Source organism: Nocardia pseudobrasiliensis NBRC 108224, assembly GCF_001613105.1.
GTDB classification, from domain to species: Bacteria; Actinomycetota; Actinomycetes; order Mycobacteriales; family Mycobacteriaceae; genus Nocardia; species Nocardia pseudobrasiliensis.
The window spans coordinates 115,343-173,013 of record NZ_BDBS01000030.1; the positions used below are offsets into that span (position 1 = coordinate 115,343).

Here is a 57,671-nt window from a genome sequence, read left to right on the forward strand (position 1 = left end):
GGAGCTTTATCGTCTTCACAAACGAGCACTCCCTCACGCGCTGCTCGGTACGGCTGGCGGCCCTCGCAAGGCTTGTCGGTGTTCGCTGTCGGCCGTCGCATGCTCGGCGGTGAGGGATCCCGGGCCGGGTGCACCGTTATGCGAAGGGCCGCAATCTCGATCGAGATTGCGGCCCTTGCGGTTCCGGGCTTACAGGTACTGGCCCGTGTTGGACTCGGTGTCGATCGCTCGGCTGGCCGAGGCGTTCTTGCCGGTGACCAGGGTGCGGATGTAGACGATCCGCTCGCCCTTCTTGCCCGAGATGCGGGCCCAGTCATCGGGATTCGTGGTGTTGGGCAGGTCCTCGTTCTCGGAGAACTCGTCCACGATCGAATCGTAGAGATGCTGGATGCGCAGGCCGGGGTTGCCGGTTTCGAGCACGGACTTGATGGCGTACTTCTTGGCGCGGTCCACGATGTTCTGGATCATGGCGCCGGAGTTGAAGTCCTTGAAGTACAGGACCTCCTTGTCACCGTTGGCGTAGGTGACCTCCAGGAAGCGGTTGTCCTCGCTCTCGGCGTACATGCGCTCGACGACGCGTTCGATCATCGTCTTGACGCACTTGGGCCGATCGCCGCCGAATTCGGCGATATCGTCGGCGTGCAGCGGCAGGCCCTCGACCAGGTACTTCGAGAAGATGTCCTGCGCGGCTTCGGCATCCGGGCGTTCGATCTTGATCTTCACGTCCAGGCGGCCGGGCCGCAGGATGGCCGGGTCGATCATGTCCTCGCGGTTGGACGCGCCGATCACGATGACGTTCTCGAGGCCCTCCACGCCGTCGATCTCACTGAGCAACTGCGGCACGACCGTGGTCTCCACATCGGAGGACACACCCGAACCGCGGGTCCGGAAGATCGAGTCCATCTCGTCGAAGAACACGATCACCGGGGTGCCCTCGGAGGCCTTCTCCCGAGCGCGCTGGAAGATGATCCGAATATGCCGCTCGGTCTCGCCGACGAACTTGTTCAGCAGCTCGGGACCCTTGATGTTGAGGAAGAAGGACTTGGCCTCCTTGGCGTCCTCACCGCGCGCCTCGGCGATCTTCTTGGCCAGCGAGTTGGCCACGGCCTTGGCGATCAGGGTCTTACCGCAGCCGGGCGGGCCGTAGAGCAGGACGCCCTTGGGCGGACGCAACGCGTACTCGCGGAACAGATCCTTGTGCAGGAAGGGCAGTTCGACCGCGTCGCGGATCTGCTCGATCTGGCGCGTCAGGCCGCCGATGTCCTCGTAGTCGACATCGGGAACCTCTTCGAGCACGAGGTCCTCGACCTCGGCCTTGGGGATGCGCTCGAACGCGAAACCGGCCTTGGTGTCGACCAGCAGCGAATCGCCGGGGCGCAGCTTGCGGATCGGCTGGTCCGGATCGTCGACGTCGTCGGCGTCGACCAGCGAGCTCAGCGGGCCCGACAACCAGACCACGCGCTCCTCGTCGGCATGGCCGACCACCAGGGCGCGGCGGCCGTCGTCGAGGATCTCGCGCAGCGTTCCGATCTCACCGGTCTGGTCGAAGGTGCCCGCCTCGACCACCGTCAACGCCTCGTTGAGACGGACCGTCTGCCCGTAGTGCAGGGTCGCGGTGTCGATATTCGGCGAACAGGTCAACCGCATCTTGCGTCCGGAGGTGAACACATCGACCGTCTGATCGTCGTAGACCCCGATCAGGACGCCGTAGCCGCTCGGCGGCTGGCCCAGCCGATCGACCTCCTCGCGCAGCGCGACCAGTTGCTGGCGGGCTTCCTTCAGGGTGTCCATGAGTTTGGTGTTGCGAATCGTCAGCGAATCGATCCGCGCTTCCAATTCCCTTGTGCGATCCGGCGAGTCGGCGAGTTGCCTCCGGAGTGCAGCCGCCTCGGCGCGTACTGCCTCGAGTTCCCTCCAGGCCGCCGAATCCGAATTCTCGATGGGGCTCATGATGCTGCTCCTCCCAGTCCCGGTCTATCAACGCTACCGGGCGCGAACCGTTCTCGCTTTCCGACATGGTTTCGTCGTGATCACATCTCGGCTGCGGCCTGCGGCCGAGCAACCATGTTAGCCTGCCCTAACCTGTTTCCGGCGAGTTAATTTCGCCGGACCGAACGAAAGGTGTGTGTGTTCGATGCTCCTTCCCCTCGGTGATACCCGCTGTAGTGGCAACGTCGCACGGACTGTTCGTGTTTCCGTTGCTACCGCATTCGCGGCCCTTGCCGTTACGGGCATTGTGGCCTGCGGGTCCGACAAGTCCGATGAGGCGCCCGCGAGTAGCACCCCCAGCAAGGCTGTGACCAGCATCACCGCCTCCGCCGGAGCGAGCGCCCAGGCCGCGGCCGCGCCCACCCCGGATTCGCTGCAGGCCACCCTCGACGGCCTCGTCGATCCCGCCAAACCGACCGCGGACAAGGAGAAGCTGACCGTCGACGGCGCCAAGCGCGCGGCCAATATCGACACCATGACCAAGGGCCTGGCCAACTACGGCAAGATCCTGTTCACCGTGTCCGATGTGAAGGCCTCCGGTGACACCGCCACCGCACAGGTCGTCATCACCTCCCCGCACGGTCCCGCGCCGGCGATGCCGATGACCTGGCAGCACGGCGCCGAGGGCTGGCAGCTCTCCGATGCCAGCACCTGCCAGATCCTGGCCATGGGTATGGCCCCCTGCCAGGCGTAACCGCCTGTCCCCCAGCTTCTTCCAAGCCGCGGCCCGCCCTCAGCCCTTCGACGGGCGGCGCTGCGGCTTCGGCGGCGTCACACCGTCGGCCAACCGGCGCGCGCTGACCAGGAACGCCGTATGCCCCTGCATGCGGTGTTCCGGGCGCACGGCCAGGCCGACGACGTGCCACGGCCGGATCAGCGATTCCCACGCCCGCGGCTCGGTCCAGCACTGCTGCTGACGCAGCGCCTCCACGACCTCCGACAGCTGGGTCACCGTCGCGACATAGACGATCAGCACACCACCGGGGATAAGCGCCTTCGCCACCGACGGCAGCGCCTCCCAGGGCTTGAGCATGTCCAGCACCGCGCGATCCACGCCGTCGCCCTCGTAATCGGCGACATCGCCGACGGTCAGACTCCAATTGGCGGGTCGTTCGCCGAAGAATCGCTCGACATTGCGGACCGCGTGCTCGGCGTGATCGTCGCGGATCTCGTAGGAGACGACCTTGCCCTCGGGACCGACCGCGCGCAGCAGCGAGCAGGTCAGCGCGCCGGAGCCCGCCCCCGCCTCCAGCACCCGCGCACCGGGGAACACATCACCCTCGTGCACGATCTGCGCGGCGTCCTTGGGATAGATGACCGCGGCGCCGCGCGGCATGGACAGGACGTAGTCGACCAGGAGCGGACGCAGTGCGAGATACGGTGTGCCGTTGGCCGATTGGACCACACTGCCCTCGTCCGCGCCGATCAGGTCGTCGTGGCGGATCTGGCCCTTGTGGGTGTGGAACTCCTTGCCCGCCTCCAGCACAACCGTGTGCTGGCGGCCCTTGGCATCGGTCAGTTGCACCCGGTCACCGCTGGTGAATGGACCGGTCCGTCTGGCCGTCATGGATCTCCGTTCTGGTGGGTGATTGCGAGGTCGGTTCGGGCGTGCCGGAATTGTCGGTGCCCCCGGATAGCCTGCCAGGTATGACAGCGCCCTCGACGCCGACCCCGGGCTTCGGTGTGACCACCGACAAGCCCAGCGCACACGCCTTGGCCCTGTCGCCGTCGCGCGCAAACGATTTCAAACAATGTCCGTTGAAATACCGATTGCGGGCGATAGATCGGATTCCGGAGCGGCCCGCGCGCCATACCGTGCGGGGCACCGTCGTGCACTCGGTGCTGGAATCGCTGTACGGGTTACCCAGCAGTGAACGCGTTCCGGATCGGGCCGCGGCGCTGGTGGTCCCGGCGTGGGAGCGTTTGCTGGCCGAACACCCCGAGGTGGGTGAGCTGGTGCCCGATGGACCGGAGCAGTTCCTCGACGAGGTGCACGAGTTGGTGCGCGGCTATTACCGGCTGGAGGATCCGACCGCCTTCGATCCCGAATCGTGCGAATCGCTCATCGAGGTCGAACTGCCGGACGGGTCGCCGCTGCGCGGCTATGTCGATCGGATAGATATCGCCTCGACGGGTCAGCTGCGCGTGGTCGACTACAAGACCGGCCGTTCGCCCGTCGAGCGCGGTGAGGGGCGGGCGCTGTTCCAGCTGAAGTTCTACGCGCTGATCATGCTGCGTTCGCGCGGTGTGGTCCCCGCGCAGCTGCGGCTGATCTACCTGTCCGACGGCCAGATCCTCACCTACACCCCGGACGAGGAGGAACTGCTGCGCTTCGAGCGCATCCTGTCCGCGCTGTGGGAGGCGATCAGCATCGCCGGACGCACCGGCGACTTCCCGCCCAATCCGAGCTGGGTGTGCGAGTACTGCGACTACAAACCCCTGTGCCCGGCATACGGCGGCACGCCGCCGCCGTATCCGGGGTGGCCGGAAAAGGATTAGAACGCGCGGCAGGAGCGGATGTCGAAGGCCAGGATGGCCTTCGCGCCGAGTTCGGCGAGCTGATCCATCACGGCGTTGGCCTCCTTGCGCGGGACCATGGCGCGCACGGCGATCCAGCCGGGATCCGCGAGCGGGGAGACGGTCGGCGATTCCAGGCCGGGGGTGATCCGCACCGCGTCGTCGAGCAGTTCCTTCGGGCAGTCGTAATCGAGCATCAGGTACTGCTGCCCGAACACCACGCCCTGCACGCGGGCGACGAGCTGATTGCGGGCCCGGTCGCGGTGATCGGATCCGGCCGCCTCGATCAGCACCGCCTCCGAATCGCACAGCGATTCGCCGAACGCGATCAGATTGTGCTGCCGCAGGGTTCGGCCCGAGCCGACCACATCGGCGATGGCGTCGGCGACGCCGAGCTGGATCGAGATCTCCACCGCGCCGTCGAGCCGAATCACCTCGGCCTCGATGCCGCGCCGCTGCAGATCGCGCAGCACCAGATTGGGGTAGGAGGTGGCGATGCGCTTGTCGTAGAGATCCTCGACCTTCCATTCGCGCCCGGCGGGGGCGGCGTAGCGGAAGGTGGAGCGGCCGAACCCGAGGCTCAGCCGCTCCTGCACCGGCGCACCCGAATCCAGCGCCAGGTCTCGTCCGGTGATACCCAGATCGAGCTCGCCCGAACCTACGTAGATGGCAATGTCTTTCGGCCGCAGGAAGTAGAACTCGACCTGATTGGCATTGTCGAGGACCGACAGGTCGCGCGAATCGGTGCGCTTGCGGTAGCCGGCCTCGGACAGGATCTCGAGGGCCGATTCGGAGAGGGCGCCTTTATTGGGGATGGCGACGCGGAGCATGAGGGTGTCCTTTCGGGACGTGTGACGGAGTTCGGCGACGACGGTCCGTCACAGATGTCGATACACGTCCTCGAGCCGCAGTCCGCGGCCCACCATCAGCACCTGCACCCAGTAGAGCAGCTGCGAGATCTCCTCGGCGAGGTGCTCGTCGCTTTCGTGTTCGGCGGCCAGCCAGACCTCACCGGCCTCCTCGAGCACCTTCTTCCCCTGCGCATGGACGCCGGCATCCAATGCCGCCACGGTTCCGGACCCTTCCGGGCGGTTGACCGCACGATCCTGCAGCTCGGCGAACAGGGATTCGAAGTTCTTCACGGTGAGCCATTGTTTCAGACGCCCGCGTACCGCCCGCAATCGGTTATCCCACGGCCCGAGGCGACCCTTCCAGCAGGTCGGCCAGCTCCCGCACGGCGATGCGCAGCTGTGCCGCGAATTCGTGCATCTGCTCGGCCACCTCGGTCGGCGTGGCCAGATAGATGTTCCAGCGGTCCGGCAGCAGGACGTAGGCGACGCCAATGCATTTGCGACTGGTGCAGCCGAAGCCGAAGTACTGGATATTGGCCGAGGGGGCCGAGCTGGTGGACAGGTAGTCGTCGCGGGTGATGCGCCAGCCGGGGCTGTCGTAGAAAGGCATCGGCTCGGTCGCGCCGAGCTGTGCGCCGCGGCGGCGCTGGATGAGTTGCAACTCCCACAGGTGCTGTTCGGGCGCGTCGCCACGCTGACACTCCTTGGCGCGGGTCACATGCGCCTCGGCGGCGGCGCGGGCCTTCGCGAGCCTGGTGGCCGCATCGGCCGCCGGATCGTCCATGGCCGCAACGAATTCCAGGATCTGCGGGGTGACCACCCGCATGGCCTCGGTGCGGCCGTTGCGCAGCTGCCGGGTCGCGATGGATTCGTAGGTGGCGCCGGTCAGACCCTTGCTGCGGCGGTGGGCCAGCTGATAGGACAGCTGCGCGAACGCGTCGGGCGAGATGCCCAGCGCCTTGGCCCGCCGGGTGCCGAAATCCTCGAACGATACGGTCTCGGTGGCATTGTCGGCCGCGAACTGCGCGAATGCCGCGGCGGCCGAGGCGATCTCGGCGCGCTGCAGATCGGTCAGGGCGAATTCGATCGGTTCCACCGCGGGCAGACCCTGCGGCTGCGCCCCGGAGCGCTCGGCGTGCTCGGTCACCGGCCGGTCGAGCAGCGCGTCGACGAACGACAGGATGGTGGTGCCGTCCAGCCCGCAGTGCTCGACATTGATTCCGGCCTGTCCGTCGGCGAAGACGACGAACGAGACCGCCTTGTCGAACCAGCGATTGGCGCTGTCGCCGTGCAGCAGCTGATCACACGCCTGCAGCGTGTCGGCGGGGCTGAGATCCTCCAAACAGACACAGAACAGCGCGGTTTCGATGGTGTCGAGCGCCGCGACATTGGCCGGTGCGGCCCGCAGCGACGAGCGCACCTCGGCCCAGTGCGCGCGGGCCAGGGTGGTCAGATGACCCGCCGAGGTGTCGGTCGCGGCGCGCCGCGTGCCGCCCTTCAGAACCGCCCGCAATCCGTCGACCAGATCGCCGGGTGCGTACGGCACGCCGTTCGGGCCGATCACATCCATCCGGAACATATTGCCGCGGAAGAAGACAACGATATGCCGGGCCCGCGAGGGTCCGGGCCACTCATCGCTGTAGGGCACCCGCACGCTGTCCTGCGGATCGCCCGGAATGCGGGTCTCGGAGAACAGGAACTTGTTCTGCGCCATCGACAGATGCTGTCCGCGCTGGGTCACCGGCGGGACGGCCTCGTCGTCGAGGAGCAGTTTGTAGTTCACCGCGGCGGCGACGATGGCCGCCGCTCGCTCGGCCTGCTGCGCCGAGGTGGACCGGGCCAGCGGGGTGTCGTCACGGAACAGGAAGAAGAAGTTGGCGTTCAACGCGATCCGGTCGCGGCGGCCCAGATACCGCGATGGCCAGAATTCGTCGAGCCAACTGCCCACGCCCGGACTCGCGTCGAACCGCTCGAGATCGGCCTGCAGGATCGCGGCCGGTCCGTCGGGCCGCTGCAGATCCGCCAGCGCGGCCTCGGTTTCGGCGTACTCGTCCTCTGTCAGCAGCGGCGCGCACCATTGCAGGAAGCGGGCACAGCTGTCGGCCAGGCCGGGCAGCGGTACGCGAGGCAGCTGATCATCGAAGGCGAAGGTACGGTCGGTCACTGGCGGTCCTCGGGGTGGGTGTCGTCGGGGATACAGAGGTACAGCTGGGCGTGCAGCCATCCGTCGGCCTCGAGCCCGGTCGGGTCGATTCCCTTGGCGGACAGCGTATTCAGCAAACGCGCCTGTTCGGCCTCGGAGGCGAAGCGCCGCTGGCGGTAGGTGCCGGGACGGCGTTCGATGCGATAGCCCAGCGTCCGCAGCGGCCGCGCGATCACCTCGAAATCGAACATGCGCAGCACGAAGTGTGCCATCCACGGCAGCCGAGCGCCGTGCGCCCGGGCAACACGCGTCAGGGTGCGCTCGCCGATATAACCCACGCAGCCGGTGGAGATCACCAGATCCGCCGATCCGAGCACCTGCCGCTGCGCCTCGGTCGGATCCGCTTCCTCGAGGTCGGCGTGCACACCGTCGTCGAGCAGGCCGGAGGCCACCGCGTAGCCGAGAGCCGGTGCGGAGGCGTCCATTCCGACGAAACGGACCTCGGATTGATGGTCGGCGGCGGCCAGCCGCGCGCGGTCGCGGGCGATGCGGGCGGCGGTATCGCCGTCACGATAGTGTTCGGCGAGTTCGCCGACGGTGGTGTCGAAGCGCAGCAGGGCCGCGTTCACCCCGTAGGAGCAGCCGAGGTCGAGTACCGTGGCGGCGCCGCTGTCGGCGATGATCCGGCGGAAGTGCGGCTTCGCCAATTCCGGTATCACATAGTCCAATTCGGACATCCGCTGATAATAGGAGCTGGGGTCGGGACGGTCGTAGATGTCGTCGAACGAGGCTTTTCCGGTGCTGTGCAACGAAACCGGCACGGGCACTTCCTCTCAATCGAGTAGTCGATCGCCGCGGACGGCATTGTCGGCCGCGGCGAGGTGATCGGTGAGCACCCGGCCGAACAGCTGCCGAGTACGTTCGACGGTTCCGATGATCCCGGGCCGCTCGCTGTAGGCGAAGATGGCCGTATGACGCTGGGTGTCCCCGGTGACCGGCGAGACCCGATGCAGGGAGAACCGTCCCTGGAACAGCTGCAGATCACCCGGCCGCAGTCGCAGCCGCCGGACGAACCGTTCACCCGCATCGGTCAGCACCGCCCGCACATCGGCGAGATTCTCCGCCCGCGGCGTGCGGATGTTCGGGCAGTACTCGAACACTCCGCCGCCCTCGGGCTCCTGGGTCAGCATGGAGACGGTGAAGGCATTGGTATCGAAGTGCCACGGGTGAGAGTTCCCCGGCGCCACCACGTTCAAGCACAGACCCGCCAGCGGGTCGGAGAATTCGTGTAATTCGGCCAGTCCGAAGCAGTCCGCGACGAAACGCTGGAACAGCGGGCTGGTGTAGAGCACCTGGATCAACGCGTCGGAGGGGATGAGATCGCGCGCCACGAAGGCGTTTCCGCGTTCCAGCACGATGCGGGCGGGATGTTCGGGCGGCAGTTCGGTGTCGAGCGGAATGTTGTAGGCGTTGACTCGCTCCACGGTGTAGTACGCCCGCGGGGCCAGCGCGTCCCCCTCGGCCCGCAGCGTCTCGAGCAGCTCGGCCCGAATGAAACCCGGTAGGACCGTACAGCCTTCGGCCGCCAGCTCCGTCCGCGCCCGCGCGACCACCGCGGTGCGGCCCGGATCACCCGAATCGTGCAGCGGATACCGATCGGTATCGACCACCGCGGCCAGCGCCGCCGAGTTGTCTTCTCCCCCAGCCGCTTCCGAGGCACACGTGTCTCCCCTGCCCCCACTGCCCGCCACCATGTCGATCATTGTGGCCCGATCACATCCGGCGCAGCGGTCATTTGACAGGATCGTTGGGACAGTTCACAAACCGACGAGTAGCGAATCCGGCGGGATCTATTCGCGTCCACAAAGGGCGGACGCGGGCGTCGGGGCCCTGTTCAGTCCGCGGTGGTCGCGGTCATCAGGACATATTCGAACAGGTACTCCGCGGGGCCGCCGGGCACGCCCAGGTTGAGACGTTCGGCCAGATCGATCAGGTCGGTGTGCAGGGCGGCGGCGCGCTGCGGATTGTCGAGCAGTTCGGCGAAGGTGGCCTGGATCGGACCGAAGGAGGTTTCGAAGAATTCGATGAAGTGGGTGGGAGTCGGGGCGAACAGGCGGAAGCTGTGGGTGGTGGCCTCGAAGGTCGAGATGCGATTGCCGAACAGCCACAGCACATGTTCGGAGTTGGCCCACAGCCGGGCGGGCAGCGCCTGCGGCGGCGGGGGGACATAGTAGTTCAGCACGGACAGGATTTCGCAGATCCACGAGCGACGGGTCCAGGCGATCAGCCCGAGCCGACCGCCGGGGCGGGCCACTCGAATCAGTTCGTCGGCCACATCCTGATGGCGTGGCGCGAAGATCGCGCCGACCGAGGAGGTGACCACATCGAACGACGAGTCGGGAAACGGCAGATCCTGCGCGTCGGCCTCGACCCACTCCACGGCCACGCCGCGGGTGGCCGCCTCGACCCTGCCGTCGATGAAATTCTCGACCGTGATGTCGGAGGCGATGACCTCCGCGCCCGCCGCCGCGGCCGCGATCGCCACATTGCCGGTTCCGGTCGCCACGTCCAGAACCTGGGTACCTGGCCGGATATCGCAGGCGGCAACCAGTTGGGGACCCAGATCCCACAGCACCGCCCGCGCGAATCGGTGGTAGTCACCGAGCGCCCATTCCGTGCTCACGCCGGGGAATGCCTTGAATGCGGTCATGGCAATCGGGCCCTTCTGACGAGGTCGCGACCAACCTCAGCAATACTGCCGCAAATACCGGCCGAATCTGTGTGATCCAGGCAACACTGCCGCAAACTCAGCGGTGCGCGATCGCCTGCACCGCACGCAGATCCGCGACCGTCAGCCCGATCAGCGATTCACGGAACACCAGGCCGGGACGCTCGGGAACCGCCACCTCACACGGCACGACCAGGACCGCGCAGCCCGCCGCGGCGGCGGCCAGCGATCCGGTCGGCGAGTCCTCCACGGCCACACACCGTTCGGGGTCGAGACCGAGCAGTTCGGCGCCGCGCAGATACGGGTCGGGCGCGGGTTTGCCGCTCACCACCTCGTCACCGCACACGGTGACGTCGAAGAATTCGCGGCCCAGCGTCTCGAGGCACAGTTGGGTCACCGAGCGCTTGGTATTGGTCACCAGGCCCGAGGGCAGACCCGCCGCACGCACCATGGCCAGGGCCTCGCGGGCGCCCGGCCGCCACGGGATCGGACCGGACATCAGCCCGACGACCCGGCGTTCCATCCACTCACCGGCCGCGTGCACCTGCGCCTCGGTGGGCTCGATACCCAGTCCCGCGAAGGTGATTCGCAGCGCGTCGGGCGCGGCCGCGCCGATCAGCGCGTGCCGGGTCGCATCGGTCATCTCGCCGCCGAGTTCCACCGACAGCTCCCGCATGGCGATATCCCAGAGCTTCTCCGAGTCCAACAGCGTGCCGTCCATATCCCACAGCACGGCCGCCACATCGGCCCCGAACCCGCTCACTCGCGCACTGCCCCTTCCGGCTGTCAGGTGCCGGAGCCCGTCATCAGCATCCGGCCGTTGGTGGAATCGAAGGTGAACCATCGGTTCTCCGAGGCGGTCGTCCCGTTCTTCGTGCGATAGCTCACCGTCGCGTTCGCTCTGCCGGGACCGCTGACCTTCACATCGCTCACGCTGACCGACGCGATGGTCGACCACCAGTTCGCATAGGTCTGGTAGCCGCCGGTGGACGCTTGGTATCCGGACGAGAGCATGCTCCACGCGCCCTGCGTATTGCCCGGCAGATTGCCGTAGTAACTGTAGAGGAACCCGCTGACGTCGGCGGGTTGGGCCGGTCCGAACGCGGTCGACGGCGGCGGCGGGGTCGTGGTGCTCGGCTTGGGTGCGGAGCTCGGCGCCGACGGGGTGGCCGAGGCTCCGCTCGACGGCGCGGCGCTGCTGCTCGGCGGCGGATTGGTCGTCGTGGTGGTGTTCGCGGGCGGGACCGCGGGCGCGCTGCTCTGCTGCGGCGCACCGGCCGGAGGCTCGCCATTGCTCGGCGTACTGACCGCGGGCCCGACGGCCGCGTTCTGCCCGGAGCCCTTGTCCTTGTCGCCACCGCTCAGGACGACCGCCACGATGCCGATCACGACCAGCAGCACCGCCGCTCCCGCGGCGGCGAAGACCAGCACGCGCCGCCGCTGCGCCGGGCCGCTCCAATTCGGTTGCGGCACAGCCGGTGCGGTGCCGCCGCCGACCGCGGTATTGGGAACGTGCACGGTCGGGGCGTCAGCGGAGACGGCGGCGGCATGGCCGGACAGCACCGTGGTCGCCGCGGCGGCGTCGACCGCCTCGGCCGGTTTCGGCAGGATCTTCGTCGCCGGCGGGGCGATGGTCGGGGTCCGGCCCTCGGCGACGGCCTCCAGCTCCTCCTGTGCCTTGCGCATATTCGGCCGGTCGCCGGGTTCGGAGGCCAGCAGCGCCATCAGTACCGGGCCCAGGGTCGCGGCCCGCTTCGGCTCGGGCACCTGCGCCCGCGCGACCGAATGCAGGACCGCCAGCGGATTGTCGCCCTCGCCGAAGGGCGGCTTACCCTCCACCGCGGCGTAGAGCGTGGACCCGAGCGCGAAGACATCCGAGGACGGTTCGGGATTCTCACCGCGCGCGATCTCCGGTGACAGATACGCCGGGGTCCCGGCGAGGAAACCGGTCGAGGTGACGGTGACATCGCCGACCGCGCGCGAGATTCCGAAATCGGTGATCTTCACAGTGCCGTTGTCGGCGACGAGGATATTCGCGGGTTTCACATCCCGATGCACGATGCCCGCGTCATGGGCGGCGGCCAGCGCGGCGGCCACCTTCGCACCGATGCGAGCCACCTCGCGGGGATCCATCGGCCCCTTCTCGCGCATGAGCGCGGCCAGGCTCGGCGCGTCGACGAATTCCATCACCAGCCACGGCTGGCCGTCCTCCTCGGCGACGTCGAAGACCGTGACGGCGTTCTGATGATGCAGCCGCGCGGCGATGCGGCCCTCGCGCATGGCGCGCATCTTCGCCTCGACCGCCTGCGAGCGGGTCAGACCGGGAGCCAACAGCAGCTGCTTGACGGCGACGGTCCTTCTGAGCCGAACGTCGCTGGCGCGCCACACGACGCCCATCGCACCCGTGCCGATGGGGTCGCCCAGTCGATACCGTCCCGCGATCAGCCGGTCTGACGTCATGATGTTGTAGCCCTCCTGCGCTTGCACGCCGAGCCGCCATGCCACTCTGCGTGAAGCCCGGAATCTCGAAAAACCCTACGCGTTGAAGTATTTCGCTTCCGGATGCAGTAGGACGAACGCATCCGTCGACTGCTCCGGATGCAGTTGCAACTCCTCCGACAATGTCACACCGATGCGCTCGGATTCCAACAGCGATACGAGCTTGGCGCGATCCGCCAGGTCGGGGCAGGCACCGTAGCCGAAAGAGTAACGCGCTCCACGATATCCGAGTTTGAAGTACTCCTGCACGTTGGAGGGGTCCTCATCGGCGACCGAATGCCCTTCCAGCACAAGTTCTTCACGGATGCGCCGATGCCAGTATTCGGCCAGCGCCTCGGTCAGCTGCACGCCGATACCGTGTACCTCGAGGTAATCGCGGTAATTGTTCTCGGCGAACAGTTCGTTCGCGAAATCAGCGATCGGCTGGCCCATGGTGACGAGTTGGAACGGCAGCACATCCACCTGCCCGCGCGCGACCGCGACTTCGCGCGAACGCACGAAATCGGCGATGCACAGGAACCGGTCGCGCTGCTGACGCGGAAATGTGAACCGATACCGCTCGGCCGCTTCCGGATTCGGCTCCGCCAGCACGATCACATCGTCACCCTCGGATACGACCGGGAAGTACCCGTAGACGAGCGCGGCATGCTGGAGCACGCCCTGAGCGGTGAGCCGATCCAGCCAGTACCGCAGCCGCGGGCGGCCCTCGGTCTCCACCAGTTCCTCATAGCTCGGCCCCTCGCCGCCGCGCTGGCCGCGCAGGCCCCATTGCCCCAGGAACAGCGCACGCTCGTCGAGCAGGCCCGAATACTCGTGCACCGCAAGCCCTTTGACCACCCGGGTGCCCCAGAACGGCGGAGTCGCGACCGGCAGGTCGGCGGCCACATCCGAGCGCTCGGGCACCTCGACGGGCACCTCCTTCGCGCGCCGCTCCTCGGCGATGCGCTTGGAGCGCTCGTGGCGGGCCTTGCGTTCGGCGGCCTTCTCCCGCTCGGCGATCGCCTCCGGGGAGTCGGGATCGCCGCTGCCGCCGCGCTTGCGTGTCATGATGTCGTCCATCAGCCGCAGGCCCTCGAAGGCGTCACGCGCGTAGTGCACATCGCCGTGGTAGACATCGGTGAGATCGTTCTCGACATAGGAGCGGGTCAGCGCCGCGCCGCCCAGCAGCACCGGGAACTGATCGGCCATTCCGCGGGTGTTGAGCTCCTCGAGGTTCTCCTTCATCACCACGGTCGACTTGACCAGCAGTCCGGACATGCCGATCACATCGGCCTTCTTGTCCACCGCGGCGTCCAGGATCGCCGAGATCGGTTGTTTGATACCGAGATTGACGACCTCGTAGCCGTTGTTGGACAGGATGATGTCGACCAGGTTCTTGCCGATGTCGTGCACATCGCCCTTCACCGTCGCCAGCACGATGCGGCCCTTGCCGGAGTCGTCGGTGGCCTCCATATGCGGTTCGAGGTAGGCGACCGCGGTCTTCATCACCTCGGCCGACTGCAGTACGAACGGTAGCTGCATCTGACCGGAACCGAACAGCTCGCCCACGGTTTTCATACCCGCCAGCAGCGTCTCGTTGATGATCCGCAGCGGCGGCACCTCCTGCATCGCCGCGTCGAGATCGCCTTCCATCCCGGCCTTCTCACCGTCGACGATGCGGCGCTCGAGCCGTTCGAACAGCGGCAGCGCCGCCAGTTCCTCCGCGCGCGACGCCTTGGACGAGGAGGTCGACACACCCTCGAACAGCGCCATCAACTTCTGCAGCGGGTCGTAGTCCTCGGTGCGGCGGTCGTAGACCAGATCCAGCGCGGTCTCGCGGTGCTCGTCCGGGATCCGGCTCATCGGCAGGATCTTCGAGGCGTGCACGATCGCCGAATCCAGTCCGGCCTGAACGCATTCGTGCATGAACACCGAGTTCAGCACCTGACGGGCGGCCGGATTCAGACCGAAGGAGATATTGGACAGACCCAGGGTGGTCTGCACATCGGGACGGCGGCGCTTGAGTTCGCGGATGGCCTCGATGGTTTCGATGCCGTCGCGGCGCGACTCCTCCTGGCCCGTGCCCAGGGTGAAGGTCAGGGTGTCGATGATGATGTCGGATTCGGCCAGACCCCAGTTGCCGGTGATGTCATCGATCAGCCGCTCGGCGATCTCGACCTTCTTGGCTGCCGTGCGGGCCTGCCCCTCCTCATCGATGGTCAGCGCGACCACCGCGGCGCCGTGTTCGGCGACCAGCCGCATGGTCTGCTGGAAGCGCGAATCCGGTCCGGCGCCGTCCTCGTAGTTGACCGAGTTGACCGCGCAGCGGCCGCCCAGATGTTCCAGACCCGCCCGCAGCACCGGGGTTTCGGTGGAGTCGAGCATGATCGGCAGCGTGGACGCGGTGGCCAGTCGCGAGGCCAGTTCGGACATATCGGCCGTGCCGTCGCGGCCGACGTAGTCCACGCACAGATCCAGCATGTGCGCGCCGTCGCGGGTCTGATCCTTCGCGATGTCCAGGCACTTCTGCCAGTCCCCCGCCAGCATCGCCTCGCGGAAGGCCTTGGAGCCGTTGGCATTCGTGCGCTCGCCGATCATCAGGACCGAGGCGTCCTGTTCGAACGGGACCGCGGTGTACATACTCGACACCGCGGGCTCGTGATCGGGCGTACGTTCGGCTTGGCGCGCGTCGGCGACCGCCTCGGCCACCTGGCGGATGTGCTCGGGGGTGGTGCCGCAGCAGCCCCCGACCATCGAAAGTCCGAATTCGGTGACGAAGCCGCGCAGCGCGACGGCCAATTCCTCCGGCGTCAGCGGATACTCCGCGCCGTTGGCGCCCAGCACCGGCAGGCCCGCGTTGGGCATCACCGACACCGGCACCCGGGCGTGCTTGGACAGATGCCGCAGATGTTCGCTCATCTCATCCGGGCCGGTGGCGCAGTTGAGTCCGATCATATCGATGCCCAGCGGCTCGATGGCGGTGAGCGCCGCGCCGATCTCACTGCCGACCAGCATGGTGCCGGTGGTCTCGACGGTGACGTGGGTGATGATCGGAATCCGCCGCCCCGCCTTGGCCATCGCGCGCCGGCTGCCGGTCACCGCGGCCTTGACCTGCAGCAGGTCCTGACAGGTCTCGATCAGGATCGCGTCCGCGCCGCCGTCGAGCATGCCCAGCGCGGCCTCGGTGTAGGCGTCGCGTAACGCGGCGAACGGGGCGTGGCCCAGGGTGGGCAGTTTGGTGCCCGGGCCCATCGAGCCCAGTACGTAGCGCGGGGTTCCGTAGGAGGTCAGGCCCATCTCGTCGGCGACCTCGCGGGCCAGTCGGGTGCCGCGCTCGGACAGATCGCGGATGCGGTCGGAGATGTCGTAGTCGGCGAGGTTGGGCAGGTTGCAGCCGAAGGTGTTGGTCTCGACCGCGTCGGCACCGGCCTCGAAGTACGCGCGGTGGATATGGCGCAGCACGTCGGGACGGGTGTCGTTGAGGATCTCGTTGCAGCCCTCGAGGCCGCGGAAATCGTCGAGCGTGAGGTCCGCGGCCTGCAACATCGTGCCCATGGCACCGTCACCGATCAGAACACGCCGGGACAGCGTGTCGAGCAGCGTGGTATCGAACTCGGCGCGGGAGGGCACAGACATGTACTCAAGAGTAAGGGGAGTGTCAGACAATCCCGCTGGAGAGCTACTCCACACCGGCTCGGACGTGTCCCGCGCCACATCCGTTCGCACGGCGGCGGGGTGTTTGCCCGAATCGCGTCCGGCCCACCCCGGCCAGCGGGGCAGGGGCGACACGCAGGTTCGGAGCTTATGCCGTGAACACCAAGGCCCCAACCCCGTAGGCTGTGCGAGTGAACCCCAGTGCAACACCCGATCCGGAACTGCCGACGCTGCGTGATCCGGTCCTCGTCGCCGCCTTCGAAGGCTGGAACGACGCGGCCGACGCGGCCAGCGGTGCGGTCGAACATCTGGAACTGATCTGGGACGCCGAACCCCTCGCCGAACTGGATTCCGAGGACTACTACGACTACCAGGTGAACCGTCCGACCGTGCGTCAGGTCGACGGTGTCACGCGCGAAATCCAATGGCCCTCGACGACGCTGTCGGTGTGCTCGCCCCCGGGCAGCGAACGCGATGTGGTCCTGCTGCACGGCATCGAACCCAATATGCGATGGCGCAGTTTCTGCACCGACATCCTCGAATTGGTCGAACAGCTCGGTGTCACAACGGTTGTCATACTCGGCGCGCTGCTGGCCGACACTCCCCACACCCGGCCCGTGCCGGTCACCGGAACCGCCTACAGCAAGGAGGCGGCCGAACGTTTCAATCTCGAGCAGACCCGCTACGAGGGCCCGACCGGAATCACCGGTGTACTGCAGGACGCCTGTGTGCGCGCGGGCGTTCCGGCCATCTCGTTCTGGGCCGCGGTGCCGCACTACGTTTCGCAGCCGCCGAATCCCAAGGCGACCATCGCGCTGCTGCACCGGGTCGAGGATGTGCTCGATATCGAGGTCCCGCTGGGCGAGCTGCCCGCGCAGGCCGAGGACTGGGAGGCCGCGGTCGACGAGATGACCGCCGGTGACGAGGAAGTCACCGAGTACGTGCGCTCCCTCGAGGAGCGCGGGGACGCGGCGATCGATCTGAACGAGGCGATGGCCAAGATCGATGGCGATGCCATCGCGGCCGAATTCGAGAAGTATCTGCGCCGGCGCGGACGGCCGGGCGGGTTCGGGATGTAGGCGGGGTCCGCTTCGTCCGGAGCGGACACTTTCGAATGCGACGACCTACTGGTCGGTCTGCTGTACGTCTGCGACGGGATCCCGGGATGGCGGCCGCGAATTCGTTTGCGACGCACCAGGACCGCCGCGGGCCGGCTACTGCGCGATCTGCACCTCGGGGATGCGCTCGACGGTCCACACCCGCGCCTGGACCTCGTGCGCCAGTTTGGCGATCAGAAGATCACGCGGAATGGTCTGGCCGGCAAGATGATCGAGCGACGGCACCACCACGTGGTGGGCATCGGCCCGCTTGAGCTCGGCCGTCAGCTCCGCGAACGCGGTGCCGTCGCCCGGAGTCGATTCATGGAACGTCGCGGCGAAGCACAGTCCCGCCGAACGCGCGAGGCTGCACATGGCGTCCTCGAGCTCCTCGGTGCGACCGTCGGCCAAGTCGTCACGCACGTATCCATAGATCAACGCTTCCACCCGAACCTCCGTTTGGATGTGGATTGATTCGCTGTTCCGTTGTTTGGATCGCCCGATAGCGGCTATCGCCGAAGCGGGTCCCTGCTGTAACGAATCTCGTGCACTGACCAGTGTGCGGTACTCACAGATGCAATTGCAGATGTCAATACGCGGACATCTTTGTGCCCTATCCGGGCCACTCAGCGTTAACTGGTGGGATACTACGAAGGTGACCGCTGGTGACGATCGACCCGTCTGGGCTGTTCGGATGCGTTCGGAGCGAGATGCTCGGGGGTGGTCACAGGCCGACGCCGTTCGCGCGATGCGCGCCAAGTCTTCTCACAACCTACCCACGGACAGCACACTGCTGCGGAACTGGCGGCGCTGGGAGTCCGGCGAGTCGCGGCCCGACGACTTCTACGCCCCGATCATCGCGGCCGCCTTCGACACCGTGACGGCGGCGTTCTTCCCCAAGGCCAGACCGAATCGGGACGACGAACTGCTGTCGTCAACAGGTATGGACACCCTCGAATTCATCGGGCGCCTGCGGATGTCGGATGTCTCGTCGGCGACGCTGGACGCCATCCGAATCACCGCGGAGCGGCTGTGCTGCGAATACCCGTGCGCCGATCCGCTGGAACTGCATTCCGAGGGTACGGCGTGGCTGCGGCGCATCACATCCCTACTGGACGGTCGGCTCACGTTGGCGCAGCATCGCGAGGTGCTGGTTCTGGCCGGATGGGTTGCGCTCCTGGTGGGTTGCGTCGATTACGACCTGGGCTGGCGGACCACCGCCGAGGCCACCCGCCGGGCCGCGCTGTCGCTGGGCCAGGAGGCCGAGCATGTCGAAATCCAGGGCTGGGGCGCGGAAATGGCGGCCTGGTTCGCGCTCACGCAGGGCAATTACCGCGGTGCGATCGATGCCGCCGAAGGCGGTCTGGCGACCACCGGGCAACATGGCGTGGGCGTCCAGTTGGCCGCGCAGCAGGCCAAGGCGTGGGCCCGCATCGGCGATCGGCAGGCCATGGAGAACGCGTTGCGGCGGGGTCGGACAATCCTCGAAAGATTGGACCATCCGGCCAATTTGGACAATCACTTCGTCGTCGACCCCCAGAAGTTCGACTTCTACGCCATGGACTGCTGCCGCGTCGCCGGCGACGACCGCTTGGCCGAAAGCTATGCCCGCCAAGTCATCCGCACCTCCACCGGCCCCGACGGCAGCATCCGCAAACCCATGCGCGTCTCCGAGGCCCAACTGACCCTCGCCGTCGTCGCCGTCCGCGACCGCGACCTGGAACTGGCCGTCGACGAGGGCATGCGCGCCTTCGCGGGCAAACGCCGCTCCCTACCGTCGCTGCTGTGGATCGCGGGCGAGGCCGCCCGGGAGATGATCGAGCGCTTTCCGGGCGATCCACGCACACGGAACTATTTGGACCAGCTGCGCTCCCTCGCGGCGAGTTGAATGGTTGCTAGTCTCGCCCGATGGACTTCAGTCTGCGGAGTTGTTCGTGGCGGGGGCATGCCACTTATGCGCCGGACGAGGCGGAACTGGCGGCGCGGCTGCATGTTTCGACGCCTGCCGGGGAGGCTTGGCGGTGTTTGCGGTGCGGGGACTTCGTGGTGGGTGAGCCGCGGCATCGGGGGCCCGCCGACGAGGCGCCGGAAGTGCCGCGCGGGCGGCTGCTGCGGGATCGGTTCATCATGCGGTTCCTGGCGGTGGAGCGGGTGTTGCGCGGGCTGGTGTTCATCGCGCTCGCGGCGGGGGTGTTCAAGGTGCGCAATTCGCAGGATCGGCTGCGGGCGGCCTTCGACAAGGAGATGCCGCTGATCCGGCCGCTGGCCGACCAGATCGGCTGGAACCCGGACAATTCGAAGATCGTGCACTTCATCGAGAAGGGCTGGACCCTCTCGCCGACCACGCTCACCTTGATCGCCGCCGGTTTGCTCGCCTATGCCGCAATCGAAATCATCGAGGCCGTGGGCCTGTGGCTGGTCCAGCGCTGGGGCGAATACTTCGCGGTCATCGCGACCAGCATCTTCCTGCCGATCGAGATCTACGAGCTCACCGAGAAGATCACCGTGGTGCGCCTGGGCGCACTGCTGATCAACGTCGTGGCCGTGATCTGGCTGCTCTGGTCGAAGCGACTGTTCGGTATCAACGGCGGCGGACGCGCTTACCACGCCGAGCACAGCGAGGAGAGTCTGCTCACCGTGGAACGCGCGGCCGTCGCGGAGAACGCCGCCTGATCGGCTACCCTCTTCCCGGTGACCGAGTCCGCTGAAGGATTGCTGCCCGACGCCCTGATCGACGCCGCCGGCGTCGACCGCGGCCGCGTCGTGTTCGCGCCGACCGGGTTCGACGCGGCCGCGGTCGAGGAGCGACTGCGGCTGTTCTCCTTCGCCACCGCCGAGAAGCGCGGCGAATATCTGTGGGTGCTGCGCGCATTCGACCACGCGCGCGCCGCCTATATCGTGCTGCTGCACGCCAGCGATGTCGCCGACACCCTGACCCGCGTCCCGGAATCGCCCCGGCCGACCGCGACCGAGGTGGGCCCGCTGCTCGAACAGCTGCACCAGTGGGGTGTGCTCGAGCGCAGCTACGACGGCACCCGCGCGGCGACCCTCGCCGAATATCGCAACCGCCACTTCGTCTATCAGTTCTCCCAGGCCGGGTACCACGCCTACCGGGCCGTGGCCGAGGTACTGGGCGCACGGCTGGACGAGGCGTCGCTGTCGCGGCTGGTCCTGCCCGAACTGCTGGCGGATCTGCAGGCGCTCGCGCAGGCCAATCGCACCGGTGACGCCGAGCGCGTCTACCGCGTCCTCAACCGGCTCGATACCGCCCTGTCCGAATTGGCCGATCGCGCCGCCCATTTCTATCTGACCCTCGGCGATCTCGTGCGCACCACCGAGGCCACGCCGGAGGCCTTCCTCGCCCACAAGGACGCGCTGCTGGCCCATATGCGCGAATTCAGCATGGATCTGGCCCGATTCGCGCCCCGGCTGGCCGCGGCCATCGCCGAGGTGGAGGACACCGGCGTCGAGGAACTCGTCGCCCGCGCGGGCGCGTGCGACGAGCGGGTGCTGCTGAGCCCGGCCGAACGTGCGGCCGACTGGCGGGCGCGCTGGTCGGGCCTGCGCGGCTGGTTCGTGGCCACCGCGGCCGATGTCGTTGCGGGCGATGGCAATCCGGTCACCGAGGCCGAGCGGCTGCGCGAGGCGACGATGAGCGCGATCGCCGCGGTGCTGTCGCTGCTGCGCCGGGTCACCGAGACCCGTCGGGGCGGGGTGAGCCGCGAATCGGCGCTGCGGCATCTGGCGGGCTGGTTCACCGCCGCGCCGAGCGCGGAGAGCGCCCACGCGCTGTTCGACGCCGTCTTCGGCCTGGGCAAACCCCGGCATCTATCGATGGAACACCCCGACGCCGATGTGATCCCGCCCATCCGATCCTGGTGGGACGCACCGCCATTGGAGATCGCGCGCACCCTCGCCGAAACCGGTCGACCGCCCTCCCCCGGCGCGCCGTCGCGAATTCAGCGCAACGACGCCGGAATTCGCCGCCTGCGCGAGGCGCAGCTGGACGCCCAGCGCCTGCGCGCGGAGGCGGCGCGCTCACTGGCCTCGGCCGATGTGCACGAGCGAGTCCTCGACGAGGGCGAGACCGAGGTGCTGCTGCGGCTGCTCGACGCCGCCTCGACGGCCTGGGTGCCGGTGAGCGGAAGGGTCAGCGGGACAACGGGTTCCGACAGCGGCGTCACCCTCACCGTCAGCGAATACGACGGCTCGACCGTCGTACGCACCTCGCGAGGTCTGTTGCACCTGAACAACAGACGCCTGACCGTACGCGAGAATCCGCGCGCCAAAGCGTCTTCCGGGCGGAAGTGATGCACGCCCGCACGATCGACTCCCTCGCCCTGGACAGCTATCAGCGCGCGGCGCGCGTCATGCTGGCCAATCATCTGGTGACCCGCTCGTTTCCCGATCGCATCGCCCTGCCGCTGATCCGGCGCTGGGCCACCGAACTGCGCGAGGACCTGGCCGAACTGTTCGGCTATCGCCTCGAGGTCACCGAGACCACGGCCCGGCTGTTCCCGGTCGCCGATCGCCTCGATGCCGGGCGGCCCGCCCGCACACCCGCCGAACGCGTCTTCGATCGCCGACGCTACGCGTATCTGTCGCTGGCGCTGGCGGCCCTGGGACGCGCGGGTGATCAGATCACGCTGTCGGAGTTGGCCGATCAGGTCGCCGCCTACGCCACCCGCGTGGAGGGTCTGGAGCTGTCGACCGATCGCGCCGCGGACCGCGACGCCTTCGTCGACGCGGTGGCCTGGCTGGGCGCGCGCGGCGCGCTGACCCTCGCCGACGGCGATGCGGGCGGCTGGGCCGCCGACCCGTCTGCCGGGGAGGCGCTCTACGACATCGACCGCTCGGTGGTGTTCGCCATCTTCCGACCGCCCCGCGTCCTGCAGCATCTACAGAGCGTGCGCGGCCTGCTCGCCGACGAATCCGACAGCGGCGCACCGCAACAGCGCGCCGCCGCCGCGCGCCGGGTGCGCCGCGCCCTGGTCGAGCTCCCGGTGGTCTACGCCGAGGAACTGGCCGAGGACGAGCGCACCCTGCTCGGCACCGAGAAGCTGGTGGCCGAGGTGGAACTGCTGACCGGACTGCGAGCCGAGCGGCGCGCGGAAGGCGTGGCGCTGATCGACGTTTCGGGGCGGCTGTCGGATGTGCGCTTCCCGGGCACCGGCACCCTCGCCCAGGTCGCGCTGCTACTGGTCGGTGAGATCGCCGATCTGGTCCTGGATCTCGACAATCCGGTCGAACGTCGGCCGCGCCCCGAACCGGCCACCACCCTGATGGATCAACTGGATCAGGCGATTCCGCAGAGCACCGTCTTCGCACCGCTCGTGGTCACCGACCCCTTCGACGACGAGGACGAGGAGCGGGGGCGGGCCGAAGAACCCGACATCACCGAACATCCGCTCATTACCTGGCCCTGGATCCAGGAGACCGTGCAGGCGCTCACGCACCGCTACGGCTCGACCTTCGCCGCCCAGTGGCAGGCCGATGTGCCGGGTCTGACCAGGGAGGTGGTCGCGCTGATGGAACGGCTGCGGCTGATCGAGGTACTCGACGACGGCCTGCTGATCCTCCCGGCGCTGGCTCGCTATCGCGGCGCGATCGTCACGGTGCGCACCCGCGCCGAGACCGAATTGTTCGCCTCGGCAACGCATGTGGGAAGGGATTAGCTGATGGACCTCATTCACGGCGGCGTTCGGTTCGTTCCCACCCGCGCGGGCATCGTCAATCTGTGGGACTACCGCGATCAGGAGTTCTGCTTCGCCGACGGGCGGCTGGTGCTGCGCGGACCCAACGGGTCGGGTAAGACCAAGGCGCTCGAGGTGCTGTTCCCGTTCGTCTTCGACGGCCGCATCGAACCGCGACGGCTCAATCCGTTCGCCGGTGAGGAACGGACGATGAAGTCGAATCTGCTGTATCGCAAGCAGGAATCGGCGTACTCGTATGTGTGGATGGAGTTCGCGCGCGGTCACTGGGACGAACCGGAAACCGTAACCGTCGGCATCGGCATGCGCGCGACCCGCTCCAATGACAAGGTCACGCGCTGGTACTTCGTCGCCGACGGCCGGGTGGGCGTGGACTTCTCGCTCATCGGCTCCGACGATCGGCCCCTGACCCGTAAGCAGCTGGCCGAGCAGATCGGCACCGACGCCATCACCGATCGCCCGGTCGACTATCGCGCCGCGATCGACGCGCGCATGTTCGGACTCGGATTGCAGCGCTACGACCAGCTGATCAATCTCATTCTGACGCTGCGTCGCCCGCAGCTGGCCAAGAACCTGGATCCGCGCGGACTGTCCCAGGCGCTCACCGACGGCCTGCGCCCGCTCGACGAGCAGCTGATCCTCGACGCCGCGCGCTCCTTCAGCGATATGGAGGAGGTCGGGCGCACCCTCGAGGGTCTGGTGCAGGCCGACTCGGCCACCCGCACCTTCGTCGATGTGTATCGCAAATACCTTGGGGTGCAGGCGAAGTCGGATGTCGATCAGGTCCGCACCCGGCTCGACGCGGTGACCCATGCCTCTACGGCGCTGTTCGCCGCGACCGCATTGCGCGAGCGCCGCGAGGGCGAGCGCGCCGCGGCCGAGCTCCGCGCCGAGGAGGCCGACCGCGCCTACGAACAGGCCCTCTCCGATCGCGAGACCCTGCAGCGCTCCGGCGCCTACGAGGGCAAACAGCAGCTCGACGATCTGGCCGACGCGGTCCGGCGGCTCGAGACCTCCTCGGCCGTGCACCGGGACAAGGCGACCAAGGCCCAGCAGACCGTCGAACAGCGCACCGGCGAGGCCGAACGCGCCCGGAGCTCGGTCGAATCGGCGATGGGTGCGCTCACGCGCGGCGAGGACGAGTTGCGCGCCGCCGCCGAGGAGGCCGGAATCGCCTGGGCCGCACTGCCGGAGCAGGCCCGCGCCGAACAGCTCACCACAACCGTGCGCAGCCACGCCGAGGAACGCGACGCCGATGTGCGCGCGGTTCGCCAGGCGCTGACGCTCGTCGATACCGCCGCGGCCGATCGCACGCGTTCCGAACGGGCCGCCCAGCGCGCGAGCGAACAGCGCGACCAGGCCGCCGCCGCGCTCGCCGAGGCCGAGGCCTCGGTCACCCTGGCGCGGTCGAATACCGCCGCGGCCCTGCGGGATTGGTGGGAGACGCAGCGGGAGATGTTGTCCCCGGTGCGCAAAGGGCTGTTCGAGGCGCTCGATACCGCGCTCGCCGACGCCGGATCCGATGACGCGGCCACGCTGGCCGAGGTGTTCACCGAACGGACCGAATCGCTCACCGACGAGATCCGGGCGCGCCGCCAGCAGGCCCGCGCGGTCGCCGAACAGGCCGTGGCACGAGCGGCGGAGTTGCGGGCCGAGCAGAACCAGGTGGCGGCCGAAAAGGACGACGCGCCACCGGCTTTCGCGGCGCGCACCGATGCGCGCGACGGCCGCCCGGGCGCGCCGCTGTGGCGGCTGGTGCGGTTCGCCGACGACGTCTCCCCCGAGCAGGCGGCCGGAATCGAGGCCGCGCTGCAGGCCGCGGATCTACTCGACGGTTGGGTGAGCGACGAAATGCCCGACCATGATTCGGATCAGTTCCTGGTTGCGTTGCCCGCGAAGCAGCGCCCGTCGGGACGCACCCTCGCCGATGTGCTCGTGGTCGAGGACGATTGCGGCGTCGCCGCCGTGGCCGATGTGCTGGCCTCGATCGCCCTGCGGGACAAAGTGGACCGGGACGATCCCCTGACCGTCACCACCGACGGGCGCTATCGCCAGGGTGTTCAGCTGGGACGTCATACCAAACCGCATGCCGAGTTCATCGGGGCCACCGCCCGGGCGCGGCGGCGCGAACTGCGGCTGACCGAGATCGCCGCGGCCGTGGAGGCCGCCACCGAGGCGGAGGCCGCCGCGCGCGCCGAGGAGCAGGCGGCCACGGCGGAGCTGGCCCGAATCTCGGCCGCCGCCAAGGCTTTGCCGCGCACCAGCGCCGTCACCACCGCCCTGCGCGCGGTATCGGAGGCGGCCGGTGTACTGCGTTCCCGATCGGAGGCGGCGGGTCAGGCCGAACGCGAACTCGATCAGGCCGTCACCGATTTCGGCGCGGCCGACAAGAAAGTGCGCGCGGTCGCGGCCGAGCATCGCGCGCCGCGCGATCCCGCCGAACTCGACGCCCTGGCCGCGGCCATCCGCCATTTCGAGAACACCGGTACGGCCCTGCTGCGGCTGCGCGGTGATCAGCTGCGCGAGCACGAACGCGTCCGCGAGGCCGAGGACCGGCTCACCGAGGCGCGCGATCTGGCCGAGGCGTTCGCCGAGGAGGCCGAGGCGGCCCGCAGCGGTTACGAGGAGCAGCTGCGCAAGCTGGAGACGCTGCGCGAGGCGCTGGGCGCGGGAGCCGCCGATATCGACCGCGAACTGGAGCAGGCGCGCGAGCGCATCGATGCCGCACGGGCGGAACAGAAGTCGGCCCGCAAGGCCGCCGCGGACGCCATCGAGGGCGTCGGCACGGCCGAGGGTTCCTATCGCGCGGCGCATGACGCGCTCGGCGCCGCGCTGACCGAATTGCTCGCCGATGTGCGCCATCTCGCGCCGTATGCGCGGCCGGATCTGCTGAGCCTGCTGGGCGCGGCCGAGAACGGTCGCTGGCCCGCGAGCGAGGCCGCGTGGTCCACGCCCGAGCAGCTGCTGTACCGAATCGAGACCGGTGGGCCGGAGGCCGAGTTGCGGGTGCTGCCCGATGAGGTGCAGGAGCTGTTCGACTCCCTGTCCGCCGCAACGGCTTCCGTGCGCGCCGGGGAGGCGGCCCGCAAGTCGACCCGCAGCGCGGTGACCGCGGCGCTGCAGGAATTCGACGCCGCGCTGGCCGCGGCCCGGCAGGACTACCGGTTGCAGTGGGACGCCGCCGACGGTCTGACCGTGGTGCAGGTGCACGACGATCAGGGCGTGGCCGCGCTCGCCGACTTCGCCGACCGGATCGGCAGTGCGCGCAGCGATCAGGAATTGCTGCTCACCGACGCCGAACGCCGCATCCTCGAGGACGCGCTGCTGACCGGCCTGGCGCAGCAGATCCACGAACGCACCAGCGACGCCCGCGATCTCATCACCCGGATGGGTACCGAGATGAAGCAGCGCCGCATGTCCTCGGGCAATACCATCGGCGTGCACTGGGTGCTGGCGGACAATCTGTCGGAGTCGGCGCGGGCGGTGTGCAAACTGCTCGATCGCGACGCCTCCGATCTGACCCCCGAGGATCTCGCCACCATCCGCGCGCATTTCGCCGCCGAGATCCGCGCCGCCCGGGCGGCGCATCCGGAGCGTTCGTATCCCGAAATCCTCGCCACCACACTGGATTACCGGACCTGGCGGGTGTTCTCGTTCACCATCATCACCGCCGACGGCACGGAGGACCGGCTGACGGTGGCCCGCCACAGCGCGCTGTCCGGCGGCGAACAGTCGGTCTCACTGCATCTGCCGCTGTTCGCGGCCGCCCACGTGATGCTCGACTCCGCCGACCCGCAGGCCCCGCGCCTGCTCGCGCTGGACGAGGCATTCGCGGGCGTCGACGACAACGGCAAGAGCGAATTGCTGGGCCTGTCGGTCGATTTCGATCTCGACCTGTTCATGACCGGCTACGACCTGTGGATCACCTACGACCACGTGCCCGCCTGCGCCCACTACGATCTGGCCCACTCCGCGGCCGAGAACACCGTCAGCGCAACGCTTCTCGTCTGGGACTCTCAGGATCTGCTGGCCGAACACGACGGCACCGACCTCACCACCGCCCTCGGCTCCCCCAACCGCCGCCGCACCCCGCACGCCATCGAGGGCGGTATCCCGATGGATGAGGAACTGGAACTGACGAGCTGAAATTCGCTGGACCGGATCGACTCCGCGGCAACACAATCGGGCCATGCGACAGGACGAGATCTGGGACAGCGAAGCCGCGCGGACCTACGACACCACCGAAGCGGTCATGTTCGCACCCGAGGTTCTGGAACCGACGGTCGACCGGCTCGCCGCATTGGCCGCGGGCGGGCGGGTGCTGGAATTCGCCATCGGCACCGGCCGGGTGGCGATCCCGCTGGCCGCGCGCGGCGTACCGGTCACGGGCATCGAACTGTCGGACGCCATGCTTGCCCGGCTACGCGAAAAGGCCGACGCCGCAACCATTCCCGTGGTCTCCGGCGATATGGCCACCACGCGGGCCCCCGGCGAGTACACGCTCGTCTACCTGGTCTACAACACCATCTCCAACCTGCTGACCCAGGCCGAACAGGTGAACTGCTTCCGAAACGCGGCCGCCCACCTGACATCGGACGGCCGATTCGTCATCGAACTGGGTGTTCCCGGCGTGCGCAATCTCCCGCCGGGCCCGAAGGCCCGCGTCTTCCACAGCGAACCGGGCTACCTCGGCGTGGACACCTACGACATCGTCAACCAGCACCTCACTTCACATCACATCTACTTCGACGACACCGAACGGGCCCGCGTCTTCCGCAGCCCGCACCGCTATATCTGGCCCGCCGAACTGGACCTCATGGCCGAGACGGCGGGTTTCGAACTGGAATCCCGGCACGCGGATTGGTCCGGCACTCCGTTCACCGCCGACTCGGACTCGCACGTGTCGGTCTATCGGAAAGCTCAGTCGAATGACGGTTCGGCGGCGCGGCCGCGCTCGAGTCCGTAGAAGCCCGGGGTGCCCGCGACGAGGAGGACACCATCCCAGAGCCTTCCGGCCGCTTCGGCTTTCGGGGCGGGGGTGACCACCGGGCCGAAGAAGGCGATGCGGGTGTCGGCCGGGCCGGGGACGGCGATGACAGGGGTGCCCACCTCCTCGCCGACGAGGCTGATGCCCTCGTGGTGGGAGGCGCGGACATGGGCGTCGAATTCGGTGGTGTAGGCGGCATCGGCGAGTTCCTCGGCCAGGCCCGCGTCGGCCAGGGCGGCCGCGAAGGTTCCGCGGGTCTGCTTCTCGCGCTGGATATGGATGCGGGTGCCCAGTGCGGTGTAGAGCGGGGCGAGGGCGGCACTGCCGTAGCGCTGCTCGACGGCGGCGCAGACGCGGACCGGTCGCCAGCCGGAGATGTTCCACTCGCGATATTGCGGGGGCAGGTCATCGAGCCGGTTCTCGTTGAGCACGGCCAGGCTCATGATGCGCCAACGCACCTCGATCGGGCGGACCCGCTCCACCTCGGGCATCCAACGCGAGGTGATCCAGGCCCAGGGGCAGCGGGGATCGAACCAGAAATCAACTGGGGTGCGGGCGCTGTCTGAGGACACGCTTCACGACGGTAGCACCGGGCGGAACGAATCCGGGTCGGCCGCAGCCCAATCCGCGCGCCAACCGGCCGGGGGTTCGGCGAGCATGATGCCGGGGGTCAGCCATTCGTAGAGTTCGGCGTAGGAGCGCTGGATGGTGGGTGAGATCTTCTTGCGCAGCATGTGCGGGGTCAGCCGGGCCGGGTCGGTGACGCCCATGGAGGCCATCAGCTGGATGGCCTGGCGGACCGTTGCCTCTTGATAACGCCGCACGCGCAGGGCTTTGTCGGTGACGTCCAGGGCGCGAGCGCGGCGGGGATCCTGGGTGGCCACGCCGACGGGACAGTTGTTGGTGTGGCAGCGCTGAGCCTGGATGCACCCGATGGCCATCATCATGGCGCGGGCGGAATTGGTGTAGTCCGCGCCCTGGATCAGGCGTTTGACGATATCTGTGCCGGTGGCGACCTTACCGCTGGCGCCGAGGCGGATGTGCTCGCGCAGGCCGGTGGCGACCAGGGCGTTGTGCACGGTCATCAGGCCGTCGGTCAGGGGCAGTCCGACGTGATCCTCGTATTCCAGTGGGGCGGCGGCGGTTCCGCCCTCCGCACCGTCGACGATGATGAAATCCGGTCCGACGCCCTCGGCGAGGATGGCCTTGCAAATGGCGAGTATGTCGACGCGGGAGCCGACGCACAGTTTGAAGCCCACCGGCTTACCGTCGGACAGTTCCCGCAGCCGGGCGACGAATCCGATCAGCTCGCGGGGCGTGCGGAATTCCTTGTGCGCCGCCGGGCTCACGCACTTCTCGTGGGCGGGCACACCGCGATATCGGGCGATCTCCGCACTGACCTTGGCCGCCGGAAGCACCCCGCCCAGACCGGGTTTCGCGCCCTGGCTCAGTTTGATCGAAATGGCCTTCACCTGGTCGTGGGCGGACTTGTCGGCGAATTCACGCGGATCGAAGCGACCGTCGTCGGTGCGGGTACCGAAGTACCCCGACCCGATCTCCCACACCACATCCGCTCCGCCGTCGAGGTGATAGGGCGTCAGCCCGCCTTCACCGGTGTCATGGGCGAAACCACCCGCCGCCGCGCCTTTGTTCAAGGCCCGCAACGCATTCGCCGACAGCGCGCCGAAACTCATCGACGAGATGTTCAGCAGCGACATCGAATACGGCCGCCGACAATCCGGGCCCCCGATCAATACGCGCGGAGGCTGCTCGGGTTCGTCGACCGGGGCGGTGGAGTGCACCAGCGATTCGTAGCCGATCGACTCCACATCCCGCTCGGTGCCGAAGGACAGCTCGCCGTTGATGCCCTTGGCCCGCTCGTAGATCATGCTGCGCACATCGCGATCGAACGGGCGGCCGTCGACATTGCGTTCGATGAAGTACTGCTGCAACTCCGGCCGCAGGCTCTCGAGCAGATACCGCATATGGCCCAGGATCGGATAGTTCCGCAGCACCGCGTGCCGGGTCTGCGCGAGGTCGTATATCCCCACCCCCAGCGCGCCAACGAGCAGAACCAGCGGTATCCACCACGCCCACGAGCCGATGGCGGCCACCACGCCGATCACCACCACCGCGGACGCGACCAGTCCGACCAGAAAGAATCGTCCCATCACCCAACCTTTCCCGGGATCATGCCTCTTGAAGATAGAACATGATTCCCACAACACCTCGGACCGAGAGCGTTGACGGGCGATGACCGGCATGGCTACCGTTCGGCAATCGCACTGCTCCCGCTGATCGAAAACTCGACCCCCGAGGAGAGTCGCATGGTCGACAGGACGGCAATCGCCGGCGTGGGGATGAGTTTCGGCGCGGCCACGACCGTGTTCGCCACGGTCGCCGCGAACGGTCGCATCGCGGTGGACAGCCGCCGGGCCGTGGCCCCGAATTCGGGTGCGGTCTTCGATCTGCTGGATTCGGTGCCCTCGGGCGCCGGTGTCGTGGTGGCACGGTCCGGTGCGCGCGACGCGGATCTGCCGAAGCGGGTGCGGTCACTGGCCGAACCTCTCGCGGCGGTCGAATGGTTTCGCCACGAGCACGGCCCACTGTCGCCGGGGCGGGTACTGGTCTACGACCTCGGCGCGACGAGTCTGGATGTCGCGGTGGTTCAGGTCGGTCCCGACGGGGCGCGCATCATCGGCACGCCCGCGCGGTCACTTGGTTTCGGCGGCATTCCGCTCGGGGCCTCGATCGTCGAAAACGCCGCCTCCCCCGCCGATTACGACGATCTGCGGGCCGCGCACATCCGAGCCTCGTTCACCGTGATCCATCAGGCACTGCGGGCGGCACAAACCTCACTCGCCGACATCGATCGAATTCTGGTGGTGGGCGGAGCATCTCGCGCACCGGAGGTGGCCGCGACGCTGTCGGAGTTGGAGCGGCCGGTACTCACCTCGACCGATCCCGCCGACTGCCTGGCCATCGGGGCGGCCCTGCATGCGGCGCGCCGGGCCGTGCCGATGACCGGACTGGCCTCGCGGCGGCCGCTGGTGCTGGCGGGTGCGACGGTCGTCTCCGTGCTCGGCATCGCGGGCGCGTCGCTGTTTTTGCCCGCGTCCGGAACCTCGACCCCGACGCCCCGCACGGTCATCGCGCCTCAGCCGGTGGCCTCACCGGGCACGATCGAGTCCGCGGCACCGATACCGGCGGCCGATGTAGCGCTCAAAGAAGCGTCACAGCAAGGCATTCCGGAGCCCGAACCGTCGATCGTCGGCAATGTGGCACCCGCGCCGATCGCACCGCACGCCGACACCCCGGCGCCGGATGCGCCGAACTCCGACGCACCGCCGCGGCATCACACCGGAAGTCGCTCCCACCACGGCTGGTTGTATCTGCCGTGGCGGCAGCACCGTTGACTTACCGTCCCCGATGAGGTGGTTCGCAGCAGCCGAACGCGCACGGCACACCGTCGGTGGTGCATCCGTAGCCGGGCACCGAACCCAGTCGTCGCGGTTGCGCACCCTCGAGATGTTCGGCGACCAGTTCGGCCACCAGCTGCGCGAAGCGCGGATCCGGCCCGGGGGTCGCGGCCCGCGCGAACGCCATTCCCAGCTCGTTCGCCTTCTCGGCGGCCTCGTTGTCCAGATCCCAGATGACCTCGAGGTGATCGGAGACGAAGCCGACCGGGCATACCACCACGGCATCGATTCCCTTGCCGGACAACGCGTCCAGATGATCGACGATATCCGGCTCCAACCACGGCACCTGCGGCGGCCCCGAACGCGACTGCCACACCAGATCGAAGTCGTCGAATCCACTCGCCGCCGCGCACAGCCGGGCCGCGTCGGCGACCTGGCGGCTGTAGAGGCGACCGCCGCCGGCGGGCGGACCCGCCGCCTGGTCGGCCGATTCCGGAATCGAGTGCGCGGTGAACACCAGCCGGGCGCGATCACGGCGATCGGCCGGAAGTTGTTCGCGCGCGGCGCGAATCGCGTCGGCGAACGCCTCGATCAGCAGGGGATGGTCGAAGTACTGGCGCAGCTTCACCAGCGTCGGAGCGTCCTCGCCGACCGCGGCCCGCGCCCGCGAGATGTCCTCGTCGTACTGACGACAGCCGGAGTAACCGCCCCACGCGGAGGTCGGAAACACCAGTGCCGCACCGACTCCCGCGTCGCGCATCTCACCGACGGTCCGCTCGACCATCGGATGCCAGTTGCGATTGCCGAAGTACACCGGCAGATCTATTCCGTGCCTGGCGAATTCGGCCTCGATCGCGGCGATGATGTCCCGGTTGAGCGCGTTGATCGGCGACACTCCCCCGAAATGCAGGTAGTGCTCGGCCACCTCCGCCAATCGCTCCGGCGGCACGCCCCGGCCCCGAGTGACGTTCTCCAGGAACGGCATCACGTCCTCGGGTCGTTCCGGGCCGCCGAAGGACAGCAGCAGCAACGCGTCGACGGAACCGTTCATCAGTTGGTGGGGAAACCGTCTGCGGGGAACCAGGTGTTGTGGCTGGCGCCGCCGTCGACGTAGATGATCGAGCCGGTGGTGCCGGGCAGCCAATCCGAGAGCATCGTCACGATGGACTTGGCCACCACCGTCGGGTCGTCGACATCCCAGCCGATCGGCGACGCGCCGTCCCAGTAGGTATTGAGCATGTTCAACTGCTTGGCGTCGTCGGTGGCGGTACCGGCAATGGCCTTGGCGGCCAGGGTCTTGATCGGGCCCGCGGCGATGAGGTTGGAGCGAATCCGCTTGGCCTCGCCCACCTCCCGCGCGACGTAGCGGTTCACCGACTCCAGCGCGGCCTTGGCCACACCCATCCAGTTGTAGTACGGCATCGCGGTGCGCGGATCGAAATCCATACCCACGATCGAGCCGCCCTCGTTCATGATCGGCAGCACGGCGCGCGCCAGCGAGGCGTAGCTCCACGCCGAGATCTCGAACGCCTTGGCGGCGTCGGGGCCCGGGCCGTCCAGGAACGGCTTGGCCTCCGGACCCATCAGGGTGCGCGGCGCGAAGGCGATCGAGTGCAGCACGCCGTCCACGCCCTCCGGCGCGAGTTCCCGCACCTTGTCCGGCAGCGCTGCCAGATCCTCCTCGCTGGTGACATCGAGGGCGATGGCCGCCGGGATCTCCTGCGGCAGTCGCTTGGCGATCCGATCGATCAGCCGCAGCCGCTCCGGAATTCCGGTGATGAGCACCTTCGCGCCCTGCTCCTGCGCGACCTTGGCCGCGTGGAAGGCGATCGAGGAGTCGGTGATGATGCCGGTGATGAGGACGGTCTTGCCAGCGAGCAATCCGCTCATGAGGTAAGGGGTCTCCTGTGTCGGTGCGAAGTCTGAATTATGCGAAATGCGAAGGCTCAGTGGCCCATGCCCATGCCGCCGTCGACGGGGATCACGGCTCCGGAGACGTACGAGGAATCATCGGAGGCCAGGAAGCTGATCACCGCGGCGACCTCTTCCGGACGGCCGATGCGGGCCGCCGGAATGGCATTGATGGCCATCTCCTTGTACTCGTCCTTCATCTCTTCCCGAGTCATATCGGTGTCGATGAGGCCCGGGGCGACCACATTGGCGGTGATATTGCGCTTGCCGATTTCACGCGTGATGGCACGGGCCATGCCGACCAGCCCTGCCTTCGCGGCGGCGTAGTTGACCTGTCCGGTCATCCCGCTCTGACCGACGACCGAACCCAGGAAGACGATCCGGCCCCACTTCGCCCGCAGCATCGCCCGGTTCGCCCGCTGGGCGCAGCGCCACGCACCGGTGAGGTTGGCGTCGATGACCCGAGTGAACTGCTCCTCGCTCATGCGCATCAGCAGTGTGTTGTCCACGATGCCCGCATTCGCGATGAGCACCTCGACCGGACCCTGCTTCTCCTCGACCTCGGCGAAGGCCGCATTGACCGATTCCGCATCGGTCACATCGCATTTCACACCCAGCAAACCCTCCGGCGCGCCCGAGCCGCGATGGGTGACAGCGACCTTGTGCCCGTCGGCGGCCAGGCGCTGCGCGACCGCGAGGCCGATGCCCCGGTTACCGCCCGTGACCAGTACCGACCGGGATGTGATGTTCGACATGGGCATCAACCTACCTTCGTCCGCTCGATCCGCTACGACCGGGCCGGATTCGGCCCGAGACCTCCGCGACGTCGCGCAAAGGCCTGCAAGAGTGTCGCATTCGCCGCCCGGTCTACGGCAGCCGCTGCCGGTAGACCAGGGACGTCAGCACACCCGCGGCAGTCAGCAGCAGGCCGAGCAGCAACCACGGTCGGCTCGCGTCGCCGATGGTCATCTCGTAGCCGATCTGGCTCTGCAGGGTGTCGTAGACCTTGGTCAGTTCCTGCAGCGTGGAGGCGGTGAAGAATTCGCCGCCGGACAGTTTCGCGATCTCCTGCATGGCGTCGTTGTCGACCGGCACCGGCGCGTCCTGGGTTCCGCCGTCGGGCAGCGGAATCTGCACCCGGCCCCACGTCGTGCCGAAGGAGATGGTCGAGATCGGAATGTTCTTGCCCTTGGCCACCCGGGCCGCGGTGAATTCGTGGCGCGGATTCTCGTAGTCCTCGAACGCGGGCACGGTCTGCTTACCGTCGGACATCAGCACCACGCGCGCGGGCGGCGGATCCTGCGCGCCGCCGAGGACCGAGCCGAGGGTGTCGATGGCCTGCAGCGCGGAAAAGATGCCCTCGCCGGTCGCGGTGCGCTCGGCAAGCTTCAAGTTATCGATGGCGGCCTTGACGGCCTCGTGATTGGTTGTCGGGGAAACCAATACCGAAGCGGTTCCGGCGAACGACACCAGTCCCAGATTGATGCCCCGGGGCAGTTCGTCGACGAAATCCTTACCGGCCTTCTTGGCCACCTGGATTCGCGACGGCGGCACATCGGTGGCCTCCATCGACAGCGATACGTCGATGGCGAGCATGACCGTGGCCCGGTTGCGCGGCACCTTCTTGGCCGCCTGCGGTCCGGCCGCGGCGATGGTCAACAGCACCAGACCCACCAGCAGCAGCGCGATCGGCACATGTCGCCAGGCGCTGGGCCGCTTGGGCGCGACCTTCTCCAGGGTCTCCATATTGGAGAACAGCAGCAGATGCCGTTGGCGGCGACGCTGATTGAGCACGTACAGCAGCGCCAGCAGCGCGATGACGACGAGGAATCCGAGCCAGATGGCCGCGGAGAAATGCGAAATGCTCACTGTCGGGGTACCCGTCCGGACGGGGCGCCGAAGGTGTGGCGCCGAGTGGACACGAACCGGACGACGTCGGCGATCCAGTCCCGATCGGTGCGCAGGGTCATCACCGGCGCTCCCGCACTGCGCAGCGACTGCTCAACCTGTTCGCGGTGCAGCTGTGCCGCCTGCGCGAAATCGCTTCGCAGCGTGGGGGTCACGGTGAATTCGCGGGTGCGCCCGGTCTCCGGATCGTGCAGCACGACATCACCCACATCGGGCAGGTTCAGATCCAGCGGATCGAGCACCTCCACCGCGAGCAGATCGTGTCGACCGGAGATGGCGCGCAGCGGACGCTGCCAATCGATATCGCCGAGGAAGTCCGAAATCACCACGGCCAGACCGCGTTTGCGCTGCGGGCGGCGCAGCGCGTCGATCGCGCCGCGCAGATCCCCGCGCACCCCGTCGGCGGCGTGCGGTGTGGTCGCGATGGTGCGCAGCATCGACTGCGCGTGCACCCGCCCGCTGCGGGCCGGAATGCGATACAGCTGCTCGCCATTGGCGATGACCGCGCCGATCCGATTACCGCCGCCGCTGGTCAGATGCGTGACAGCGGCCGCCGCGGCGACCACCAGATCGCGCTTCTCACACCGCGCGGTGCCGAAATCGAGGCTGGCCGACAGGTCGACCACCAGCCAGGTCTCGAGTTCTCGATCGGCGATCATCTGCCGCACGTGCGGATGGGTGGTGCGGGCGGTGACCGACCAATCCATCTGGCGCACATCGTCGCCCGGCTGATACAGCCGCGCGTCGCCCGGTTCGGAACCCGGGCCGGGGATCAGGCCCTGATGGTCGCCGTGCAGGACGCCGTCCAGGCGGCGGCGCACGGTGAGTTCCAGGGTCTTCAGCGCCGCGGTCAGCTTCGGGTCGGTGAGCTGACCGGAACGAAACGACGGCGGGGGCGCACCCCGTTCGGGGACCTTCGCTGACATCGTCACTGGTGCAACCGAATCCGATGCCCCGCTCACTGACGCTGCTGCTGGGGCTGCCCGGCGGGCTGCTGACCATTGGGAACCGGAGGCGCGGCCTGCGCCTGCGGCGCGGGCATCGGCGCGGGGCCGCTGGACTGCTGGCCCGGCGCATTGGCCTGCGGGGCGACCTGCGGCAGGCCGACCGTCTGCAGGACGCGGCGGATCACGTCGTCGGGGCTGATCTCGTCGGCCAGCGCGTCGTAGGACAGCACCAGGCGGTGACGCAGCACATCGGGCACGACCTCGACCACATCCTGGGGGACCACATAGTCGCGGCCGCGGATCAGGGCGACCGCCCGCGCGGCGGCGATGATGCCCAGGCTCGCGCGCGGCGAGGCGCCATAGGCGATCCAGCCCGCGACATCGTTCATTCCGAATTCGGCGGGCTTACGGGTCGCCGAGATCACCCGCACCACATAGTCGACCAGCGCGTGGTGCACGAAGGTGTTGGAGGCCAGCTTCTGCAACCGGATCAGCTCGGCGGGCTCGAGGATCTGCTTGGGCTCCGGCGGGGTGACGCCCATCCGGTAGATGATCTCGCGCTCCTCCTCCACCGAGGGGTAGTCGACGACGACCTTGAACAGGAAGCGGTCGCGCTGCGCCTCGGGCAGCGGGTAGACGCCCTCGCTCTCGATCGGGTTCTGGGTCGCCATGACCAGGAACGGATCGGGCATCGGATAGGTCTTGCCGCCGATCGACACATGCCGCTCGGCCATCACCTCGAGCAGCGCCGACTGCACCTTGGCCGGGGCGCGGTTGATCTCGTCGGCGAGCACGAAATTGGCCACGACCGGACCCAATTCGGTGTCGAACTCCTCGCGGCCCTGCCGGTAGATACGGGTACCGACCAGATCGGTCGGTACCAGATCCGGGGTGAACTGCACGCGGGAGAACGAGCCGCCCACGACCCGCGCGAAGGTCTCCACGGCCAGGGTCTTGGCGATACCCGGCACGCCCTCCAGCAGCACATGTCCGCGAGCCAGCACACCGACCAGCAAACGCTCCACGAGGCGGTCCTGGCCCACGATCACGCGTTTGACTTCGTAGATCGCCTTCTCCAGGGTCTGGACATCGCGCTCGAGGGTGTTGGGCGCCGGCGCGTCCTGCACCGAATTCACCGTGCTCACACCATCCGTCGAAGTCACCAACATCCCCGCTTTCGCCTAGTCCGGCCCCGAGAGGCTCGCCGCTGCTTTGTGGTTCGCACCGAAGTGTGTTCCCCACAACTATTCCAGGTTTGGCATCCTCCCCCAACGCGGCCAGGGGATTCCGCTCGGCACCCGCTCGGGCGCCCGCCGTCTTCCCAGGCAGCGACCGCTTGCCCAGCGGTTCGCCGCGTGTTTCGCGACACTTTGCACAGTAACGCAAATCATCGGCAGCGGCCGCTGGACAGCGCTGGGATCACCGACCCGACAGCAGGTGGTTCAAGCGTTCGCGCAGTGCGTCGATGCGGGCGTGTCCGGCCGCCGGGTCGGCGTCGGTCTGCGGAATCTCGATGCTGAGCCGGCCGCCGAAGGTGCTCACCAGATAGCAGCCGCCGAAGTACGGCGTATCCGGAATATCGGCCGCGACCTTGGCGTGGAAGGTGCCGCGGAAATCGGTGAGCCGCAATTCGGCGGGCGAGCGCAGCGCCGGGACCGGACCCCAGTTGGTCGCCACGACCGCACCGGCGGATATCGCCGCGGCGGATTTGGCCATGGCCTGCGGATCGCTGAGCGCCAGCGCACTGCGCTGAATAGTCCCCTCGGCGAGTCCCGCGTGCAGCGCGGCATTGACCTCGCGGGCCAGGCTCAGCGGATCCGCGGCGGGCGTCGGGGACTGGAAATTGGCGAAGCCGAGCACATTGGTGCCCTCGGTCAAACCGATCTGCGGGGTGAGCCGGGTGCGCAGATTCACCGGATAGACGTAGACGAGCTCGCTGATGGCGACCGCGCGCACGTCGGACTCGGCCAGCAGCAGCGCCGCGGACAGCAGGCCGTTGATGGTGATCCGCTCGCGGTGGCCGAGTTCGGCCAGGGCCGTGGTCTGCTCGGCGGTCAGGCGCAGGCGGGCCATGGGGAACGTGATCGGTTCGGTCGCGGGCGAATTCGGCGGAGCGGGCAGTTCCGCGGGGATCTCGATATCGGCCGGGGCGGCGGCGAGTTGATCGATACCGCGCTCGGCGAGCAACTGCTCGACCGATTTCGGATACGGGTGGCGGCGAAGTTCGGCCGAGACGCCCTCGACGGCATCGGTGTAGCGGTCCCACAGCGCGGTGAGCACGCCGAAGGAGTGGTAGGCGTCGGCGATGCTGTGATGGGTCGCCAGGGTCACGCTGGCCTCGGAGCCGTCGTAGGTGACGGAAAGGCCGCTGAGCGCCCGCGATTGCTCCAGATCGATCCCGGCCAGCGGGCGATCCAGCGGGCCGGTGCCCACGCCGAGGGTCGGGCGGGCGTCGGAGGTGACGATGACCGCCTCGCCGTCGGCGGTGGTGTCCAGGCGGGCGGCGAGCACCGGATAGGTGCGGCACACCGCCTCGTACGCGGTCGCGAGCGCGGTCAGATCCAGCTCGCCCGAGGTGCGGACGGAATATCCGACGTAGAGCTGATTACCGGCGAACATCGCCTCACTGGGCGCCAGGGCGCGCGTGATTTCGGGCGTGGTCATGCGGGACTCCCATTCACTGCACGGTCGATTCGACCCGGATTTCGAGAATTGTCTGCGTGAATGCGGGAAATGCATTCACGAACGCCGGTGAACCGCGCCGGATGGCCGGAACAGTGCAGGTGCAACAGGTTCCATCGCGGTCACGATCGAACGCTAACATTGCTTCCAGTTGGCAGCAAATGGTCTTATTGCCTGCTCACGCCACGATCGAAGCAACCGACCAGGCGGCTATTTGTCCGGTTTCAAAATCCTGAATCTACCGGTTTCCTCGTTTTATGCGGAACGGATATCAAGGAATGAGCCGTACTGCGTAAGGCATAATTCCGCCCTCGCGTACCGGCGAGATTTTCACCACATCGCCGGATTCCGGCGCCTCGATCATCTTCCCGTCGCCCAGATACATCGCTACATGTTCGCTGCCATTGACTCCCCAGAACAGCATGTCGCCGCGTTCGCGCTCGGCCACCGGCACGCGGGTGCCCATGTTGTATTGGTAGCCACTGTAGTGCGGCAGCGAGATACCGACGCCCGCGAAGGCGTAGATCATCAGTCCGGAACAGTCGAAGCCGACCTTGTCGAAATCGCCGTAGCTGTCGGCCACGCCGCCATCGTGGATGCCCAGGGTCGGGCCGTCCTCGTCGCCGCCGCCCCAGGAATAGGTCACGCCGAGCTGCGACATGGCACGATCGACAACCGTTTCGATCAATTGGCCACGATTTCCCGACGGGCCGCGGGGCGGATGGGTCAGCGATTGACGCGGCGGCGGGGAGTTGTCGAGCTGGGTGTGCGGACGCTTGCCCGCGCCCAGTTGGGAAGCCCGGTCGCGGGCATCGCGGTTCGCCGCGGTCCGGGCCGCGGCCGCCGCGGCGGCGGCCGCGGCGGTGGCCTCCTCGGCCTTACGCTGGTTGTCCCAGCTCAGGTACGCATCGCGCTGCCCCTGCAGCCCCGCCACCCGCTGACGCGCGGCATCGAGCCGCCGCTGGGCCGAATCACGCTGTTGGACAAGGGCATTGCGATTGGCGATCTGCTGGTCCTGGGCCGCCTTCACGGCCGCGACCGCACCGAGCGCCTCGGCCTTCTTCTGCTCTGCGGCCGCCGCGGCGGTATCGGCGACCTGCTGGGCCTGCCGTGCGGCCGAGACGCGATTGGCCTGTTCGACCTGTGCGCGGCGCAGGCGATCCAGGGCGTCCTGCTGGGATTTGGAGGCGACGGCCAGCAGTTGCGCTCGATCCAGCGCGAGCGCCGGATCCGCACCGGCGAGCACGTTGACCATGGATCCGGTGTTGGGCCGGGTGTAGGCCTCGATCGCGAACTGATCGAAATCGCCCCGTGCCCGGCCGACCTTCGCGCCCGCGTCGGCCAGATCCCGCTGGGTGCCCGCGACCACCGCCGCGGCCGCGTCGGCCGCCGCGCGCGCGGTCTGCAGATCGACCAGCGCCTTGTTCACCGCCTCGCGTTTGCGCGCGAGTTCGGTATCGAGCTGCCGCAGTTGCTGTTCCGCGCCCGCGACCTCGTTGATCAGCCCGCCCACCTCGTTCAACGAGCTGTCCACCTGACCACCCGCCGCGGCGATATCACCGTCACTGGGATTGGGCGGGGGCGGCGGCGCCGCACCCGCGACCGCGACGCTCGCCGATACGGCGACCGCGCACAGCAGCAATCCCACAGCGACCCGCAGCGGGCCGCCGAACCGCCTCGCCGACACTCGCATGTCACCTCCCTGGATCCCGCCGTGGTTCCCGGGGAACGAGGTCCGGCCGGGACGCTCGAGACGATCGGCCACCGGCCTCGCCTCACGGGTAACCAGGACAATCCGCCGAAGCAGCAGTCTCCGGTGACCCATGCGACACTTCTTCCCCAAAAGTGTCATTAGGAAACCGTACGACACTTCTGCCACGGAGGAAACAGAGCCACCAGCACGTCGCCGGGTATTTCAGAGGTTGCTCGCTGATTGCCTGATATGTCGCAGGATTCTGCCGGATAAAACAAACCAGGCGTTAGATAATACCGTCCAGTTCAGACTGGGCGGCCGACTAGTTCTGCGCGCAAGGTCCCGCGAACCCGGGACGGACGTTCAGGGGATCAGTCGGCGCTGCGGCCGACCGGCTCGGCGGGCGCGGCCTGCTCACGCGCCGCGCCCCGGGCCTTGACGACATACAGCCCGCCGATCACCAGGACCGCCCCGGCCAGCAGCACGCCGCTCACCCCCGTCCACGACACCGCATCCGGTTTCTCCAGCCGACCGACGAAGGCCTGCGCCGCCTCGGTGCTGTGTCCGTGCCCGCGATACTTGGCCACATCCTCGGCGCGTTCGAGCTCGTGACGGCTGATCTTGTCGCTGTAGGTGCCCGCCCAGTCGTCGCTGAGCACCAGCACGGTCCCGTGCTGGGTCTGCCCGACACGGGTGGCCAGGTCACGCAGGCTCGAGTCCGGGGCCGGATTACCGGGAACGACAACGATACTCAGCGGAATGCCGTGCTCCTGCGCGTCGCGGGCGACGGCGGCCAGCCCGTCCTGGTCGACATCCTTCGGCGCGGCGACGTGATTGTCGAGCAGATCCGCCGAGATCGCGTCCAGATCGGTATCCGGCGGTAGTTCCGCGGCCATGGGGGTGAAAACCGAGGCGTGCGAGACGGTCATCTTCCATCCGGTCTGTCGAGCCGCCCTCTGGGCGACGGGCATCCAACACTGTTCAGGCGATCGAATGCACAGTACGCGACCGGGGCATGATGGAACCCCGGGACGCCTCTGTCGACGTGCCCCGCGCGTTTCACAGGACAAGCGTACTGTTACGGTTGGAAGCACGAGGCGCACAGCCCAGACTGCGCCCTCGACCGAGCCGTCGGCACAGCCCCGCCGATGGCCGACACCCTCACCGACGAGTGGAGCTGAACGTATGACGAGCATCGATACATTCGGCGCCAAGGGCACCCTGCAGGTCGGAGATCGGTCGTATGAGATCTTCCGCCTGTCCGCCGTGCCCGGCACCGAGAAGCTGCCCTACGCCCTGAAGGTCCTCGCGGAGAACCTGCTGCGCACCGAGGACGGCGCCAACATCACCGCCGACCACATCCGCGCCATCGCGTCGTGGGATCCGTCGGCCGAGCCGAACACCGAAATCCAGTTCACCCCTGCGCGCGTCATCATGCAGGACTTCACCGGTGTGCCCTGCGTGGTCGACCTGGCCACCATGCGCGAGGCCGTCACCACCCTCGGCGGCGACCCGAACAAGGTCAACCCGCTCTCGCCCGCCGATATGGTCATCGACCACTCGGTCATCCTCGACGTGTTCGGCCGCGCCGACGCCCTCGAGCGCAACGTCGACCTCGAGTACGAGCGCAACGGCGAGCGGTACCAGTTCCTGCGTTGGGGCCAGGGCGCTTTCGACGACTTCAAGGTCGTCCCCCCGGGCACCGGCATCGTCCACCAGGTCAACATCGAGTACCTGGCCCCGACCGTCATGGTCCGCAACGGCCAAGCCTACCCCGACACCTGCGTCGGCACCGACTCGCACACCACCATGGTCAACGGCCTGGGCGTATTGGGTTGGGGCGTCGGCGGTATCGAGGCCGAGGCGGCCATGTTGGGCCAGCCCGTCTCGATGCTGATCCCGCGCGTGGTCGGCTTCAAACTGACCGGTGAGATCCAGCCGGGCGTGACCGCGACCGACGTCGTGCTCACCGTCACCGACATGCTGCGCAAGCACGGTGTGGTCGGCAAGTTCGTCGAGTTCTACGGCAAGGGCGTGGCCGAGGTGCCGCTGGCCAACCGCGCCACCCTGGGCAATATGTCCCCCGAATTCGGTTCCACCGCCGCGATCTTCCCGATCGATGCGGAGACCATCAACTACCTGCGCCTGACCGGCCGCACCGACGAGCAGCTCGCGCTCGTCGAGGCGTACGCCAAGGAGCAGGGCATGTGGCACGACGCCGATCACGAGCCCGCCTACTCGGAGTACCTGGAGCTCGATTTGAGCACCGTGGTGCCGTCCATCGCGGGTCCGAAGCGTCCGCAGGACCGAATCCTGCTGTCGGAGTCGAAGATCGCCTTCCGCAAGGACATCCACAACTACACCAACGATCCCGAGGCCGCGCCGCACTCGAAGCTGGACGAGGCGCTCGAGGAATCCTTCCCGGCCAGCGATCCGGCCGAGCTGTCCTTCGCCGACGACGACGCGATCATCCCGAACGCCTCCAACGGCAATACCGGACGGCCGTCCAAGCCGATCAAGGTCTCCGATCCGGAGCGCGGCGACTTCGTCCTGGATCACGGCGCGGTCGTGGTCGCGGGCATCACCTCCTGCACCAACACCTCGAACCCGTCGGTCATGATCGGCGCGGCCCTGTTGGCGCGCAACGCGGTCGAGAAGGGTCTGTCCTCCAAGCCGTGGGTCAAGACCAATATGGCGCCGGGCTCGCAGGTCGTCTCCGACTACTACGAGAAGGCGGGTCTGTGGCCCTACCTGGAGAAGCTGGGCTTCTACCTGGGCGGCTACGGCTGCACCACCTGCATCGGCAACACCGGCCCGCTGCCGGAGCAGATCTCCAAGGCCGTCAACGACAATGATCTGTCGGTGACCGCGGTGCTGTCGGGCAACCGTAACTTCGAGGGTCGCATCTCCCCCGACGTGAAGATGAACTACCTGGCCTCCCCGCCGCTGGTCATCGCCTACGCGCTCGCGGGCACCATGGACTTCGACTTCGAGCACGACGCCCTGGGCCAGGACACCGAGGGCAACGACGTGTTCCTGCGCGACATCTGGCCGTCGCCGCAGGAGATCGACGACACCATCAAGACCGCGATCAACCGCGAGATGTTCACCAAGTCCTACGCCGACGTCTTCAAGGGCGACGAGCGCTGGCGCGGTCTGAACACCCCGGAGGGCGACACCTTCGCGTGGGACGAGAACTCGACCTACGTCCGCAAGGCGCCGTACTTCGACGGTATGGAGCTCGAGCCCTCGCCCGTCGAGGACATCAAGGGCGCGCGCGTGCTTGCGCTGCTGGGTGATTCGGTCACCACCGACCACATCTCCCCGGCCGGTCCGATCAAGCCGGGCACCCCGGCCGCGCAGTACCTCGACGCGCACGGTGTGCAGCGCAAGGATTACAACTCCCTCGGCTCGCGGCGCGGTAACCACGAGGTCATGATCCGCGGCACCTTCGCCAACATCCGGCTGCGCAACCAGCTGCTCGACGACGTCTCGGGCGGTTACACCCGCGACTTCACCCAGGACGGCGCTCCGCAGGCGTTCATCTACGACGCCTCGCAGAACTACCAGAAGGCCGGCATTCCGCTGGTCGTGCTGGGCGGTAAGGAGTACGGTTCGGGTTCCTCGCGCGACTGGGCCGCCAAGGGCACTCGCCTGCTGGGCGTCAAGGCCGTCATCACCGAATCCTTCGAGCGCATCCACCGCTCGAACCTGATCGGTATGGGCGTCATCCCGCTGCAGTTCCCGGCCGGTGAATCGGCCAAGTCGCTGAAGCTGGACGGCACCGAGGTGTTCGACATCGAGGGCATCACCAAGCTGAACGAGGGGGTGACTCCGAAGACCTTGAAGGTGACCGCTACCAAGGAGAACGGAGACAAGATCACCTTCGACGCCGTGGTGCGCATCGACACCCCCGGCGAGGCCGACTACTACCGCAACGGTGGCATCCTCCAGTTCGTGCTGCGCAACATGATCCGCAGCTGAGCGAAAGTTGCCATGATGTCCTGGTCTCGAATTCGCTTCGGGGCCAGGAACTCCGCTCGTCGCTAGTGCAAGACCCCCGCTTCGGCCCCGGCCCAGGCAAGAGAACAGGCTTCCCCGCTCGCGGGCCCGCCTGATTTCCCCCGCCTCGGTCGCCAGGCCGAGGCGGGGGTCTCCGCGCACACCCCGTTTGGAGGAAGCCCATGCCCAAGGTCAGTGACGACCATCTCGCCGCCCGGCGCAGCCAGATCCTGGACGGGGCACGGCGCTGCTTCGCCGAGTACGGGTACGAGGGCGCCACGGTCCGGCGCCTGGAGGAGGCCATCGGGCTGTCCCGGGGTGCGATCTTCCACCACTTCCGCGACAAGGACGCGCTGTTCCTCGCGCTCGCGCAGGAGGATGCCGAGCGGATGGCCGATGTCGCGGCCAATCAGGGCCTGGTACAGGTGATGCGCGAAATGCTCGCCAATCCCGAGCAGTACAACTGGCTCGGCACCCGCCTGGAAATCGCCAGACGCCTGCGCACCGACCCCGAATTCGCCGCCGGCTGGACCCAGCGCTCCGCCGAACTCACCGCCGCCACCCTGGCCCGCCTGGAACGCCGCAAGGCCGCCGGCGCCCTGCGCGACGACGTCCCCACCGACGTCCTCCTCGGCTACCTCGATCTCGTACTGGACGGCCTGATAGCCCGCATAGCCTCCGGCCACGCCAACGAAAACCTCGAAGCCATCCTGGATTTGGTCGAGGCCTCGGTCCGCCGGAAGAACTGATTCAGAAGTTGTCGTTCACGAACTGGGCAGCGTGGGCGGTCCAGGTCAGGTCCGTTCCGGGCATCTGGTGTGTTGCGTATTGCACGTGGGGGCCGTCGGGGGTGAGCAGGCCGATGGCGCCGCGGACCGCTTGGGCGTAGCGGTCGAGGTTGGCTACCGGGTCGGTCATCAGCCAGCGCAGGAGTTCGTCGAAGATCAAGTAGCTCACGTTGCCGAGGCGGGCGCCCTCGACGAACGAGAACGGGGAGATGCCGACGTCGATGATGCGCAGCGGGGAATCGGCCGGGGCCGCGGTGATGATGTCGTTCGGGTTGGCGTATTCCCGGGTGACGACCGCGTCCGGCCAGTCGCCGCGCTGCCCGTGCAACCCGAACAGCGAGGGCGGGCACAGATCGCCCACCGAATCCCCCGCCCGCCGTAGCGGATTGGCGATATGCACCGCGAACGCGATCTCCAGCGGGCTGCCGTCGGTATTGGTGTACCGACCGCACTCCACCCCCTCGAGGATTCGACTCGCGCAGATGCCGCCGAGCGAATAGCTCAGCAGCCCACAGACATTCGGTGAATCCTGAATCGCCCGCACCCCGGCGGCGATGCCGTCGGCCACCGAGGTGTCCAGCGACGGCCCCCACAGATCCGGATCGGGCCCGATCGACGCGGTCCAGTCCGGTTCGAAACCGTGGAATCGCTCCGGATCCAGCAGATCGGTGATGGCCGCCAGCATGCCCGCCGGACTGCCGTCCGGATTGCGAACCTCGTTGGTGCCACGCAAAGTGATGACGTCGATCATCGGGTGCTCCTCGCCTGCGGATACTGTCCCTGTACCGCCACGGTAGGTCCGAAAGCTTCCGCGCGGCAGCGGATCGGCGAGGTATGCGCGCCCAGCGTGCACTAACCGAGAAACCCCTCGAGGTGCGCGGCCAGTTCGTCCACATGGCTGAGGTAGAGGTCGTGTCCGGCCCCGGGGATCACCGCGAGCTCGGTATTCGGCCGACGCCGTACCATCTCGCCCGCGTGCTCGGCCCCGACCACCTCGCTCGCACCGCCCAGCACCAGCAGCGCGGGCTGCGCGCTGCCGGTCCAGTCGGCCCACCAGTCCCCCACCACGCCGCGCTTGACCGCCCGCATATCCGTTGCGTCCCATCGGAAATACCAACCGTTCGCATCCTCTACGGCGCTTTCCATGAAGTGGAACGGCATACCCATGGCGACCAACCGCCGCAGCGCCGTGTACATCTCGCTCGAACTGGCGAATCGCGCGGGCAATTCGTCCAGCCACGGATCGTCGAACTCCCCCGCGACGGCCGGAAAGTCGATGGCCACAAAGGATTTCACCAGATCCGGTCGGCGCGCGGCGACCTGGTAGGCATTGATCGCGCCCAGCGAATGTCCCAGGATCGTGACCGGACCGAGGCCGAGTTTCTCGATCACCGCGACGGCGTCGGCTACGAATCCCTCCCGTGAATAATCACCGGGCTTGTCGGACATGCCGTGCCCGCGCTGATCCACCGCGATCACGCGGCGATCCAGCCGGGCCGCGAGCGGCATCCACCCGCGGCCGCGGCCGAACGCACCGTGCAGGGCCAGCAGCGGCTCGCCGGAACCACCGGAATCGACATAGGCGAGGCGGATTCCGTCGGGGGTTGTCACATAATCGGTCATGCCCGCAACTCTAATCGAGAGTCTCGAATAGAGACAACTCGATTAGAGATGGGTCGATTAGAGGGTAGGGTGACGACATGCTGGAGCTGAGCATCCTGGGCTTCCTGTTCGAACGGCCCATGCACGCCTACGAGCTGCGTCAGCGCATCTCCGGCCTGTCCGGCCACATTCGGCCGGTCAGCGACGGCGCGCTGTATCCCGCGCTGAATCGGCTGCGCGCGGCCGGACTGATCACCAAACAGCACGATGCCGACACCGGGCGGCAGCTGCTCGAGCTCACCCAGACCGGCCGCGCGGATCTGCTGCGGCGACTGCGCGATCCCGCGCCGGTGGAGATCACCGACCGCAACAACTTCCTGATCCTGCTCGCCTTCCTCGGCCACCTGCCCGATCGGTCCGATCAGATCGCGGTCCTGCGCAGGCGACTCGATTTCTACGAACAACCGGCCAGCTACTTCTACGAACAGGGCCGCCCACTGAAGGCCGTCGAGATGACCGACCGATTCCGCCGCGGCATGCTCACCCTGGCCGCAGCCACACGCAAGGCCGACAAGGAGTGGCTGAGCGCGCAAATCGCCGAACTCGAGGCCGATTCGTGACCGAGAACACCGCCACGCCGGAAATTCCCGGGCAACCGCCGCGGGTTTGCAGAGGTATGACCTTCTCCGTGCCCGTTACCGTCCGCGGTTATGAGATCGACGTCAACGGCCATCTGAATCAGGCCGTCTACCACCAGTACGCCGAACATGCGCGCTGGGAGCATTTCCGCGCGGCCGGACTGGACGCGGAGAAGATGGCCACCACCGGACTGGGCCCGGTCGTCCTGGAATCCACCATCAAATACCTGCGGGAACTGCATCTCGGCGATGAGGTGACCGTCACCAGCGCGTTCGAATGGGGTCAGGGCAAGGTCTTCCGGTTCCGCCAGCAGATCATCAAGCTGGACGGTACGGTCTCCGCCGACATCACCGTCGTCACCGGACTGATGGATCTCACAACGCGCAAACTCGTATCGAATCCGGTCGACCGGTTTCGCGAATTGACCGACTCCCCGGATCTACTCGGACTCTGAGCGGTTGACCGCTCAACCGAAAAACTTACGGCGATAGCGCATTCCACGCGTGTGCGGCGCATATGCACGCACACCTGAAATCTTTCGTTGCGAACCGATCGATGCCCGCCGCGAGCTATGATCCAGATCACGCTCGGCTTCCGTGGCAAACCGCGAGCAGATCGGAGACCAGCCCATGTTCGACGCCGACCTCGATACCGTCGTACCACCCATCTCTGGTGATCTGGTGGGCGAATCGGAGCGGTCGGTCAGTGTGCGCGTGACCGACGGCGTGTGGACATTCGACCGCGCCGATGTGCTGTCCGTCGACGAATACGGCGGCGGCCCAACCGATTCCGAACGCCCGGTGCGAGTGCGCATCCGCCCCGGCGCGACCGCCGATTTCACCCGCCGGTTGCGCATCGATCTGACCGAACGACCGATGACGTTGACCCGCCCGCCTTCTCCGGCACGCGGCGACGAATTGCTCGCCCGCCTCACCGAGAACTGGGCCCGCGGCCTGCGCCTGCCCGCGACGCCCGGCGTCGGCGGCGCGACGTTCACCTTCTGCCAGACCAAAACCGATGGCCGCAGCGACGACGGCACCGCCTGCGACAGTCTGGACTGAGGGCGACACGCCATGGCGGGCGGCACGGCGAGCTCGGTTCTGATCGTCACCGAAACGCACGACGTGCACGCCGACGCACTGGCCGCCACGCTGCGAAATCGGCACGGCATCACCCCGATTCGGCTGGATATGCGCGACTTCCCGCGCGAGAGCGGCAGTTTCCGCCTCGGCCGGATCGGCACCGCGCGCACGCTGTCGCATATCCCGGGCCTGGACGCGGTGACCGCGGTGTGGTGGCGGCGGCCGCACCGCAGCCTGGTCGCCAATGGCATCTCCAGCGCCGACGACGAGTTCCGCCAGGCCGAATGCGACGGCTTCCTGCAGGGTCTGCTGTGGTCGATTCCGGCGCTGTGGGTCAACGATCCCGGCGCCGACCGCACGGCCTGCCGCAAAATCGTCCAGCTGGAGACCGCGCGCCGCTCCGGCTTCGCCGTCCCGGACACCCTCATCACCAACGACCCGGACGAGGCACGCGAATTCGTCGCCACCCGGCCCGGTCCGGTGGTGTACAAACGCACCGGCACCGGCCGCGCCGCCTTCGCCGAGACCCGGCTGCTCGGGCCGGGCGATCTCGACCGCCTGGCCACCATCCGTTCCGCGCCGACCACCTTCCAGGACTACATCGATGCCGACTGCGATCTGCGCGTGGTGTGGATCGACGGACTGGAGTGGACGGTGCGCATCGACTCGCAATCCGGTGTGGGACGGGTGGATTCCCGCCTGGACACGGCCGTGGAATTCACACCCGCGCGGCTGCCCGCCGCGGTGAGCAAGTCGCTGGCGACGCTGATGGGCGCGCTCGGACTGGTGTTCGGGGTGCTCGACATCCGCCTCGGCGTCGACGGCGAATACTACTTCCTCGAGGTGAATCCGCAGGGCCAGTTCGCCTATCTGGAGATCAAGACCGGCCTGCCGATCTTCCACAGCCTGGCCAACTTCCTGGTCACCGCCGACGCCGCGGTGCCCGGATACTGAAGCGCTACTCCATACTTCGCAGCAGTACGCGCAGCAGCCGATCGAGTTCGCCGCGCTCCTCGGCCGACAGCACCGACAGCAGCCGGGTCTCGTTGCGGGTATGGGCGGTGACGACCGCGTCGACCGATTCTCGCCCGGCCTCGGTCAGTGCGACGCGCACGGCCCGGCGATCCTGCGCGTCGGCGATGCGGCGCACCAGCCCGGCCTGCTCGAGCCGATCCAACCGGCCGGTCATCCCGGCTCGCGACAGCATCAGCGTATCGGCCAGCGCCGAGGGGTTCAGTTCGAACGGCTCCCCCGAACGACGCAGCGCCGCAAGCACATCGAACTCCCCGCGCTGCAACCCATGCTCGGTGAATACCGCCTCCACCGCGCGCGAGGCGATCAGATACAGCCGACCCAGCCGCCCGGCGATCCCCATCGCCTCGAGCTCCAGATCGGGCCGCTCCCGCTGCCACTGCGCGACGATCTCGTCCACCGCATCGGATTTCTCGTTCGCCATGGACAGAATTCTATTCGATGCCATATAGTTAGCCACCGAACTATCAGGCAGCGAACAATCGGAGCCCGCTATGAGCGTCACCGCACCCCGCATCCCGGCCGTCATCCGCCAGCCCGCCCAGGCCGAGGTGCATCGGACCGATCAGGTCACCATGCGGCTGCTGATCGATGCGCACGAGACCGGTAACAGCCTGAGCACCCTCGAGGTGACCATGACTCCCGGCGCGGACGGCGCCACGCCGCACTATCACACGCGCTCGGAGGAACTGTTCTACGTCGCCGAGGGCGAATTGCAGGTGATGGCGGGCGACGAGATCGTCACCGTGGGCGCGGGCGGCTCGATCGTGGTGCCACGCCACATGCCGCACGCGTTCGGCGCGGCGCCCGACAGCGCCGCGCGCATCCTCATCGCGCTCACGCCCGGCGTGCAGCGCTTCGAGTACTTCCGGGTGCTCGAGAAGGTCGCCCACGGCGAGGCGACACTCGCCGAATTGGCCGCCGTACAGGACGAATTCGACAATCACTTCGTCGACGCCCCGCAGTGGTGGGCCGAGCGAAACGCCAACCGGCGCTGAGAAATCCACCTCCGAGCCCGAGAGATTTTCCGGCACAGGCGGTCTCACGAGGAGACCGCCACCGGCCTCACGAACAGCGGAAGGCTAAGCCCCGCAGCGCGATTCGCGACATCGAGCCTTACTTGGACGCCACTTTGCGGCGATTGGCTCCACCGCGACTGCGGAGCTGCACATGCGACTCCACTAGTACGTTGTGGATGAATCCGTACGAGCGGCCGGTTTCCCGTGCCAGCGAACGGATGCTGGCACCCGCCTCGTACTGTTTCTTGAGCTGGGTTTGCAGGCGGTCTCGCGACTTTCCGGTGACGCGCGTGCCCTTACCCAACGTGGACTTCCCTTGTGCGGGCCTGTCACTCATGGCTTCCTCCGGTTGCCCTGCAGCCTCATTCCAGGCTAGACACTCTGCGTTCGGTGATCAACGCCTCCGTGTGATTCGCATCACGAATTCGGTGTCGACCCCCTAATTCGATGAATTTCTCCGGACCTCGCCGTCTGTACTCACGAGATCCCACAAGACCAGGAGCACAGACATGAGGACGATCAGCGCGGGCCTGTTCATCGCCGTCGACGGCGTGGTGGAGAACCCGCAGGACTGGCACTTCCCGTACTACAACGACGAGATGGGGTCGGCCGTCGACCAGCAGCTCGGCGCCGCGGACACCCTGCTGCTCGGCCGCAAGACCTACGAGGGCTTCGCCGGCGCGTGGCCCGATCGGGAGGCCGCCGGCGGCGAGGACGCACACTTCGCCGCCAAGCTCGGCGATGCCCGCAAGATCGTGGTGTCGCATCAGGATCTCACCTTCACCTGGCGCAATTCCGAAGTGCTCAAAGGTGATCTGATCGAGTCGGTCGCCGCGCTCAAACAGGAACCGGGCGGTCCCATCGGCATCAGCGGCTCGGTGTCGATCGTGCGGCAGCTGCTCGCGGCGCGCCTGCTCGACGAACTCCATCTGCTCATACATCCCATCGCGGTGGGCTCCGGCGAGCGGCTGTTCGCCGACGCCGACGCGGCCCTGCCGCTGACCCTGCTGCGCTCGACCACGTTCCGCACCGGCGTGATCCACGCGGTGTACGGTCCGGGCGAGCGCGGCGAGGCCGGCTACGACGACGCCAAAAAGCATCTGCCGCAACAGGATTGATTCGGGACTCTGCCCGGTGAGATGGTCCAATGTCATCTCACCGGGCAGCGCCCTCGCCCGCTACCACCATTGCGGGCCGTTGGACCAGCCGCCGCCCTGACCGGCGAACTGATCCTGGTCTTCGCCCTGGGAATCGAAGCCGTTGCTCCACGGATCCCAGGACACGTCTTCACTGCCGCCCTGCTGGCCGCCGCCGAACCAGTTGTTGAACCAGTCCTCCCACGGATTCGACGGCTTACCGGGCTTACCGGGCTTGCTCGGCTTGGGGAACCAGTCGTCCCACGGGTTGTGCGAATCGCCGCCGTCACCACCGCCCGGGAGCCAGGGGTCCCACGGATTCGACGTATCGCCGCCATCGCCGGGCTCACCAGGATCGGTCGGCTCACCCGGATCGGTCGGCTTACCCGGATCAGTCGGCTTACCCGGATCAGTCGGCTTACCCGGATCAGTCGGCTTACCCGGATCAGTCGGCTTACCGGGATCGGTCGGCTTACCCGGATCGGTCGGCTTACCGCCACCGGTGCCGGTCGCGAAGTCCTGCGTCCAGAACAGACCGCCGCGGCCCTTCGCCACGCCGACGCCGATGTCCTTCAGACCGCAGTTGAGAATGTTGGCGCGGTGGCCCGAGCTGTTCATCCAGCCGTTGACCACCGACTTCGGGTCGCTGTATCCCTGAGCGATGTTCTCGGCCCAGGTGTTCGCCTTGTAACCGGTCGCCGCGATCCGATCGCCCGGATCGCCCTTGGACGAGTTGTGATCGAGCCTGCCGGTCCGGGCCATATCCTCGGTGTGGGCCTGGGCGGCCTGCGTCAGATGGCTCTCGGCCTTCAGCGGCGAGCAACCCGCTTTCGCGCGCTCGGCATTGGTGAGGCGAATAACTTCATCGGCGTTGGAGGAGTCGGATTGCGGCGCCGCGCCCGCGTGGGTGGCCCCGGCGATGGTCGCGACAGCGAACGCCGAGAGACCGATGGTGGCCGTCACTGAACGCTTGGTGGCCGACGAGAAACTCATGGTTCCCTTCGAATAGACAAACACATAAAAAGGAATCACTGCGGAGATTTCGAATGCATCTCACAGCGTTTGTGGAATCGTTCTGTGCCCGAAGGGTATTCAAGTCGTGATCTGATCGCAACGTAACGCTCCGTAGCTGAAGGATTTTGAAGCCCCGCCTTAACGAACGAGCCAAGATCCCGCCAAATCGCCAGGCAGTCAGCATGAGTGCGGTGCAAGATCATCGTGCACCCTGTCCGGCTGTGAGGGGCTCAGGTTAACTCGGGTTAAGCCACATCTAACTCCGGTGGCCGACTTACACTCGCCCGCTTTACTATTCGAGCCACATCACGGACAAATAACGAGATCCACCAGGCGCCGCAGCGTCGAACAGACGGCCAGGCATTTCACCGAGGAACTGCGTCGCGGCGTACCGACTCTCGACGAAGGAACATCTGATGGGGAAACACAGCGTCAAGCGCACCGCCCTGGGCCCGGTCCGGATGGCGATGCTCTCGATGACCGCGTTGGTGACCGCCGCGGTCACCGCCGAACATGGTTCGGCCGAAAGCTCACACGAGAACCGGGCCATCGAGGCCACCACCAGCTGGACCGATCTCGACAGCTCGACGGGCGTACTGGCGCGGGCCAACGCCGACCGGCTCTCGCCGCAGGCCCACGAGACCGAGAAGGTCACCCCGCTGCCTGCACCGGCTGTCGCGGACTCCACCGGTCCGGTCGATGTCGCACCCGTGGCCATTGACACGGAACCGAAGCATGGTATCCCGCTCACCTACGAGAACCCCGACCAGCAGACCGAGCGCACGGTCACCACTGTCGCTGACACGGTCGCGCCCAAGTCGGAGCGGCTGACCGGCGGAAACGCCGGCGGCAGGCATGCCAAGAAGACCGACGCCGAGACCGTCTCGACCCGCAAGAACACTCCCGCCGCGGCGCCGACCGCACCCGCGGCCCCCGATCTCGGCGCGCTGCTCACCAGCGTCGCGCAGGTCCTGCAGGCCGGTGCCAATGCGGGCGGTTCACTGGCCCAGGCCCTCGGCACCGGTAGCTCGGCCCTGGGTACCGGTAGCTCCTCGGTCGCGCCCGTCGCCGACATGCTCGGTTCGGGCAGCGGTCAGCTGCTCGGGATGGACAGCGGCAGCGCGATCGGCGGCCCGCTCGGTCAGCTGGCCAAGGCGCTGGGATCCGGCAGCGCCGCCCTGGGCACGGGCAGCGCTCAGGTCAGCAAGGCCGGAACCGGCCTGATCGCGGGCTTCACCCCGAAGTCCGATACCAGCACACCGTACAAGCCCCGGCACGCCGCACCGGAGCCCGAAGAGGAGTCCGATTCCTCGGCGTCGGACAGCTCGGCATCGGACAGCTCGGCATCGGACAGCTCGGCTTCCGATTCCTCGGCCTCCGACGAGACAGAGACCGCAGTAGGCTGAAACCTGTTGCGGCACAGGCGTTGTCGCCAATGATGTCGGCAACGCCGTCGCCGCCTCAGGCCAGCTGGATGAGTTCCAGGTAGTCCTGGGACCAGTGGTCCTCGGTGCCGTCGGGCAGCATGATCACCCGCTCCGGATTCAGCGCCTCGGCCGCACCCGGATCGTGGGTCACCAGCACCACCGCGCCCGCGTAGCTGCGCAGCGCGTCGAGCACCTGCTCGCGCGAGATCGGGTCGAGGTTGTTGGTCGGCTCGTCCAGCAGCAGCACATTCGCCGCCGAGGACACCAGACCCGCCAATGCCAGGCGGGTCTTCTCACCACCCGACAGCGTGCCCGCGGGCTGTTCCAACTGCGGTCCGGAGAACATGAACGCGCCCAGCAGGCCGCGCAGATCCTGTTCGCCCGCGTCCGGCGCGGCGTGACGGATGTTCTCCCACACCGACGCCCGATCGTCGAGGGTGTCGTGCTCCTGCGCGAAATAGCCGATCTTCAGACCGTGCCCGGGCACCAGACCACCGGCCGTCGGCGTCTCCACCCCGGCCAGCAGCCGCAGCAGCGTCGTCTTACCGGCGCCGTTGAGGCCGAGTACGACCACCCGGCTGCCGCGGTCGATGGCCAGGTCCACGCCGGTGAAGATCTCCAGCGAGCCGTACATCTTGGTCAGGTTCTCGGCCATCAGCGGCGTCTTGCCGCAGGCGGCGGGTTCGGGGAATTTGATCCGCGCCACCTTGTCGGCCACGCGCACCTCGTCGACCTCGGCCAGCATGCGCTCGGCGCGCTTGACCATCTGCTGGGCCGCAACGGCTTTGGTGGCCTTGGCGCCGAGCTTGGCGGCCTGGGCCTTGAGCGCGGAGGCCTTCTTCTCGGCGTTGGCGCGCTCGCGGCGGCGGCGCTGTTCGTCGGTGGCGCGGGCGTCGAGATACTTCTTCCAGCCCATGTTGTAGATATCGGCCTCACCGCGCACGGCGTCGAGGAACCACACCTTGTTCACCACGGCCTCGAGCAGTTCGACGTCGTGGCTGATCACGATCAGGCCGCCGTCGTGGCCCTGCAGGAAGCCGCGCAGCCAGGTGATGGAGTCGGCGTCGAGGTGGTTGGTCGGCTCGTCGAGCAGCAGCGTGGTGTCGGATTTACCGCCGCTGCCGTCGGAGGCGGAGAACAGGATGCGCGCCAGCTCGATGCGGCGGCGCTGACCGCCCGACAGCGTGCGCAGCGCCTGACCCAGTACGCGATCGGGCAGACCCAGACTGTGGCAGATGCGCGCGGACTCGCTCTCGGCGACATAGCCGCCCAGCGCCGAGAACCGCTCCTCGAGGCGGCCGTATTTGCGCACGGCCTTCTCGCGTTCGGAGTCGTCGGCCACCTCGGCCATCAGGGCCTGCTGCTTTTCCATATCGCGGATCAGCGTGTCGAGGCCGCGGGCGGACAGCACCCGGTCGCGGGCGAGGATGTCGAGATTGCCCTCGCGCGGATCCTGTGGCAGATAACCGATTTCGCCCGAGCGGATGACCTTTCCGGCGTAAGGTTCACCCTCACCGGCCAGGATGCGCAGCGTGGTCGTCTTGCCGGCGCCGTTGCGCCCGACCAGCCCGATCCGGTCGCCGGCCTGCACCCGCAGCGCCGACCCCGGCGCGGTAAGCAGGGTGCGGATTCCGGCCCGGACCTCCAGGTCGGTCGCGGTGATCACAAACGTCTCCTCGGGATATCGGCGTCGGCTGGCTCGAGTGTGCAACGCGGGCACACGCAAGAACCACCGATTTTACCCATGCGAACAAAACCGAGCCGTAACGCGGACCACGCTGCGGGTAACGTGCCGTCTCATGAGTGAGGATCTCAAGGGCAGAGGCGCGCTGGTTTCGGGTGCGAGCCGGGGTATCGGCAAGGCGATCGCGGCGGAGTTGCTCTCCCGCGGGGCGAACGTATTGATCACCGCACGCAAGATCGAACCGCTCGAGGAGACCGCCGAGGAGCTGCGCGCGCTGGGTCATCCGGGCAAAGTCGTTGCGGTGGCGGGTAACTCCGGGGACAGCACCGCGCGCGCCGATCAGGTCGCCACCGCGGTCGCCGAATTCGGATCGCTGGACATCCTGGTCAACAACACCGGGATCAATCCGGTCTACGGCTCGCTCATGGAGGCCGATCTGGACGCGGTCCGCAAGATCTTCGACGTCAACGTGGTGGCCGCGCTCGGATATGTGCAGGAGGCGTATCGGACCTGGATGCGCGACAACGGCGGCGCGATCGTCAATGTCGCCAGCGTCGCGGGCATCCGGTCCACCGGCGTGATCGCCGCCTACGGCGCCTCCAAGGCCGCCCTGATCCGGCTCACCGAGGAACTGGCCTGGCAGCTCGGGCCGAATATTCGCGTCAACGCGGTCGCGCCGGGCGTGGTGAAGACCCGCTTCGCCGATGCGCTGTACTCCGCCGGGGAGGAGGAGGTCGCCAAGACCTATCCGCTGAAGCGACTGGGCACACCCGAGGATGTGGCCGGGCTGATCGGTTTCCTGGTCTCCGATGCCGCTTCCTGGATCACCGGCGAGGTGGTGCGGGTCGACGGCGGCCTGCTGGCCACCGGCGGGATCTAGCGGAAGGCCAACGCGCCCAGCATGTCCTGATGCAGGTAGCGCAGATATTTGGAGGCGGTGTCCTCGTTGACGGCCCGGGTCGTGGTGACCAGGGTGATGACGAGGAACTGCTTCTCGCTGTCGTCTTTCCACTTGCCGACCGAGAAGTCCTCGATATAGGTGCCGGGTCGGGGCTCGAGATCCTCGTCGGTGTACTGGCCGATTGCGGTCTTGGCCTTGTCGGCGTCGGCCATGCCCAGGACGTACTGGGTCAGCATCAGACCGCCGCCTTCGGACCGGTAGACCATCTCGGCCGCGTACTGGCAGCCCAGGCCGGTGAGTTTGCCGTTGACCTCGATGTCGTGGCAGCTGGCGTCGTCGCGGCCCTCGACCCAGTCGGCGTGCAGTTGGACGTCGCCGAGTTTGAAGTTCCAGTCCTTGGCCTGTTCTCGATAGCTGAACTTGCCGGAGGCGGGCTGGGCGGGCGCGCTCGAACGCGGTGTGGACGGGGCGGTGGAGCTGTCGGTGGCGGTCACCAGGTCCGGGGTGGTGGTGCCGGTGGCGCGATTGTCGTTGTCGCTCTTGCCCTTGGTGATCAGTACGACCGCGGCGACGCCGATCACCAGGACCGCGATGGTCGCGATGACGATGCCGATGATGAGACCGTTGTTG

General features: G+C 67.6%; 50 protein-coding genes (1 of these 50 cut by a window edge). 20 read left to right on the top strand and 30 right to left on the bottom strand.

Annotated elements, in window-relative coordinates; genetic code table 11:
- Positions 1-189 precede the first annotated feature (189 nt).
- Complete coding sequence (gene arc, locus NP4_RS23255) at positions 190-1,950, bottom strand: proteasome ATPase (protein ID WP_068001513.1); 1,761 nt, start codon at positions 1,948-1,950, stop codon at positions 190-192.
- 184 nt (positions 1,951-2,134) lie between these two features.
- On the opposite strand from arc, the gene NP4_RS23260 reads away from it, so the two are divergent.
- Positions 2,135-2,683: a WKL family lipoprotein gene (locus NP4_RS23260; RefSeq protein WP_082876152.1), complete on the top strand. Its 549-nt coding sequence runs from the start codon at positions 2,135-2,137 to the stop codon at positions 2,681-2,683.
- A gap of 39 nt (positions 2,684-2,722) precedes the next feature.
- On the opposite strand, the gene NP4_RS23265 is transcribed toward NP4_RS23260, so the two are convergent.
- A complete protein-coding gene (locus tag NP4_RS23265; RefSeq protein WP_068001516.1) occupies positions 2,723-3,556 on the bottom strand; it encodes a tRNA (adenine-N1)-methyltransferase in 834 nt (277 codons plus the stop codon).
- Positions 3,557-3,636: 80 nt separating this feature from the next.
- On the opposite strand from NP4_RS23265, the gene NP4_RS23270 reads away from it, so the two are divergent.
- Positions 3,637-4,488, top strand: a complete 852-nt coding sequence (locus tag NP4_RS23270) for a RecB family exonuclease (RefSeq protein ID WP_082876153.1) — start codon at positions 3,637-3,639, stop codon at positions 4,486-4,488.
- Here the strand turns inward: NP4_RS23270 and hisG are convergent.
- From hisG to metH, 9 genes are all read right to left on the bottom strand, one after another.
- Positions 4,485-5,336 (bottom strand): ATP phosphoribosyltransferase, encoded by an 852-nt coding sequence (hisG, locus tag NP4_RS23275; RefSeq protein ID WP_062509983.1) that lies wholly within the window; start codon positions 5,334-5,336, stop codon positions 4,485-4,487. The two genes, NP4_RS23270 and hisG, sit on opposite strands and share 4 nt — an antisense overlap.
- A gap of 48 nt (positions 5,337-5,384) precedes the next feature.
- Entirely contained in the window at positions 5,385-5,666 is a 282-nt protein-coding gene (locus tag NP4_RS23280; RefSeq protein WP_174556168.1) for a phosphoribosyl-ATP diphosphatase, read from the bottom strand.
- Positions 5,667-5,691: 25 nt separating this feature from the next.
- Positions 5,692-7,521 carry a choline/carnitine O-acyltransferase gene (locus NP4_RS23285; protein ID WP_068001518.1) on the bottom strand — a complete coding sequence of 610 codons (1,830 nt, stop codon included), beginning with the start codon at positions 7,519-7,521 and terminating at the stop codon, positions 5,692-5,694.
- A complete protein-coding gene (locus NP4_RS23290) occupies positions 7,518-8,321 on the bottom strand; it encodes a class I SAM-dependent methyltransferase (RefSeq protein ID WP_068001693.1) in 804 nt (267 codons plus the stop codon). Before NP4_RS23290 ends, NP4_RS23285 begins: the two co-directional genes overlap by 4 nt.
- A gap of 12 nt (positions 8,322-8,333) precedes the next feature.
- Positions 8,334-9,263 carry a HalD/BesD family halogenase gene (locus tag NP4_RS23295; RefSeq protein WP_245997441.1) on the bottom strand — a complete coding sequence of 310 codons (930 nt, stop codon included), beginning with the start codon at positions 9,261-9,263 and terminating at the stop codon, positions 8,334-8,336.
- 131 nt (positions 9,264-9,394) lie between these two features.
- A complete protein-coding gene (locus NP4_RS23300) occupies positions 9,395-10,210 on the bottom strand; it encodes a class I SAM-dependent methyltransferase (RefSeq protein WP_068001521.1) in 816 nt (271 codons plus the stop codon).
- A gap of 97 nt (positions 10,211-10,307) precedes the next feature.
- Positions 10,308-10,991: an HAD family hydrolase gene (locus NP4_RS23305; RefSeq protein WP_255285541.1), complete on the bottom strand. Its 684-nt coding sequence runs from the start codon at positions 10,989-10,991 to the stop codon at positions 10,308-10,310.
- Positions 10,992-11,014: 23 nt separating this feature from the next.
- Positions 11,015-12,688, bottom strand: a complete 1,674-nt coding sequence (locus NP4_RS23310) for a serine/threonine-protein kinase (RefSeq protein WP_068001703.1) — start codon at positions 12,686-12,688, stop codon at positions 11,015-11,017.
- Positions 12,689-12,763: 75 nt separating this feature from the next.
- Positions 12,764-16,342: a methionine synthase gene (metH, locus tag NP4_RS23315; protein WP_068001525.1), complete on the bottom strand. Its 3,579-nt coding sequence runs from the start codon at positions 16,340-16,342 to the stop codon at positions 12,764-12,766.
- Between the two features lie 209 nt (positions 16,343-16,551).
- On the opposite strand from metH, the gene NP4_RS23320 reads away from it, so the two are divergent.
- Complete coding sequence (locus NP4_RS23320; RefSeq protein ID WP_062509973.1) at positions 16,552-17,439, top strand: PAC2 family protein; 888 nt, start codon at positions 16,552-16,554, stop codon at positions 17,437-17,439.
- A 135-nt stretch (positions 17,440-17,574) separates the two neighbouring features.
- Here NP4_RS23320 and NP4_RS23325 read toward each other — a convergent pair whose 3' ends face one another.
- Positions 17,575-17,904: a hypothetical protein gene (locus NP4_RS23325; protein ID WP_062509971.1), complete on the bottom strand. Its 330-nt coding sequence runs from the start codon at positions 17,902-17,904 to the stop codon at positions 17,575-17,577.
- 247 nt (positions 17,905-18,151) lie between these two features.
- Here NP4_RS23325 and NP4_RS23330 point away from each other — a divergent pair, with 247 nt between their 5' ends.
- From NP4_RS23330 to NP4_RS23355, 6 genes are all read left to right on the top strand, one after another.
- The gene (locus NP4_RS23330) at positions 18,152-19,345 is read left to right on the top strand and encodes an NsdA family TPR-like regulatory protein (protein WP_211335836.1); all 1,194 of its coding nucleotides are present in this window, start codon (positions 18,152-18,154) and stop codon (positions 19,343-19,345) included.
- A gap of 20 nt (positions 19,346-19,365) precedes the next feature.
- Positions 19,366-20,130, top strand: a complete 765-nt coding sequence (locus NP4_RS23335; RefSeq protein ID WP_068001531.1) for a DUF2127 domain-containing protein — start codon at positions 19,366-19,368, stop codon at positions 20,128-20,130.
- A gap of 135 nt (positions 20,131-20,265) precedes the next feature.
- Complete coding sequence (locus NP4_RS23340) at positions 20,266-21,768, top strand: TIGR02677 family protein (protein WP_082876164.1); 1,503 nt, start codon at positions 20,266-20,268, stop codon at positions 21,766-21,768.
- Complete coding sequence (locus tag NP4_RS23345; RefSeq protein WP_068001533.1) at positions 21,768-23,132, top strand: TIGR02678 family protein; 1,365 nt, start codon at positions 21,768-21,770, stop codon at positions 23,130-23,132. The genes NP4_RS23340 and NP4_RS23345 overlap by 1 nt, the downstream gene beginning before the upstream one ends.
- Before the next feature lie 3 nt (positions 23,133-23,135).
- Positions 23,136-27,314 carry a TIGR02680 family protein gene (locus NP4_RS23350; protein ID WP_068001535.1) on the top strand — a complete coding sequence of 1,393 codons (4,179 nt, stop codon included), beginning with the start codon at positions 23,136-23,138 and terminating at the stop codon, positions 27,312-27,314.
- A gap of 43 nt (positions 27,315-27,357) precedes the next feature.
- Positions 27,358-28,134, top strand: a complete 777-nt coding sequence (locus NP4_RS23355) for a class I SAM-dependent methyltransferase (protein ID WP_068001537.1) — start codon at positions 27,358-27,360, stop codon at positions 28,132-28,134.
- On the opposite strand, the gene NP4_RS23360 is transcribed toward NP4_RS23355, so the two are convergent.
- A complete protein-coding gene (locus NP4_RS23360; protein ID WP_068001540.1) occupies positions 28,089-28,727 on the bottom strand; it encodes a DsbA family protein in 639 nt (212 codons plus the stop codon). The two genes, NP4_RS23355 and NP4_RS23360, sit on opposite strands and share 46 nt — an antisense overlap.
- Before the next feature lie 3 nt (positions 28,728-28,730).
- Positions 28,731-30,326 (bottom strand): FMN-binding glutamate synthase family protein, encoded by a 1,596-nt coding sequence (locus tag NP4_RS23365; RefSeq protein ID WP_068001543.1) that lies wholly within the window; start codon positions 30,324-30,326, stop codon positions 28,731-28,733.
- A gap of 156 nt (positions 30,327-30,482) precedes the next feature.
- On the opposite strand from NP4_RS23365, the gene NP4_RS23370 reads away from it, so the two are divergent.
- Positions 30,483-31,571: an Hsp70 family protein gene (locus NP4_RS23370; protein ID WP_147287901.1), complete on the top strand. Its 1,089-nt coding sequence runs from the start codon at positions 30,483-30,485 to the stop codon at positions 31,569-31,571.
- Between the two features lies 1 nt (position 31,572).
- On the opposite strand, the gene NP4_RS23375 is transcribed toward NP4_RS23370, so the two are convergent.
- The 9 genes from NP4_RS23375 to NP4_RS23415 all read right to left on the bottom strand — a co-directional run bounded on the left by NP4_RS23375 (position 31,573) and on the right by NP4_RS23415 (position 41,644).
- A complete protein-coding gene (locus NP4_RS23375) occupies positions 31,573-32,625 on the bottom strand; it encodes a ferrochelatase (protein WP_068001549.1) in 1,053 nt (350 codons plus the stop codon).
- Positions 32,625-33,464 (bottom strand): NADH-dependent enoyl-ACP reductase InhA, encoded by an 840-nt coding sequence (inhA, locus tag NP4_RS23380; RefSeq protein WP_062513955.1) that lies wholly within the window; start codon positions 33,462-33,464, stop codon positions 32,625-32,627. Before inhA ends, NP4_RS23375 begins: the two co-directional genes overlap by 1 nt.
- Before the next feature lie 56 nt (positions 33,465-33,520).
- A complete protein-coding gene (fabG1, locus tag NP4_RS23385; protein WP_082876156.1) occupies positions 33,521-34,240 on the bottom strand; it encodes a 3-oxoacyl-ACP reductase FabG1 in 720 nt (239 codons plus the stop codon).
- A 112-nt stretch (positions 34,241-34,352) separates the two neighbouring features.
- A complete protein-coding gene (locus tag NP4_RS23390; protein ID WP_062513959.1) occupies positions 34,353-35,354 on the bottom strand; it encodes a VWA domain-containing protein in 1,002 nt (333 codons plus the stop codon).
- A complete protein-coding gene (locus NP4_RS23395; protein ID WP_068001551.1) occupies positions 35,351-36,319 on the bottom strand; it encodes a DUF58 domain-containing protein in 969 nt (322 codons plus the stop codon). The genes NP4_RS23390 and NP4_RS23395 overlap by 4 nt, the downstream gene beginning before the upstream one ends.
- Positions 36,320-36,351: 32 nt before the next feature.
- On the bottom strand, positions 36,352-37,509 hold the full coding sequence (gene moxR1, locus NP4_RS23400) for a chaperone MoxR1 (RefSeq protein WP_068001555.1): 1,158 nt from the start codon (positions 37,507-37,509) through the stop codon (positions 36,352-36,354).
- 250 nt (positions 37,510-37,759) lie between these two features.
- Entirely contained in the window at positions 37,760-39,004 is a 1,245-nt protein-coding gene (locus NP4_RS23405; protein WP_068001558.1) for a phthiocerol/phthiodiolone dimycocerosyl transferase family protein, read from the bottom strand.
- Between the two features lie 289 nt (positions 39,005-39,293).
- A complete protein-coding gene (locus tag NP4_RS23410; RefSeq protein WP_068001709.1) occupies positions 39,294-40,715 on the bottom strand; it encodes an NlpC/P60 family protein in 1,422 nt (473 codons plus the stop codon).
- 371 nt (positions 40,716-41,086) lie between these two features.
- Entirely contained in the window at positions 41,087-41,644 is a 558-nt protein-coding gene (locus NP4_RS23415; RefSeq protein ID WP_068001712.1) for an Rv1476 family membrane protein, read from the bottom strand.
- 256 nt (positions 41,645-41,900) lie between these two features.
- Here NP4_RS23415 and acnA point away from each other — a divergent pair, with 256 nt between their 5' ends.
- Both acnA and NP4_RS23425 read left to right on the top strand, forming a co-directional pair.
- A complete protein-coding gene (gene acnA, locus NP4_RS23420; protein ID WP_068001562.1) occupies positions 41,901-44,699 on the top strand; it encodes an aconitate hydratase AcnA in 2,799 nt (932 codons plus the stop codon).
- A 200-nt stretch (positions 44,700-44,899) separates the two neighbouring features.
- On the top strand, positions 44,900-45,466 hold the full coding sequence (locus NP4_RS23425; RefSeq protein WP_068001564.1) for a TetR/AcrR family transcriptional regulator: 567 nt from the start codon (positions 44,900-44,902) through the stop codon (positions 45,464-45,466).
- A 1-nt stretch (position 45,467) separates the two neighbouring features.
- On the opposite strand, the gene NP4_RS23430 is transcribed toward NP4_RS23425, so the two are convergent.
- Positions 45,468-46,256: a hypothetical protein gene (locus NP4_RS23430; protein ID WP_068001567.1), complete on the bottom strand. Its 789-nt coding sequence runs from the start codon at positions 46,254-46,256 to the stop codon at positions 45,468-45,470.
- Positions 46,257-46,357: 101 nt separating this feature from the next.
- Positions 46,358-47,128 carry an alpha/beta fold hydrolase gene (locus tag NP4_RS23435; protein WP_068001571.1) on the bottom strand — a complete coding sequence of 257 codons (771 nt, stop codon included), beginning with the start codon at positions 47,126-47,128 and terminating at the stop codon, positions 46,358-46,360.
- A gap of 77 nt (positions 47,129-47,205) precedes the next feature.
- Between NP4_RS23435 and NP4_RS23440 the strand changes: the two genes are divergently transcribed.
- The 4 genes from NP4_RS23440 to NP4_RS23455 all read left to right on the top strand — a co-directional run bounded on the left by NP4_RS23440 (position 47,206) and on the right by NP4_RS23455 (position 49,782).
- Positions 47,206-47,727, top strand: a complete 522-nt coding sequence (locus tag NP4_RS23440; protein WP_068001574.1) for a PadR family transcriptional regulator — start codon at positions 47,206-47,208, stop codon at positions 47,725-47,727.
- A 68-nt stretch (positions 47,728-47,795) separates the two neighbouring features.
- Complete coding sequence (locus tag NP4_RS23445; RefSeq protein WP_245997443.1) at positions 47,796-48,200, top strand: acyl-CoA thioesterase; 405 nt, start codon at positions 47,796-47,798, stop codon at positions 48,198-48,200.
- A 142-nt stretch (positions 48,201-48,342) separates the two neighbouring features.
- On the top strand, positions 48,343-48,807 hold the full coding sequence (locus NP4_RS23450) for a hypothetical protein (RefSeq protein WP_245997446.1): 465 nt from the start codon (positions 48,343-48,345) through the stop codon (positions 48,805-48,807).
- A gap of 12 nt (positions 48,808-48,819) precedes the next feature.
- Positions 48,820-49,782: an MvdC/MvdD family ATP grasp protein gene (locus tag NP4_RS23455; protein ID WP_068001586.1), complete on the top strand. Its 963-nt coding sequence runs from the start codon at positions 48,820-48,822 to the stop codon at positions 49,780-49,782.
- Positions 49,783-49,786: 4 nt separating this feature from the next.
- Here NP4_RS23455 and NP4_RS23460 read toward each other — a convergent pair whose 3' ends face one another.
- On the bottom strand, positions 49,787-50,284 hold the full coding sequence (locus tag NP4_RS23460; protein ID WP_174556167.1) for a MarR family winged helix-turn-helix transcriptional regulator: 498 nt from the start codon (positions 50,282-50,284) through the stop codon (positions 49,787-49,789).
- A gap of 70 nt (positions 50,285-50,354) precedes the next feature.
- Between NP4_RS23460 and NP4_RS23465 the strand changes: the two genes are divergently transcribed.
- Positions 50,355-50,858, top strand: coding sequence for a cupin domain-containing protein (locus NP4_RS23465; protein WP_068001589.1), 504 nt, complete (start codon positions 50,355-50,357; stop codon positions 50,856-50,858).
- Between the two features lie 118 nt (positions 50,859-50,976).
- On the opposite strand, the gene NP4_RS42730 is transcribed toward NP4_RS23465, so the two are convergent.
- Positions 50,977-51,216, bottom strand: coding sequence for a helix-turn-helix domain-containing protein (locus NP4_RS42730; protein ID WP_062515014.1), 240 nt, complete (start codon positions 51,214-51,216; stop codon positions 50,977-50,979).
- Positions 51,217-51,388: 172 nt separating this feature from the next.
- On the opposite strand from NP4_RS42730, the gene NP4_RS23470 reads away from it, so the two are divergent.
- Entirely contained in the window at positions 51,389-51,997 is a 609-nt protein-coding gene (locus NP4_RS23470; protein ID WP_068001591.1) for a dihydrofolate reductase family protein, read from the top strand.
- A gap of 60 nt (positions 51,998-52,057) precedes the next feature.
- Here NP4_RS23470 and NP4_RS43110 read toward each other — a convergent pair whose 3' ends face one another.
- Entirely contained in the window at positions 52,058-53,008 is a 951-nt protein-coding gene (locus NP4_RS43110) for a CAP domain-containing protein (RefSeq protein WP_147287902.1), read from the bottom strand.
- Between the two features lie 437 nt (positions 53,009-53,445).
- Here NP4_RS43110 and NP4_RS23480 point away from each other — a divergent pair, with 437 nt between their 5' ends.
- The gene (locus NP4_RS23480; RefSeq protein ID WP_068001596.1) at positions 53,446-54,435 is read left to right on the top strand and encodes a hypothetical protein; all 990 of its coding nucleotides are present in this window, start codon (positions 53,446-53,448) and stop codon (positions 54,433-54,435) included.
- 55 nt (positions 54,436-54,490) lie between these two features.
- On the opposite strand, the gene NP4_RS23485 is transcribed toward NP4_RS23480, so the two are convergent.
- Entirely contained in the window at positions 54,491-56,122 is a 1,632-nt protein-coding gene (locus tag NP4_RS23485; protein WP_062515006.1) for an ABC-F family ATP-binding cassette domain-containing protein, read from the bottom strand.
- A gap of 133 nt (positions 56,123-56,255) precedes the next feature.
- On the opposite strand from NP4_RS23485, the gene NP4_RS23490 reads away from it, so the two are divergent.
- Complete coding sequence (locus NP4_RS23490) at positions 56,256-57,020, top strand: SDR family oxidoreductase (RefSeq protein WP_068001598.1); 765 nt, start codon at positions 56,256-56,258, stop codon at positions 57,018-57,020.
- Here the strand turns inward: NP4_RS23490 and NP4_RS23495 are convergent.
- Positions 57,017-57,671, bottom strand: partial view of a threonine synthase gene (locus NP4_RS23495; protein ID WP_147287903.1) — the 3' portion only. It continues 188 nt past the right edge of the window; 655 of the gene's 843 nt are visible here — the last part of the coding sequence; its start codon lies beyond the right edge, outside the window; its stop codon occupies positions 57,017-57,019. The two genes, NP4_RS23490 and NP4_RS23495, sit on opposite strands and share 4 nt — an antisense overlap.

Bases quoted from the DNA above. Each gene is read 5' to 3' on its own strand.
- arc (WP_068001513.1), bottom strand. From the start codon at position 1,950: ATGAGCCCCATCGAGAATTCGGATTCGGCGGCCTGGAGGGAACTCGAG.
- NP4_RS23260 (WP_082876152.1), top strand. From the start codon at position 2,135: ATGCTCCTTCCCCTCGGTGATACCCGCTGTAGTGGCAACGTCGCACGG.
- NP4_RS23265 (WP_068001516.1), bottom strand. From the start codon at position 3,556: ATGACGGCCAGACGGACCGGTCCATTCACCAGCGGTGACCGGGTGCAA.
- NP4_RS23270 (WP_082876153.1), top strand. From the start codon at position 3,637: ATGACAGCGCCCTCGACGCCGACCCCGGGCTTCGGTGTGACCACCGAC.
- hisG (WP_062509983.1), bottom strand. From the start codon at position 5,336: ATGCTCCGCGTCGCCATCCCCAATAAAGGCGCCCTCTCCGAATCGGCC.
- NP4_RS23295 (WP_245997441.1), bottom strand. From the start codon at position 9,263: ATGATCGACATGGTGGCGGGCAGTGGGGGCAGGGGAGACACGTGTGCC.
- NP4_RS23300 (WP_068001521.1), bottom strand. From the start codon at position 10,210: ATGACCGCATTCAAGGCATTCCCCGGCGTGAGCACGGAATGGGCGCTC.
- NP4_RS23310 (WP_068001703.1), bottom strand. From the start codon at position 12,688: ATGACGTCAGACCGGCTGATCGCGGGACGGTATCGACTGGGCGACCCC.
- metH (WP_068001525.1), bottom strand. From the start codon at position 16,342: ATGTCTGTGCCCTCCCGCGCCGAGTTCGATACCACGCTGCTCGACACG.
- NP4_RS23330 (WP_211335836.1), top strand. From the start codon at position 18,152: ATGCGTTCGGAGCGAGATGCTCGGGGGTGGTCACAGGCCGACGCCGTT.
- NP4_RS23335 (WP_068001531.1), top strand. From the start codon at position 19,366: ATGGACTTCAGTCTGCGGAGTTGTTCGTGGCGGGGGCATGCCACTTAT.
- NP4_RS23345 (WP_068001533.1), top strand. From the start codon at position 21,768: ATGCACGCCCGCACGATCGACTCCCTCGCCCTGGACAGCTATCAGCGC.
- NP4_RS23350 (WP_068001535.1), top strand. From the start codon at position 23,136: ATGGACCTCATTCACGGCGGCGTTCGGTTCGTTCCCACCCGCGCGGGC.
- NP4_RS23355 (WP_068001537.1), top strand. From the start codon at position 27,358: ATGCGACAGGACGAGATCTGGGACAGCGAAGCCGCGCGGACCTACGAC.
- NP4_RS23365 (WP_068001543.1), bottom strand. From the start codon at position 30,326: ATGGGACGATTCTTTCTGGTCGGACTGGTCGCGTCCGCGGTGGTGGTG.
- NP4_RS23370 (WP_147287901.1), top strand. From the start codon at position 30,483: ATGGTCGACAGGACGGCAATCGCCGGCGTGGGGATGAGTTTCGGCGCG.
- NP4_RS23375 (WP_068001549.1), bottom strand. From the start codon at position 32,625: ATGAACGGTTCCGTCGACGCGTTGCTGCTGCTGTCCTTCGGCGGCCCG.
- inhA (WP_062513955.1), bottom strand. From the start codon at position 33,464: ATGAGCGGATTGCTCGCTGGCAAGACCGTCCTCATCACCGGCATCATC.
- fabG1 (WP_082876156.1), bottom strand. From the start codon at position 34,240: ATGTCGAACATCACATCCCGGTCGGTACTGGTCACGGGCGGTAACCGG.
- NP4_RS23395 (WP_068001551.1), bottom strand. From the start codon at position 36,319: ATGTCAGCGAAGGTCCCCGAACGGGGTGCGCCCCCGCCGTCGTTTCGT.
- moxR1 (WP_068001555.1), bottom strand. From the start codon at position 37,509: ATGTTGGTGACTTCGACGGATGGTGTGAGCACGGTGAATTCGGTGCAG.
- NP4_RS23405 (WP_068001558.1), bottom strand. From the start codon at position 39,004: ATGACCACGCCCGAAATCACGCGCGCCCTGGCGCCCAGTGAGGCGATG.
- NP4_RS23410 (WP_068001709.1), bottom strand. From the start codon at position 40,715: ATGCGAGTGTCGGCGAGGCGGTTCGGCGGCCCGCTGCGGGTCGCTGTG.
- NP4_RS23415 (WP_068001712.1), bottom strand. From the start codon at position 41,644: ATGACCGTCTCGCACGCCTCGGTTTTCACCCCCATGGCCGCGGAACTA.
- acnA (WP_068001562.1), top strand. From the start codon at position 41,901: ATGACGAGCATCGATACATTCGGCGCCAAGGGCACCCTGCAGGTCGGA.
- NP4_RS23425 (WP_068001564.1), top strand. From the start codon at position 44,900: ATGCCCAAGGTCAGTGACGACCATCTCGCCGCCCGGCGCAGCCAGATC.
- NP4_RS23430 (WP_068001567.1), bottom strand. From the start codon at position 46,256: ATGATCGACGTCATCACTTTGCGTGGCACCAACGAGGTTCGCAATCCG.
- NP4_RS23435 (WP_068001571.1), bottom strand. From the start codon at position 47,128: ATGACCGATTATGTGACAACCCCCGACGGAATCCGCCTCGCCTATGTC.
- NP4_RS23440 (WP_068001574.1), top strand. From the start codon at position 47,206: ATGCTGGAGCTGAGCATCCTGGGCTTCCTGTTCGAACGGCCCATGCAC.
- NP4_RS23455 (WP_068001586.1), top strand. From the start codon at position 48,820: ATGGCGGGCGGCACGGCGAGCTCGGTTCTGATCGTCACCGAAACGCAC.
- NP4_RS23460 (WP_174556167.1), bottom strand. From the start codon at position 50,284: ATGGCGAACGAGAAATCCGATGCGGTGGACGAGATCGTCGCGCAGTGG.
- NP4_RS23465 (WP_068001589.1), top strand. From the start codon at position 50,355: ATGAGCGTCACCGCACCCCGCATCCCGGCCGTCATCCGCCAGCCCGCC.
- NP4_RS42730 (WP_062515014.1), bottom strand. From the start codon at position 51,216: ATGAGTGACAGGCCCGCACAAGGGAAGTCCACGTTGGGTAAGGGCACG.
- NP4_RS23470 (WP_068001591.1), top strand. From the start codon at position 51,389: ATGAGGACGATCAGCGCGGGCCTGTTCATCGCCGTCGACGGCGTGGTG.
- NP4_RS43110 (WP_147287902.1), bottom strand. From the start codon at position 53,008: ATGAGTTTCTCGTCGGCCACCAAGCGTTCAGTGACGGCCACCATCGGT.
- NP4_RS23480 (WP_068001596.1), top strand. From the start codon at position 53,446: ATGGGGAAACACAGCGTCAAGCGCACCGCCCTGGGCCCGGTCCGGATG.
- NP4_RS23490 (WP_068001598.1), top strand. From the start codon at position 56,256: ATGAGTGAGGATCTCAAGGGCAGAGGCGCGCTGGTTTCGGGTGCGAGC.